The sequence below is a fragment of the Pseudoalteromonas sp. PAST1 genome, assembly GCF_021532515.1.
GTDB classification, from domain to species: Bacteria; Pseudomonadota; Gammaproteobacteria; order Enterobacterales; family Alteromonadaceae; genus Pseudoalteromonas; species Pseudoalteromonas simplex.
In genome coordinates, this window is the sequence record NZ_JAKGBH010000024.1 from 1 (window position 1) to 57,671 (window position 57,671).

Annotated in this window: 59 protein-coding genes and 1 pseudogene (1 of these 60 running past the window's edge); 6 read left to right on the forward strand and 54 right to left on the reverse strand. The window is 48.4% G+C overall.

Translation table 11 applies throughout. The features are described from left to right. Positions 1-582 precede the first annotated feature (582 nt). The 15 genes from L1272_RS12915 to L1272_RS12980 all read right to left on the reverse strand — a co-directional run bounded on the left by L1272_RS12915 (position 583) and on the right by L1272_RS12980 (position 11,635). On the reverse strand, positions 583-1,101 hold the full coding sequence (locus L1272_RS12915) for a hypothetical protein (protein WP_442961839.1): 519 nt from the start codon (positions 1,099-1,101) through the stop codon (positions 583-585). A 63-nt stretch (positions 1,102-1,164) separates the two neighbouring features. Continuing rightward, the gene (locus L1272_RS23265) at positions 1,165-1,290 is read right to left on the reverse strand and encodes a hypothetical protein (RefSeq protein ID WP_442961840.1); all 126 of its coding nucleotides are present in this window, start codon (positions 1,288-1,290) and stop codon (positions 1,165-1,167) included. Positions 1,291-1,378: 88 nt separating this feature from the next. Next, a complete protein-coding gene (locus tag L1272_RS12920) occupies positions 1,379-2,446 on the reverse strand; it encodes a DUF7146 domain-containing protein (protein ID WP_235373589.1) in 1,068 nt (355 codons plus the stop codon). A 90-nt stretch (positions 2,447-2,536) separates the two neighbouring features. Continuing rightward, positions 2,537-2,878, reverse strand: a complete 342-nt coding sequence (locus L1272_RS12925; RefSeq protein ID WP_235373590.1) for a plasmid-related protein — start codon at positions 2,876-2,878, stop codon at positions 2,537-2,539. Further along, complete coding sequence (gene radC / locus L1272_RS12930) at positions 2,878-3,375, reverse strand: RadC family protein (protein ID WP_000791199.1); 498 nt, start codon at positions 3,373-3,375, stop codon at positions 2,878-2,880. The genes L1272_RS12925 and radC overlap by 1 nt, the downstream gene beginning before the upstream one ends. Before the next feature lie 83 nt (positions 3,376-3,458). Beyond that, a complete protein-coding gene (locus L1272_RS12935; RefSeq protein WP_235373591.1) occupies positions 3,459-5,114 on the reverse strand; it encodes a VWA domain-containing protein in 1,656 nt (551 codons plus the stop codon). Positions 5,115-5,183: 69 nt separating this feature from the next. Beyond that, positions 5,184-5,624, reverse strand: coding sequence for a hypothetical protein (locus L1272_RS12940; protein WP_235373592.1), 441 nt, complete (start codon positions 5,622-5,624; stop codon positions 5,184-5,186). A 61-nt stretch (positions 5,625-5,685) separates the two neighbouring features. Then, positions 5,686-6,639, reverse strand: a complete 954-nt coding sequence (locus tag L1272_RS12945) for a DUF3150 domain-containing protein (protein ID WP_053426188.1) — start codon at positions 6,637-6,639, stop codon at positions 5,686-5,688. 98 nt (positions 6,640-6,737) lie between these two features. Then, entirely contained in the window at positions 6,738-7,502 is a 765-nt protein-coding gene (locus tag L1272_RS12950; protein ID WP_442961843.1) for a hypothetical protein, read from the reverse strand. Positions 7,503-7,504: 2 nt separating this feature from the next. Beyond that, on the reverse strand, positions 7,505-8,464 hold the full coding sequence (locus tag L1272_RS12955; RefSeq protein ID WP_235373594.1) for an AAA family ATPase: 960 nt from the start codon (positions 8,462-8,464) through the stop codon (positions 7,505-7,507). 209 nt (positions 8,465-8,673) lie between these two features. Beyond that, positions 8,674-9,690: a YqaJ viral recombinase family nuclease gene (locus L1272_RS12960; RefSeq protein WP_235373595.1), complete on the reverse strand. Its 1,017-nt coding sequence runs from the start codon at positions 9,688-9,690 to the stop codon at positions 8,674-8,676. Positions 9,691-9,750: 60 nt separating this feature from the next. After that, positions 9,751-9,894 carry a hypothetical protein gene (locus L1272_RS12965; RefSeq protein ID WP_000167275.1) on the reverse strand — a complete coding sequence of 48 codons (144 nt, stop codon included), beginning with the start codon at positions 9,892-9,894 and terminating at the stop codon, positions 9,751-9,753. 81 nt (positions 9,895-9,975) lie between these two features. After that, complete coding sequence (gene bet, locus L1272_RS12970; protein ID WP_000414662.1) at positions 9,976-10,794, reverse strand: phage recombination protein Bet; 819 nt, start codon at positions 10,792-10,794, stop codon at positions 9,976-9,978. Positions 10,795-10,873: 79 nt separating this feature from the next. Beyond that, complete coding sequence (locus L1272_RS12975) at positions 10,874-11,293, reverse strand: single-stranded DNA-binding protein (protein ID WP_072155941.1); 420 nt, start codon at positions 11,291-11,293, stop codon at positions 10,874-10,876. A 15-nt stretch (positions 11,294-11,308) separates the two neighbouring features. Continuing rightward, positions 11,309-11,635, reverse strand: coding sequence for a hypothetical protein (locus L1272_RS12980; protein ID WP_008305491.1), 327 nt, complete (start codon positions 11,633-11,635; stop codon positions 11,309-11,311). Between the two features lie 367 nt (positions 11,636-12,002). Here L1272_RS12980 and L1272_RS12985 point away from each other — a divergent pair, with 367 nt between their 5' ends. Together L1272_RS12985 and L1272_RS12990 are read left to right on the forward strand one after the other, a co-directional pair. Continuing rightward, positions 12,003-12,605 carry a hypothetical protein gene (locus L1272_RS12985; protein ID WP_008305494.1) on the forward strand — a complete coding sequence of 201 codons (603 nt, stop codon included), beginning with the start codon at positions 12,003-12,005 and terminating at the stop codon, positions 12,603-12,605. Positions 12,606-12,826: 221 nt separating this feature from the next. After that, positions 12,827-13,159: a DMT family transporter gene (locus L1272_RS12990; protein WP_008305497.1), complete on the forward strand. Its 333-nt coding sequence runs from the start codon at positions 12,827-12,829 to the stop codon at positions 13,157-13,159. Positions 13,160-13,372: 213 nt separating this feature from the next. Here the strand turns inward: L1272_RS12990 and traN are convergent, their stop codons facing one another. Genes traN through L1272_RS13015 form a run of 5 tightly spaced genes read right to left on the reverse strand, consistent with a single transcriptional unit; the run spans position 13,373 to position 20,058 of the window. Continuing rightward, positions 13,373-17,065, reverse strand: a complete 3,693-nt coding sequence (gene traN, locus L1272_RS12995; RefSeq protein WP_235373596.1) for a conjugal transfer protein TraN — start codon at positions 17,063-17,065, stop codon at positions 13,373-13,375. Between the two features lie 2 nt (positions 17,066-17,067). Then, on the reverse strand, positions 17,068-18,096 hold the full coding sequence (locus tag L1272_RS13000; protein WP_102887288.1) for a TraU family protein: 1,029 nt from the start codon (positions 18,094-18,096) through the stop codon (positions 17,068-17,070). Beyond that, positions 18,080-19,207, reverse strand: a complete 1,128-nt coding sequence (locus L1272_RS13005) for a TrbC family F-type conjugative pilus assembly protein (protein ID WP_442961841.1) — start codon at positions 19,205-19,207, stop codon at positions 18,080-18,082. The genes L1272_RS13000 and L1272_RS13005 overlap by 17 nt, the downstream gene beginning before the upstream one ends. Before the next feature lie 7 nt (positions 19,208-19,214). Beyond that, a complete protein-coding gene (locus tag L1272_RS13010) occupies positions 19,215-19,727 on the reverse strand; it encodes a S26 family signal peptidase (RefSeq protein ID WP_169666767.1) in 513 nt (170 codons plus the stop codon). After that, positions 19,711-20,058 carry a hypothetical protein gene (locus L1272_RS13015; protein WP_008305502.1) on the reverse strand — a complete coding sequence of 116 codons (348 nt, stop codon included), beginning with the start codon at positions 20,056-20,058 and terminating at the stop codon, positions 19,711-19,713. The genes L1272_RS13010 and L1272_RS13015 overlap by 17 nt, the downstream gene beginning before the upstream one ends. Before the next feature lie 129 nt (positions 20,059-20,187). Here L1272_RS13015 and L1272_RS13020 point away from each other — a divergent pair, with 129 nt between their 5' ends. Further along, a complete protein-coding gene (locus L1272_RS13020; RefSeq protein ID WP_032479266.1) occupies positions 20,188-21,291 on the forward strand; it encodes an RNA-guided endonuclease InsQ/TnpB family protein in 1,104 nt (367 codons plus the stop codon). Between the two features lie 62 nt (positions 21,292-21,353). On the opposite strand, the gene traC is transcribed toward L1272_RS13020, so the two are convergent. The 10 genes from traC to traL form a co-directional block, all read right to left on the reverse strand. Beyond that, positions 21,354-23,765, reverse strand: a complete 2,412-nt coding sequence (gene traC, locus L1272_RS13025) for a type IV secretion system protein TraC (RefSeq protein WP_235373597.1) — start codon at positions 23,763-23,765, stop codon at positions 21,354-21,356. Then, complete coding sequence (locus tag L1272_RS13030) at positions 23,765-24,385, reverse strand: DsbC family protein (protein WP_442961842.1); 621 nt, start codon at positions 24,383-24,385, stop codon at positions 23,765-23,767. The genes traC and L1272_RS13030 overlap by 1 nt, the downstream gene beginning before the upstream one ends. Positions 24,386-24,588: 203 nt before the next feature. Then, positions 24,589-25,527 carry a nucleotidyl transferase AbiEii/AbiGii toxin family protein gene (locus L1272_RS13035; protein WP_152118582.1) on the reverse strand — a complete coding sequence of 313 codons (939 nt, stop codon included), beginning with the start codon at positions 25,525-25,527 and terminating at the stop codon, positions 24,589-24,591. Between the two features lie 7 nt (positions 25,528-25,534). Continuing rightward, positions 25,535-26,311, reverse strand: a complete 777-nt coding sequence (locus L1272_RS13040; RefSeq protein ID WP_235373598.1) for a type IV toxin-antitoxin system AbiEi family antitoxin — start codon at positions 26,309-26,311, stop codon at positions 25,535-25,537. A gap of 219 nt (positions 26,312-26,530) precedes the next feature. Then, on the reverse strand, positions 26,531-26,917 hold the full coding sequence (gene traA, locus L1272_RS13045; protein WP_000180225.1) for a TraA family conjugative transfer protein: 387 nt from the start codon (positions 26,915-26,917) through the stop codon (positions 26,531-26,533). Beyond that, positions 26,914-27,486 (reverse strand): type IV conjugative transfer system lipoprotein TraV, encoded by a 573-nt coding sequence (traV, locus tag L1272_RS13050; RefSeq protein ID WP_222132879.1) that lies wholly within the window; start codon positions 27,484-27,486, stop codon positions 26,914-26,916. The genes traA and traV overlap by 4 nt, the downstream gene beginning before the upstream one ends. A 74-nt stretch (positions 27,487-27,560) precedes the next feature. Beyond that, complete coding sequence (locus L1272_RS13055; RefSeq protein ID WP_235373599.1) at positions 27,561-28,850, reverse strand: TraB/VirB10 family protein; 1,290 nt, start codon at positions 28,848-28,850, stop codon at positions 27,561-27,563. Between the two features lie 2 nt (positions 28,851-28,852). After that, on the reverse strand, positions 28,853-29,749 hold the full coding sequence (locus L1272_RS13060) for a TraK domain-containing protein (RefSeq protein ID WP_235373623.1): 897 nt from the start codon (positions 29,747-29,749) through the stop codon (positions 28,853-28,855). Continuing rightward, on the reverse strand, positions 29,733-30,359 hold the full coding sequence (locus L1272_RS13065) for a TraE/TraK family type IV conjugative transfer system protein (RefSeq protein ID WP_175080730.1): 627 nt from the start codon (positions 30,357-30,359) through the stop codon (positions 29,733-29,735). Before L1272_RS13065 ends, L1272_RS13060 begins: the two co-directional genes overlap by 17 nt. After that, positions 30,356-30,637: a type IV conjugative transfer system protein TraL gene (gene traL / locus L1272_RS13070; protein WP_175080729.1), complete on the reverse strand. Its 282-nt coding sequence runs from the start codon at positions 30,635-30,637 to the stop codon at positions 30,356-30,358. Before traL ends, L1272_RS13065 begins: the two co-directional genes overlap by 4 nt. 233 nt (positions 30,638-30,870) lie before the next feature. Here traL and L1272_RS13075 point away from each other — a divergent pair, with 233 nt between their 5' ends. Beyond that, positions 30,871-31,164 (forward strand): HigA family addiction module antitoxin, encoded by a 294-nt coding sequence (locus tag L1272_RS13075; RefSeq protein ID WP_235373600.1) that lies wholly within the window; start codon positions 30,871-30,873, stop codon positions 31,162-31,164. 2 nt (positions 31,165-31,166) lie between these two features. On the opposite strand, the gene L1272_RS13080 is transcribed toward L1272_RS13075, so the two are convergent. From L1272_RS13080 to L1272_RS13135, 13 genes are all read right to left on the reverse strand, one after another. After that, a complete protein-coding gene (locus L1272_RS13080) occupies positions 31,167-32,207 on the reverse strand; it encodes an IS630 family transposase (RefSeq protein ID WP_235373601.1) in 1,041 nt (346 codons plus the stop codon). Positions 32,208-32,418: 211 nt separating this feature from the next. Next, positions 32,419-32,925 carry a 3'-5' exonuclease gene (locus L1272_RS23270; RefSeq protein ID WP_442961844.1) on the reverse strand — a complete coding sequence of 169 codons (507 nt, stop codon included), beginning with the start codon at positions 32,923-32,925 and terminating at the stop codon, positions 32,419-32,421. Positions 32,926-33,091: 166 nt separating this feature from the next. After that, complete coding sequence (locus L1272_RS13085) at positions 33,092-33,604, reverse strand: peptide-methionine (S)-S-oxide reductase (RefSeq protein ID WP_069945536.1); 513 nt, start codon at positions 33,602-33,604, stop codon at positions 33,092-33,094. A gap of 58 nt (positions 33,605-33,662) precedes the next feature. Then, positions 33,663-35,009: a dihydrolipoyl dehydrogenase family protein gene (locus L1272_RS13090; RefSeq protein ID WP_069945535.1), complete on the reverse strand. Its 1,347-nt coding sequence runs from the start codon at positions 35,007-35,009 to the stop codon at positions 33,663-33,665. Positions 35,010-35,315: 306 nt separating this feature from the next. Continuing rightward, on the reverse strand, positions 35,316-36,305 hold the full coding sequence (locus L1272_RS13095; protein ID WP_069945534.1) for a CorA family divalent cation transporter: 990 nt from the start codon (positions 36,303-36,305) through the stop codon (positions 35,316-35,318). Next, positions 36,295-37,410 carry a bifunctional alpha/beta hydrolase/OsmC family protein gene (locus tag L1272_RS13100; protein ID WP_069945533.1) on the reverse strand — a complete coding sequence of 372 codons (1,116 nt, stop codon included), beginning with the start codon at positions 37,408-37,410 and terminating at the stop codon, positions 36,295-36,297. The genes L1272_RS13095 and L1272_RS13100 overlap by 11 nt, the downstream gene beginning before the upstream one ends. Before the next feature lie 70 nt (positions 37,411-37,480). Further along, positions 37,481-38,425: a YeeE/YedE thiosulfate transporter family protein gene (locus L1272_RS13105; protein ID WP_235373602.1), complete on the reverse strand. Its 945-nt coding sequence runs from the start codon at positions 38,423-38,425 to the stop codon at positions 37,481-37,483. A 7-nt stretch (positions 38,426-38,432) separates the two neighbouring features. Beyond that, positions 38,433-39,419, reverse strand: a complete 987-nt coding sequence (gene egtD, locus L1272_RS13110) for an L-histidine N(alpha)-methyltransferase (RefSeq protein ID WP_235373603.1) — start codon at positions 39,417-39,419, stop codon at positions 38,433-38,435. Between the two features lie 2 nt (positions 39,420-39,421). Next, the gene (gene egtB / locus L1272_RS13115; protein ID WP_069945530.1) at positions 39,422-40,645 is read right to left on the reverse strand and encodes an ergothioneine biosynthesis protein EgtB; all 1,224 of its coding nucleotides are present in this window, start codon (positions 40,643-40,645) and stop codon (positions 39,422-39,424) included. Between the two features lie 129 nt (positions 40,646-40,774). Continuing rightward, the gene (locus L1272_RS13120; protein WP_069945529.1) at positions 40,775-41,053 is read right to left on the reverse strand and encodes a DUF427 domain-containing protein; all 279 of its coding nucleotides are present in this window, start codon (positions 41,051-41,053) and stop codon (positions 40,775-40,777) included. 21 nt (positions 41,054-41,074) lie between these two features. Further along, complete coding sequence (gene msrA, locus L1272_RS13125; protein ID WP_069945528.1) at positions 41,075-41,605, reverse strand: peptide-methionine (S)-S-oxide reductase MsrA; 531 nt, start codon at positions 41,603-41,605, stop codon at positions 41,075-41,077. Next, complete coding sequence (msrB, locus tag L1272_RS13130) at positions 41,598-42,047, reverse strand: peptide-methionine (R)-S-oxide reductase MsrB (protein ID WP_069945527.1); 450 nt, start codon at positions 42,045-42,047, stop codon at positions 41,598-41,600. Before msrB ends, msrA begins: the two co-directional genes overlap by 8 nt. Positions 42,048-42,163: 116 nt before the next feature. Further along, positions 42,164-42,784, reverse strand: coding sequence for a cytochrome P460 family protein (locus L1272_RS13135; RefSeq protein WP_069945526.1), 621 nt, complete (start codon positions 42,782-42,784; stop codon positions 42,164-42,166). 219 nt (positions 42,785-43,003) lie between these two features. Here L1272_RS13135 and L1272_RS13140 point away from each other — a divergent pair, with 219 nt between their 5' ends. Then, positions 43,004-43,495, forward strand: a complete 492-nt coding sequence (locus L1272_RS13140; protein WP_069945525.1) for an acyloxyacyl hydrolase — start codon at positions 43,004-43,006, stop codon at positions 43,493-43,495. A 285-nt stretch (positions 43,496-43,780) separates the two neighbouring features. After that, positions 43,781-43,993: pseudogene (locus L1272_RS13145) on the forward strand (DUF4158 domain-containing protein); the annotation flags it as partial. A gap of 12 nt (positions 43,994-44,005) precedes the next feature. On the opposite strand, the gene L1272_RS13150 reads toward L1272_RS13145, so the two are convergent. From L1272_RS13150 to L1272_RS13200, 11 genes are all read right to left on the reverse strand, one after another. Beyond that, the gene (locus L1272_RS13150) at positions 44,006-45,046 is read right to left on the reverse strand and encodes an IS630 family transposase (protein ID WP_235373601.1); all 1,041 of its coding nucleotides are present in this window, start codon (positions 45,044-45,046) and stop codon (positions 44,006-44,008) included. Positions 45,047-45,357: 311 nt separating this feature from the next. Then, a complete protein-coding gene (locus L1272_RS13155; protein WP_175080743.1) occupies positions 45,358-46,464 on the reverse strand; it encodes a Fic family protein in 1,107 nt (368 codons plus the stop codon). Positions 46,465-46,617: 153 nt separating this feature from the next. After that, complete coding sequence (locus L1272_RS13160; RefSeq protein WP_175080727.1) at positions 46,618-47,253, reverse strand: DUF4400 domain-containing protein; 636 nt, start codon at positions 47,251-47,253, stop codon at positions 46,618-46,620. Continuing rightward, positions 47,240-47,800: a conjugative transfer protein gene (locus L1272_RS13165; protein ID WP_235373604.1), complete on the reverse strand. Its 561-nt coding sequence runs from the start codon at positions 47,798-47,800 to the stop codon at positions 47,240-47,242. Before L1272_RS13165 ends, L1272_RS13160 begins: the two co-directional genes overlap by 14 nt. 9 nt (positions 47,801-47,809) lie before the next feature. After that, positions 47,810-49,630 carry a conjugative transfer system coupling protein TraD gene (gene traD / locus L1272_RS13170; protein WP_235373605.1) on the reverse strand — a complete coding sequence of 607 codons (1,821 nt, stop codon included), beginning with the start codon at positions 49,628-49,630 and terminating at the stop codon, positions 47,810-47,812. 48 nt (positions 49,631-49,678) lie between these two features. Next, entirely contained in the window at positions 49,679-51,829 is a 2,151-nt protein-coding gene (gene mobH / locus L1272_RS13175; RefSeq protein ID WP_235373606.1) for a MobH family relaxase, read from the reverse strand. A 119-nt stretch (positions 51,830-51,948) separates the two neighbouring features. Continuing rightward, positions 51,949-52,422 (reverse strand): hypothetical protein, encoded by a 474-nt coding sequence (locus L1272_RS13180; protein WP_088585961.1) that lies wholly within the window; start codon positions 52,420-52,422, stop codon positions 51,949-51,951. Beyond that, entirely contained in the window at positions 52,422-52,703 is a 282-nt protein-coding gene (locus L1272_RS13185; RefSeq protein ID WP_001067695.1) for an ECs_2282 family putative zinc-binding protein, read from the reverse strand. Before L1272_RS13185 ends, L1272_RS13180 begins: the two co-directional genes overlap by 1 nt. Positions 52,704-52,796: 93 nt before the next feature. Further along, positions 52,797-53,651, reverse strand: coding sequence for a restriction endonuclease (locus L1272_RS13190; RefSeq protein WP_235373607.1), 855 nt, complete (start codon positions 53,649-53,651; stop codon positions 52,797-52,799). Positions 53,652-53,753: 102 nt separating this feature from the next. Next, on the reverse strand, positions 53,754-56,993 hold the full coding sequence (locus L1272_RS13195; protein WP_235373608.1) for a type I restriction endonuclease subunit R: 3,240 nt from the start codon (positions 56,991-56,993) through the stop codon (positions 53,754-53,756). A gap of 14 nt (positions 56,994-57,007) precedes the next feature. Next, positions 57,008-57,671, reverse strand: the 3' portion of a protein-coding gene (locus tag L1272_RS13200; protein ID WP_235373609.1) for a restriction endonuclease subunit S. Its footprint extends 596 nt past the window's final position; only the last 664 of its 1,260 coding nucleotides appear in the window; the start codon falls outside the window, past its right edge — the gene reads right to left on this strand; the stop codon is at positions 57,008-57,010.

Genomic DNA, 57,671 nt, shown 5'->3' on the forward strand with positions numbered 1-57,671 from the left:
CATTGATGCATTAAGCGGCGCACATACACTCTAAGTAAAGTGCTTAAGTCTGATTATGGCAAGAAATTGTTACTTTGTCAGGGATAGTCAACACTTTATTAGCGAGAGACTTGCTTGGCTGACATTTAAGACAAATCGCGAGATTCCAAATCTGCCACCAACAGTCGGAACTGAGTAACTCACTTGAGCTTTAAAAAGTAAAGCATTGAAATATTTATGGTATTTATACATCCTACCTAGCTCACAGCAGAGTTTAGCATCGTGCATTAATATGACCTTACACTAAAAATACGTACTAGTTGACGTCTATCAAACTCGTTTACGAGATAGTGTAGTGGTCGACAAATTTTGGCCACATCGTTATTGCCTAATAACCGATGCTCTCTTTAAATGCGAAATGAGTAGTGCACGCATTTTTAGCCTTTTGGCAAAACGTTGATGTCTCGAAATTTTCAAGCGCTGTGCCTTGTTTATTTTCAGAAACGTCTGCTTTCAGTGAAAAGCGCCGATTTAACCGAGTATCAGTGAATTTCCGCTTCTGGCACATAAGTAATATTCAGAAGGTGCGAATACTACATTAGCTCACTTTACTGCAAAAACCGTAACCAACGTCTTCATTGAGTCACCCGGAATCAAAACAAAGTGCATTTTGCTACCAAGATGCTGCCAGAACTCGGCCTGTTGTGCATATTTTTTGGCTTTTTGGATAGTGACCCTTTCAGATAACTGGGCTTTAGTTAGCGCAGAACATAGCAGCTTTGAGCACAAAGCCTTCCAAGGATGCTTAGGTACACCGTCTGAAAGCCGTTCCACGAATCTTTCAAGCGCGTGACGAGTCACCACGACAGGTCCCATGTTCGGAACATTTATTACCTCATCGATTTCTCTCACGGTAGCATTATCGACGCAGTATTCTTCGAAGGAATGAGAGAGCCATTCTTCCCGTTTTTCTACCGAGATCTGTGCTTCCTGGTATCGAGTGAGCAAAAACCTAGTCAGGCTGTAAAGTGAATGCTGAGTTGATCGTTGTTTCTGTAACTTTTTGATAGCTCCTTTACTGACCCGGATTTGAAGCCCATTACCGCTTCGGTTACTCCCCATCACCTCTTTCACTGACAGTAGGTGATGAATCGCATAGAGCTCAGCTGCAATTGGCTTTTGCTGCTAAGGGAGCTTGTCGTATTGCTCACCTAAATCGACCTTTAGTTCGCCTCCTCTTCGAAGGCCTGTCTTCCAGTAAACCGTAAACTCATCATCAATCTGCTTTGTTAACAGGGTTAATACCATCATGTTTGTTTCTCCTATTGGTTATCTATTTTTCATTCTCCATGTTTTTTCAAATATGCAAGGCGTAAAAAAGGGGCCGAAGCCCCTTGGATCAGATATGAACTTTCGGAAAGCCCATGGCACCGTAAACATTCAGCACATCATTCCAATCCCAACTTTTCACGCCGAGTGACGTTGGTATCGGAGGGATCAACACTTGTGTCAGAATGCCTTTCTGCCAGGCCTTTTTCTTGAGTTCATTCGCTGCATTCAGGCCTGTCTCAGAGAGATCGTGGTCTACCCAGATGTACAGCATTTTCACATTACTTGGTGGTTCGAACCTAGCCAGTAGCGTTGCATTTACAACCGACCAACATGTTTGCCCCGTTGCTCTGGTAACCGCTAAAGCTGTTTCGATACCTTCAGACACACCTAATACCTCACCAGGTTCACCTATCGGAATGGCACCACCTGTGATTGTTCGGTCACTGGGTATGGGCATCATCTTTTTAGGCTTTTCAACCGGTGCTTTGAATCCATCTTCACTTAGGTAGATCCGATGGAACGTGGCCGAACGCCCTTGCTGCGTAACGATTTTACCTAGCAGCGCTGGGTAGCTATCGATAAACAGACCATCTTCATTATGGTAAGGCAAGTTTGGATGAAACCTCAGCACCGAATCCCATTCAGGACGAAGCCGCGTAACAATGCCACGACGATGCAAGTAGTTCCAAACTGGTTGCGCACGAGTATCTGCAAGGGATAAGGTTTCTCCCCAGGTTTGATTCAAGCGATGGATAATTGCTTTGTCCTCTTCCTGCTTTTTAGTCTTCCAGTCAACCGCGTTACTCGGTATTGCCCGAGTTGGTACTTGTCCGGGTTGAATACCTAGAACTTGACCGATTGCTTCAATAGACTGAGCAAAGTTCCATCCATTAATCCAAGACAACAGTTCAAAGCCATCATGAAAGATCCCGCAGGTATTACAAACACCACCACCGGTATATTCAGCATCTTTGAACAGCCTAAAGCCATCACGACCGCCATGAACAGGACAAGCCACATGTCGGCCTTTTCGAGCAATAGCGGCATCAAGTTCTGGCACCAATGCCGCCAAGACTTGAAGCCATTGGCCATTGAGATATGGCCTTACTGTGTCAATTTGTAAAGGTAACGCCATATAACCTCCTTAAGTAAAATGCCGACTCCTACCACAGGTGGTAAAAGTCAGCTTAGGACCTGCATTAGCCGTTTGGTTAATGCAGGAACGTTAGTCAAGCTGGATACCATGTCGTCTTAATAGCCACATGATGGAATCACGAAGCACATCAGGATCGACAACCGCAGCCATCGCGCAAACACGAAAGCAAAATGGCGCTATTTCGTCATTTTGAATCCACGACAACACATCCTTGCGCAACCGAGTACTGACACGACCGTCCAGCAACACACGGATCGCATCCAAAAGAATGCCTTCGCGTAACTGCCAGATTTCCGTGTCAGACCAAGTGACTGGGGCATCATCAAACTCAAATAGAAATTCGAGCTGTGATGACGTGTGTTGATGGGACTGCTTTTGTGATGAAGGAAAATGGGCAATGCGCCCATTCATTAAAGATAACCGCGTTCGGCAAGCGAAACGCAGCCCTCGGATGCGACCACGACATGGTCAAGCGTTCGAATATCAACAAGTGACAAGGCGTCACGGAGTCGATGAGTGATGCGTTTATCAGCTTCACTGGGTTCAGGATCACCCGATGGATGGTTATGAACCAGTATCACTGCTGCCGCATTAAGTTCCAACGCCCGCTTTGTTACTTCCCTTGGATACACGCTCGCCGCATCTAAAGTGCCTTTGAATAGCTCTTCAAATCGAATAACGCGATGCTTTGTATCAAGAAACAGCACGCCAAAGACTTCGTGCTCATACTCGTGCATCAGTGTTTGCAGGTATGAGAACGCCGACGATGGCTGTTCAATTTTGCGACCTTTACTCAATCGACCACGGGCAAGCTTGAGCGCCATATCTAAGATATCCGCTTCAGTCACTTGCTCAGGAACGATGTAAGTACCGGCTTCTTCGCCAGCTAAGAACTTTTTGTTTTTCATAGGAGTCTCCAAAAAAAAACGGAGACGAACCCATGCCCTGACGGGGACGGAATCGTCCCCGCAGGGTGGTAAAATTGATGTGGTTACTGAATTAACAGTTGTTGTGTTACTTCGAATAACTCACGCTTCAGATCTTTGACATCATTAATCACGATGCTTTGAGGAAAGAATCTCTCAACACTGCGTGTTTGAATCCCGATCCCCAGCAGCTCAAAGCCACTGCGTCTGCACCGGTCAACAATGTCATGCGTGGCAGCCCAATCATCTGGGTCACCATCCGTTAGCACTATCATTAGCTTTCGCTTCTGTTTTTGTGCCAACAAACTGTTTGCCGCAAACCACATAGCTTGTGCCATAGGCGTACAACCTCGTGGTTTTTGGTCAAAACAGGCGGCCCGATGTCGAACCGATTGCTTGGGCAATAACGCGATAGATACTTCCTGATGAATACCAGGAAAATAACTGACCGCAGGTACAACACCCGGTATACCTTCCAATGCCATGGCCAAAGCCAAAGCAGCTTCATTGGCAACATGAAAGTACTTGCGATTACCTTCGCCAATGGGTTTACCCATTGAGCCCGATATATCGACAAGCAAGTGCACAGCAGCATTGGGCGCAATGCGCGGCTGCCTTTGAATAAACAATCTCGACTCACCTGCTTGGGAAGCGGCAAGACGATGGGTTGCAACTCGAAGACCGTGCCGTTTGGCATGATTCCGATTGTCCTGACTGGACTGAACCATGCCCCTAAGTCGGGCTCGAATTTGAGCCGACTCAGACGCCGATAAGGTCAAGATAGCCTCATCACCCAACATAGCCTGCTCTGCTTGAGGCAAACTGAGTGGTGTGACGCCCTGATGTCCTTCAGCTTGTTCCGACAACACTTCTGCCACTTGGGCAAAGGTATCGGGTTCAAACTGAGCGGCACTGGCCTCTAAGGCTTGTCGCAAATTGTCAGCTTGATCAGAGTTATCTGAATCACCCGTTTCAGCAAAATCCTCCGTTGCAGACAAGTCTTTTTCTGGGGTTTGACTATCACTACTGTTATTGCTGTCATTACTCGCATCTTGTCCAATGTCATTACCGCTATCAGCATCCGACTCATCCTGTGGTGGACGAGATTCTTCTTCCAACATGGCAACGATGGCATCGACAAGTTTTAGCACTTCACCTGTAGACGCCAGGCTAGGCACTGCTGTCAGCATGGCGCTTAACCGGCTCATCGCTACGGCAGGAAAGAGTTGTCTCACTCTTTCATCAACTGCTTGATACAAAGGCGTCAGCGCTTTCTGGCCCAGAAAATGGCATCTCAAGCGGAACAATAACCATGCTTGCAAGTTAGATGCAGGCTCAAGCTGTTCAGGTACACACATTTGCTGTGTGTCCACCATGTACTCAATAACTTGCGAAATACTGCGCCTGGTTCCGGGATAATCCTTTGCCAATTCGTTTTCAATGCGAACGTCCTCAATGATATTGAGAAGTGCCTTACGGATCGGCTTGGACGACGCCTTCTGCACCATGTCAAAATTGGTATGCCGAATATGCGCCGCTTCATGAGCCAGATAACCCCAAGCTATCTGTTGATAGTGTGGGTCGTCTGGGTTTGCTGTTGGGATCACAATCCGCTCACCATCGGTAAACGCATCTTGTCCTTGAATAAGCACCTTCACACCAAACTTTTCGCCATAAGCGGCGGCAACGATTGGCAGTGCGTTTTTTAATGGATGATTCATGGGAGTCTCCTAATCATTAGGGGGAATACTCCCTCAGCGGGAGCGTTTCCCCGCTGGGAATGTATGTGTTTAAACCTGTGCTTTTAGCTTATCCAGGTCGTATTTTTGACCTAACCAAGCCACCAATTGGGCTGGACTCTCGTGCTGCTCAAATGACGTTTTAAGCTGGTCTAAACTCAGGATGTCATCCAATGTCAGACCGTACTGGTCTTGTAACTGAGTAGACACCTCGTGTTGATATTGCAGCCAGGCCCGCTCATAAGCGGTTTGCTGCAATACCATGTTTGGAACAAATACCATGGCCGTTACCCAAGCTCCATGTGCGTCCGCATCTGCGATCAGCACAGGGTTCTTGGGGATCACGACACTATGTGTTGAGTACGACCGTTGTACTAACGTTCGACAACTCGCCACTTCTGGTATCGATTCACTTTCAACCGCATCAGTCACACCACGAAAATGTGCTTCAAACTGGTTCAGTTGGCTGGGGTTATGGATAGTTGATTGCATAATTTCCTCTTACATAGTTCAGAGGACATGCGCCCTTCAGGGCAACATGCCCCCAAGGACGTTAGAAATAAAATGAGTTTGGTACAGTCGAACCAAGGTTTGGTCTGACGGTTGGTTGTGGTATTGCACGTAAGTTATCTGCCTGAGCAGATACCGGCTGTGCGGGTTTAGGTTCAGGTTTGGGCATCAGTTGTCTGATATCCAATTGACCTTCACCGTGCATTCTCATCTTGTCTGGATCAGACAAAATTAAAATGGTCGCCATCAGTTCGTGATAGAGATTGTCTGTCACAGGGCCGGTCTTCGGCAGACGAACAAATAAATTGTCCATCGCTTCAACCATTGGCTGAACTCGATGATCGAGGAAGGACAAACCATCCAACTTGTCTCTTAACCGTTTGAGAGGATTAAGGGCTCGCTGGCTGATTTGATTCTTACCTGCAACGGAACGCTCAAACAGTTCATTGGCATCACGAGCCACCTCCCTAAAGAGGGTGTGTCCCATACCATTGACCTTGTCATCTAAGCCACCAGCTTGGTCAGCCGGTTGCATTCGATAGATGGCATAATCGAACTGAAGACGTTGTTCCACGTCTTCGATGGGTGATAATGCACGTCGGATTGCATCTGCAAATTCCGGGTGTTTCGCAACCCAGTCAAACGTCACCTGATCATAGTTGTCCAAGAACAACTGCTTGCACTGCGCAAACTCCTGACCGATCCGGTCAAGCTCAGGAACAATCTGATCAATTCGATCTTCAGGGACGGCATAGCCACCTAAAAACCGTACACCGACTTGCTCACACAAGCGCTGCGCTTCTTTCTTAAGCCTTTCAAAGTTCGCCAATGCCTCTGGGTCGCAAATTTTTTTACTCCCTAAGCTGGCAACATCCTTCGGTGGAAGTTGGCTGCCATTAGCTAATCTGAAATCTTCAGGCCTTAGTTTTTTTCTACCGCTCCAAATGGAACAGTCGATGTGACAAATCAAAAGTTTGTCGAGGGTTTGAATACTCATAGTGCATCCTCATGTAAGATGGGGACGCACCACTCCCAACAGGAGCAATGGCCCCCGCTTGGGTGGTAGTAGTTGACGCGCTAATGGCAACATCACTATCAGAAATAGTAATTTTGCGAATCAGGCGACGATTGGTTGAGATCGATTTTCGCAGGCATTAAGTCCAGTGCTTCAGCTATCGGGCGAACCCGCTCTAAATCACTGCCTAACAGCCTCAATACATCTTTTTCCAACTTCAGTTGGTCAGATACTTCTATCCCTTCAGGACTCGCTACTGTGAGCGAACACAGTGGTGGTAATTGACGCTTAAAGGCGAGTAACAGCAACAATGGCCACGGGCCATCATCAGTGTTAACAATGCCAGCGCCTTCACCTGACACCATGCTAATTTGATTGGTACTAGGTAATCCGCTTTTGCAAAACCCTAATGACCATTCTCCAATCCTGACCTGGTTATCATCAATAACAGCCAAGCCATAGGCTTCAAGCAGCTTTGCCATATCGAACAACGCTTTTTGTGCCAGCGAGATTTGGCCATTGACGTCCTTGCGAGTACGAAACTCCCAACTGACGTTATTGGCACACGCGACGCTATCTAGCGCATTTGAGAGTTCAAATGGCCGCCCTTGATGATCAATGCAGACTTGTCCAACAAGTCGATAACCCTTATTGATTTTCTCATTGATTCGTCGGTCTGCTTCAGCGTTAGGATCAGTCGAGTCAATCAATCGCTGCTGTGACAATTGACCGGCTTTTCCAAACCGAACTTCAATCACCTGGGTATCTAATCCAACGTAAATGGCCCATTCTTTGGCTGTCCCATCAGAATGGCTGTAACGGTAAAGAGCAAAGCACTTTTCCATCATCAATCCTCCCAATGGTCACCGAAGACATCAGCAGCAATACGATGAATGGCTTCACGTTGCTCCAACTCAGCACGAGCCGTCAAAGACCGAATCAGCGCATACTCCACTGCGTTAGGAGCGCCTTTAAAAGCAAGTGTTAACTTTGCCCAGCGCACCAAGGTCCGAGTGGACATGGTGATACTGAGTTCTGCACCGCCATCCGCGCCCCCAATAAAAAGACGACGAATGTCACCAGCCACCTTCACCATTTTTTGGCGAAAGACCTCTGGTAAGCCCGGCGCAACGTTCTCCAGAATGGCTTCCTCTACAGATGGCTCTGCATAGGTCGCTTCAATGATTCTAAAGCGATCAAGAAAAGCCAAATTCTGTTGAAGCACACCTTGATACAAGCCCGTCTGGTCACCGCTGCCCGCACTGTTGCCGGTAGCGATAAAACGAAACTTGGTATGTGGCATGATGATCTCACCGCCATTTTGTGCGATGACCAAAGGGGCACCTTCCAAAATGTCATTGAGCCCAGCCAGTTCAGCAGGCTCAGCAAGATCCATTTCATTAATGATCAGCAAATGGCCATGCTTGACAGCCAGTGCCAGCGGTCCATACACAAAGGTCATGTTGCCATTAACCAGTGTGTGGTGACCGATAAGATCGGACAACTCCAATCGACCGTGCGCAGTAATTTGCTGAACAGGCCAATTCAATCGAGAAGCAACTTGGCAAATTAGCGAGGTCTTACCGCATCCAGTGGGGCCTGTAATATACAAACCGTCACCGTCTGGGTTAGACAAGAACGCCAATACGTCACGTAAGTCTTCTTTTCTAAAAACATACTCGTCCTTGCGAACGGGAATGTTTGGATGGGTAGTGTCGGCACTAAATCCTTCCAGAACGAAAGCATCAGGAGCCGGGACATTAAACGCTTGATTCACTTGAACCAAAAATGGGGAATGTTCAGTCATGGTAAACCTCATTAGTTTTAACGAGGCCCCATGCCCCAACAGGGAATGAAGTCCCCGTCGGGTGGTGTGTGGATTGTGGTATGGCTGTGTATGTAAGAGTTCAGCTCGCTCTATCATTCGTACCCAGCATTGGCTACGAGTGAAACTGCTTTCTGATGCACTCGATGTAAGCGCATGAGAAAGGAGCCGAAATCGGCTCCAAGTGAACGTTAAAAATAAAATGAGCTTGGCGAGTCACCTGGCAGAACCAAGTTCTCTTGCTCAAAGCTGATTTTGATTGGTGTTTCGACGGGCTGCTCTGGCTTATTGGTGCTGATACGCAACCGCTCTTGTGGCGCTTTTCGGTAAGCGGCTAAAACCTGTTCGTCCAGTTCGCCTAATTTATCGGTGGCCAATTGCTTATAGTCCACAGTGCCCGCCATCATGTAGCGGCTGAGTTTGACCCCAGCATAATCCGCATGAGCGTAATTACCCATCATAGCGACCAATTTTGACTGAGCTTCTCGCATTTCCTCTTTCAAAGATTTAATGTGATTTTCCAGTCGGACAACTTCGGCATGTGCTGAGCAATACTGGCGAGACAGCGATGTCCAGCGGTATTGGGCTTCACCCTTGGGAACAAAACAATCTTGCTCAGGGCATTTTGACGGTTCTTTTTTGGTCTGTACTAACTCCCAAAACTGAAGCGCTGTTTCTTGCAACTCAGTTAAGAACGCGGCGTCTCGTTGTATTTCAAACTCAATCAGTTGATCCTCAAAATAGAAAACCAACCAACCACGCGTGCTATTGGCGACCAGTATTTGATGCTGTACTTGCACCCAATACAACTGGTACGCCTCGCTTTGTTCTCGGTGAGCTTGCACATCCTCAAAAACTGACTGGCAAGGACATTTCAGTTCAACGGGTTCGCCCGCATCGTTGACGCCATCAAAGCTGGCTCGAAAGATTGCGTTATGATCGGCTTCTGCACATAACGGCAGAAGAAAGTCATTATGCGCATTCTCAAATGCTCGCCTTGCTTGAGGCTCCAACCGTATACCGCGAAGCACATTGGGATTATTAGACAGGTCTTCCGGTAATACGAATCCGGTTTTTTCTGCCCATAATCGCCAAGGTGTTTTGTAGGGTGAACGCCCCATAATAATTGGGGCTTCAGATGCCGTAACCCCTGCAATGCGCCACTGGTGCCATGCAGGAGTACGTTGTGATAGGTCGATAACCTTCATATTGCCTCCTTTGAGGGGAGACTCCCCCGAAGGAGAGAACTCCCCTTCAGGGTTAAGTGGTTACTTTGCAGCTTGTGCTAACGCTGTTTGGTGCTGAACAACACTTGCTTGAACCGAATCAATTGCCGCTTTACCGGCTTGAATCGAACCTACGACAAGGGCAACAACCAGTACCAAGCGAAAAAGTGAGGCTGATTTAGTCATGGAAGATCTCCAAAAAAAGACGAGACCTTCCCCCTGACGGGAGAATAATCCCGCCAGGGTTAGTAGAATGAATGCGTGGCGCTAAGAAGCTAAAGGCTGTGTGAGCGCTTTGGCTGCTTGTTGCTGTGCATTAAATATTTCTTGTTTCGCAAACGTCAGTTCAACACCTTGAAAATGTTCATTGGCATATTCCAATGCACTATTCCAAGCGTTTGAAGCTTCCGCCCGCTCGATAAGCTTGTAAACAAGCCCTCGGGTTCGATCATCAACTTGCTCGGGTGGAATCACAGATGGCTCAACAACATGTGTAGCTTGGCCTTCGATAATTCGCTCCGCTTCGTCTTGATCGAAAATTCCCACAAAGCCAAACGCGATGCGGGAACACTGGATCATGGATTTATGTCTTAGCATTCGCTTAGTGTGCGTCTGCCATGGACCATCTACACGGTAAGGGCCATTTTTGCCGTTACCTTCAAAAGGCGGCCGATAGACTTCATCCAGATACTCAGTGATTTTGACTGGGTGCGAACGGTCGCGCCGGTAGATGATGCATTCCATCCATTCAGGGCATTCTTTCGCGCCATCCAGTGAGACTTTGTTTTCTGAAGTCTTAAACTCCATGCCATCAAACTGGTCGTGTTGATTGATGATGCGAGACCATCCATCGACACCTACCACTGGAATAATCCCAGCTTGTTTATCAGGGAACGCAAAAATCTCTTTGGTGAAAGGGTTCAAGCCGTACTGATCTGCAACCACCAAGAGCGCCATCATCTGCTCATTGGTCGGTGCACTACCGTCACGTTGCTTGAATGCTGTTGCTTTTAGGGTATCGAACAACTTGTTTGGATCGACACTAAAGCGCTCAGCAAAGCGTTGGATTAGCTTTGGTTTTTCCATTGTGGACTCCGACAATCAAAGTGGGAGTCTGCCCCTGACGGGAAAGTACTCCCGGCTGGGTTTAAGCGTTTTTGCTCGGTTAAAAATCTGGTTCAGGATAAGTTTGTGCCCAATTAGCTTGGGAGCCCGCATCATCCGCCGCTGATGGCTCAGATGTTTTGTTCACACTATCAAGAAGCAGAAACTCGTCCGCGTCCACTTCGGTCAATCGATGCTTAATACCATCTTTCTCCCATGAGCGCGTGCGCTGAGGACCTTGAACAAAAAGCTTCGCTCCTTTTTGGATTAAATCTTTTGCTCTTAGCCCTAACTTAAATCCACCACGATCTCGAAAAACGACCCGATGCCATTCCGTATGCTCTTTGAGCTCATTGGATTGACGGTCGCGCCATTTCTCAGAAGTGGCCAGTGAAATGCTGGTCACTAAATCACCTGATGGATAGGCTCGTGTCTCTGGCTCAGAGCCAACGTAGCCTATGAGTGTTACTTGGTTTTTCATAATGTTCTCCTCGTCTTAGTTGAACTCTGTGCACACAGTCGTTTCTGCCCGGCTGGGCAAAGATGACTGACGGCGCAGATAGGTTGGTATGTCGAGTAAAGCCATGTCGTACTGATGTGGCTCTTTGTAAAACGCAGATGTCAAACGGGGCATACCAGGAGCTTTAGGCACTGCCATTGGACGACGTTTTGGTGTTGGTGTGAGCAATCGCTTGATTTGAGTAAGTACAAATCGAAACGGGCGCACGCTTTGACGAGCAAGCAATCGCAAAAGCGACCAGCTCAGTTTTGCAAGCAACATAATGCCTGCGATTTGGATAATAAATCCGAAGATATATTCCATTGGTGACTCCTTAATTTGGTTGTGAAGGAGTCACCCCCAACTGGGGAAAACTCCCCCAGTTGGGTGGTGAAAAGGCGAACCGTAAGGAACGCATGGTTGAGCATGTAAAAACATGCAGGCTATTTGTTTAGGGAGGCTAGCTACCTCTTAGTACCACTGAGAATACTCAGCGGCGGGCTTCCTTTGAGCTCATGCTCTCAGGCGCAGATATCACTGAAACAGATCAGCAATATTTGAAAGTCAGTGTAACCGTCTTATCCAGACAGGATAGTCAGAAAGATGCTCAATTCTTCCACCTAGCTGAAAGGCCATTACCGCACAGAGGATTAGGCTAGGGACTGATTTTTGTCATATCAGGAGCAAACTTATGGCCCAAGCAAAACCCAATTACTCAAAACCCATCTTTGAACAATCATTCACAATTAACAGCTTACAGGCGCAACGTGTCGTTGACCGTGTTTTTAGACGGACGGTCAGTGCGCTTTACGGAATCGATGTCATCCTGCGCATCATTGGCGATGAGAACGAAATTGATGAAGTGGAACAGATCATTAGTCAATTGATCGAGGATTGCGCTAAAGCGGTAGACAACGAACAAGCTCGTTTGGACAAACTGATGGAGTCCAACGGTATCGATGAAGTACCTGACTACACCGACCCGATTACCTTCAACGCCAAAATCAGCTCGCCTCAGGTTGGCCAGTTTGTCGGATTAGTTCGCAAACTCGATGCGTTGATGCTCTCAATGGACACACTCTGGTTGTCTAGCGTGCTTAGCAACAAGCAACGTGTTGATGGCAACTACGCATGGCAACAGCGCATCATCAAACTGGCTCGACGCATAATTGATATCGAAATTCGAGCACGAAAATCAGCCCAAGCTAAGGGTAAAGAAGCAGAAGTTGAGCAAGCGGTGCCTTCAACCGATGACGATATCACTGAAGAGGAAACAGATAACCCCGCCAACTAGCCAACTAGGCTCCCATCAACCAGCCCCTCTCGAAGGGGCTCTTCTAAATTGCAGTTGTGAACTTTGTAAAACAGTTTTGGACATTTTTGAGTCAGCCGAGAGCGCATTGAAACGTTGATAAAGCAATCATTGCTCAGAAATTCTGTTTTTTAACAAGACTGATATTTAATCAATAAACTCCATATACTTAGCCCTCAGCTAAACCTACTAGGAGTATATTTGTGAAACACTGGTTATTCTTGACAATAGCAATACTTGGTGAAGTGATTGCAACCACTACATTGAAATCAACCGATGGTTTTACAAAGTTGATTCCTTCATTCGTTGTTTGCTTAGGTTATGGTATTTCTTTCTATTTTCTATCGTTATCCCTTAAATCTATACCAGTTGGCATCGCTTATGCTGTATGGGCGGGCTTGGGCGTGGCCATTGTTACTGGCATTGCTTGGCTTGTATATGGACAGAAAATGGATACATGGGGGTGGATTGGAATTGGATTAATCGTATGTGGTGTTGCTGTACTTAATCTACTATCTAAAACCAGCGCTCATTGAACGAATGACAAAGTGATAGGATTGAGTGAGTCAAAATCTTAATCAATGGCTTAACTTTGCCCCGTAGCTAACACAAAAAAGGGCAAAAGCGCGTTAGCTGAAATTGTTCGATCTGTGATCACAAAGTGCAAAAATGGTTACTTTAAAGCGTAAAATCGCATTAAAGTAACCAAAATGGAACATTATTGTCGCTGCTATTTTAGAAGGACGAGCTCAATTATTCCCCGAAATTTCTTCCGTCGCCTCCTGACGCAGTTTCTGTGCATCCATTCCGTTTAGCCGTTCAATGGCTCTATCTGCGGCACTTTGACGGTTCCCATCAACGTTTAGCGTACTTCCTGAGCCTGTGAGTCGTTCCAGATCCAGTGACGGTATTTCGGGTAGGTTGCCCGTGATCGACAAGATACCTATCCATTCATCCAAATTGACTTGGCTCCAATCTACCTGGTTTAACTGACTCGCGGTCAAACCTTCACAGTTTGGTGACTTCGCACTGCCCCAGCCAAGGCCTAATTGCGGACGTACTTGTTCTTGAATGATCCGTGAAAGTGGCGAAGTAAAGCAGCAATATGACTGCCGTTTTTCAACACAGGCACCTAAGAACTTGGACTTGCAGTAAGAGCCCACGTAATGGCAACTCTTCAATACCCGCTTGGCGTTCATCTCAAACTCACTCTGCTCACATTTCCAGATAAGCTGAATGAGGATCATGGTGACTGAATAAATCATGTAGGCCGTCATAACCGTACTCAGAACTGCGCCCGCTGCGCCTCCCAGTGCAAAGTTACCACCCGAAACGACACCATCGGCTCCAACCGCGCCACCAACGTTACTAAACAGTGCCGATTGCGCCCCCGAACCAAAGGTCGTACCTACCCATTCAGCCGTCTTATTGGTCAACACCTGCATGAAGCCAGTCGCAGCTTGCTCCGCTCCCGCGCCAGCAGCCGTTGATGGCCCAGCTCCCATGAGAGAGTCCCATGCTGACACAAAAGGCTCTTTGACCGCACTCCAAGTGCTCGTGATTGGCTCCCTGAGCGTATTCCAAGAACCATAGATTGCCGAAGACGGATTCATGGCCATGACTGCCGTATCAAGCTTGTTAACCGCCACTATCATCGTGATGTAGTCCGATAACGACACGCCGCTTGGCTTTTCACAGCAATCCACTATGCCGCCAACGGCTTTTTTGCACTGGCCAGCATTACCTTTAAAAACCGTACACTCGACGTTATCTTGGCCATCAGCTCCCGTACATGACATATCATTGGTCATAAACTGCGCCGCATTAAGCATCGCAGCGGCTTCTGCAAAGTTAGCCTGCTTGATTGACTCTGGCTCTAAACAATCTGTGCCCATACAGCGAACTGGCCCCTCACAGTTGTATTGAGTTTCCATTCGTGCATTTTGCACTTCTACGCTTTGTCCGCAGTCATACACCAAACTTTGGATATAGCAGAAGCCTTCATGACCAGCCCCGCCTTCAGTGCATTCGGTTCTGACATATTGGCAAGCCAGATTTTGCTCTAGCGCGGCACACGTATTGGTGGTCGTGTTTTGTCCGTTATTGACGATAGTTTGAGTATTACCATTGGCATCTACCCAGCTATCTGAGCTGCCCATGTTGAACTCAGGATGAGCAGTCGAAGCATTGTAGGTCGCTCTTGCCCTCCAGCATGAGAGTCCCAGTCCATCAGAACTGCCGCGACTGGTTAAATGAGCAGGAGACGAAACAACCGCAGGATAAAGGCTTCCAAGATTAGCCAACTCGCCACTACCAACCGTTAACCCGTCGATTCGTTTTGTGCCCGTATCCAAACACTGCCACTGCACCGCAGTAAACTGATCCGTTTGCATCAAGCATTGCTCTATGCCCGGATCACTTGATTGATGAACAATGTCTTGCTCTAAGTACTTGCCAGAGAAGGTCAATGAAGCGCTCAGTTTCGCAGGAACCAAACACTTCTGAACTTCTCGGCTGCAAGTGTCGAAATCGACTTTGTACCAGCCGGATTCGCATCTGGAACGAGTGACTTCCTGAGGTTCATGCCACGAAATAATCGACCCATTAACAACTTTACACAACGAGCCAACCAAGGTTCCTTTTGGACAGGTCATTTCAGGGTACTTAATGGACGGTTTCGTCTCAGTCACCGTTTCCTTATTGCCCGTCAGTGAGAGTGTCGTTTTCCAACCATTTGCCTTGGATGGCGACTCGGTGATTTGTATCTCAGTATTTTGATTATCAAAAATCCTCAGCGTCGCGTTTCCAGTTTGCATAGTGCTGCTGTGCTGTGGAACAAAGCTGAGCGTTTCAGAGCTAAAGCAACCGCGCTCAATGGACCAGCTTTGTTGATGGGTTTCAGCGGATACACGTCGTTCTAACTGACACTCAGTAAGCGTGCTGATCTTCTCGCACACCTGGTAATCCGGTACATGCTTGGTTTCAGTAAATGGCGTAATCGTCTGAGTAGGCTCACAGGCCTCAAAACTACTCGGCATAAGATTGGATACCACACACTTTGGATCGCTGGTTTGCAATCCACAGTCATAGGTATCGGTAAAACGAATACATTCATCTTTATCATTGGTTTCGGCACATTCTGACGACATGAATCCACAGGAAGGATTCGCTTCAAGCACTTGGCAGGCCTGATTTTCAATCCCCTTATAGCTTTCATCATCCACACTAACTTGTACACGCCGACACAAAGGCGATATGCCAGCCACAGGGCTTGGGGCAAAATAGGATTCACAAACTGAAACACCATTGACCACCGTACATCCGTTGGTTGAAGACGGCTGATCCGTGCATTGAATGCTGTAGTCTGAAAACTTCGTCGGAATATCCGCTGCTTGTTCGATACAGGACTGTGGTGACCAACTATCATTCATCACCACCTTGGTTGGATCAAAGCGCACCTTGATGCGTGCATACCCCTCACCACTACCCGTTACCGATACGCGAATTTTTACCGGCACTTCTAAACCGGGCTCTACCGCTTTTAGCCTGGCAGTGAGATCGGTATTTGGATTGCGCTCCCAACTGGTACTAAGCTCGCAGCGACCTGCCGTTTCTGGTGGAAAGTTATTGTTCGGCCCAGACCAGACTTTCTGATCGCCAAGCCACACTTGCATGTAGTCATCCCATTTGGCGTACTCAAGTACGGCTGAGGTAATCGCATCGGGGTTCACGACTTTGAGTGTGATGGCCTGTTCGAACACTTTACAACTACCATTCCAGTAGTTGTCACCAATTCGTCCTATCCAAACTTCAAGACACCCTTCACCACAAGAGCGAAGGTTCATCGGCCCTGAAACATGCTCAATGATACCTGCCGTGTAATCGTGAGTGATAGTGCAGCTGTTAACCGCTGTATTGAGCCTGTCACATTGCTGGTAGTTTGGGCTGCCTTCACCTTGAGACTCACAGCCGGGGAAGCTTTGCGTTAATAGATTTGGGTCAGTTTGAACCGCATCGGTTAATGCCCAAAGCGGATCATTGACCATATCTGGCCGAGACCTGTCTTTGATTTCCTGTAGCGAACGAAATGCTTCACCCGTAGCGCCACTTTCGGATGCCATGCTCTCTTGGCGCTGTGTCCCCAATTGATTCATGCTGGCATCAGAGCCATAAACGCCCGTTAAGACATCCAATGAGCCCTGATCCATACCAGGGAAAAGCTCTTGCAAGTTAATGGACTCATTACCACTGCCATTCGGCACCGACAATGTATTGCCATTGAGTGCGGGCATCGTCCAGTTTTGCAGCAATTGCTTACCTTCTTGTTGTCCGCTTAGGCCGGATTGGCGCTGCACATCAGCGGCCACACCATGTAAGGGCAGGCACGCCATAGTGATTGATAAAATACCCGCTAAAACTCGGGTAAAAAGTGTTGGTTTCATGGTTAACCTCCCGAGTTACAGCAGTCTTGCCAGCGCCACAAAATGTAGAGCGCATCTTCACCGGCACCGGGGATCGTTCGCCACTCTCCCCATTTCATGGTGCTTTCACCGATGACATGCGCACTTTCAGTTTCTGGTACAGGGAAGAACATACTCATCTTGTATTGGGATTTCGGCAGCATGGGTTCGATAACAGGTCGGCATAGCGCACTGTTCCCCATTGTTCGCCTTGCAAGACCACGCCTGTGTTGAGCCGCGATTGCTCGCGCCGCTAAATGGCTGGTGTTTTCTGCTAATGAGCCAAAGGCTAAGGTGTGGCCAGATAAGGGATAGAGATGGCCCCAACTGCCAGCACACCAAAACAACTGGTCGATGGGTTTACCAAGCGTTGATGAAGCAGCGTCAGCGGTACAAGCCGAAATAGCCAATGGATTGGCAACGGCAGCAGCTTCAGGCTGAGTAAAAAAGGCCAGTTCATCGTTCAGCCATGTTGGGTCCAATTCGGACAAATACATCAAGTCAAAGTCCATGTAACCATCTGCATTGCAATTGCCATCCATGAACAAATCGAGCATGACCAAAAGCGGAAAGGCGTAATAATGGTAATGGTAGAAAGCAAGATCACCGGTGTCGTATTCACCCTCGCCATGACCACCTTGCAGTCGTCTATCACCTAACGGTAAGCGAATCCCTCCCAGTGAAGGCGAACAACCTGGCGTTCTGACCAGTTCAATCAAACGCGCTGGCTCCCACATGCTGGTAACAATACCTGGCCTTGGCACACCTAAGTTATCTTCACATAAGCAAAACGACTTGTTTGATGCGCCGCTTGGGACATTGCCTGAGCCAAGAGGAAGACCGGCAACCCGGATAGGAAAAATGCATGACCAGCAAACATCCGTCAGCAACTTGCCCGACAATAAACCCGCGTCTGGGCAGGTCAGTTCGGCTTTTGCAGGAATAGATGCGCCAAGGACAAACATGACAACGAGAGTCCGCAACAGACGATACGTATTATTGAGCTTTTTCATGAACAAGCTCCTTTGCTGGAATTTCTTCTATTTCAAACGCGAGTCCCTTTGCTTGAACAAACGATGGGGTGACTTGCAAATCAAAGCGCTGCTTTAGCGAGGCATTGAGAAGATAAACCGGACTGTCCAATGTCTTTTCGAGCGCATTGAGGCTATTCCAACCTTGAGCACGGTCGAGCTGCGTGGTGATAAGCGTAATGCGGCGCAGCGTCCTATCTTGGCCCTCAAGCCAATGCGCTACTGCGTCCACTTCTTCAGCGTTCGACGCATTAAACACCACGAGCTGCTGAGTAAATGGCAAGGCTTTTAGCGGGTTAATACGCGTTCCTGCTGGGATCAATGTTCGGCCATTGGCATCCAATAGTGGCCGCTGCATGACGATGGTTGGATCAACCGTTCTTATCCGATACTGCGTGGCTTTGGGTAAGTCAGTGAATGTTTGGCGAGACCAGAAACGCTCAATGGCTTTTTTCTTTAATGCGCCCAGGTCAATCGACTGTAATCGCTGCATCGCCACTTGCATCAAATCCGGTTCTAAAATCGAATGAATCGGACCGCGTTGACCCAATGAACCGGTATTGCCGGTTTCAATTTGGCGTTGCAACCAGTCCTTGCTGTAAACCCCTAGTGCACTTGCAGTCACCTTGTCATCGTCTATGCGAAAAATGGCAGGCACGCTAGTCACCCGCCAGTGCACAAAGGCTTTCGGATCGATTCGAACCTGAGGAACAGGATCAAGCCCCGTCATCAGGGTATGCCAATCACGGATAGCTGCCCCCAAGGTCTTTCCTTCAGGAATTCCCCGAAACAACACAATAGCGCCGGTAGCACTGGCCTCTTTGAAAAGCTGCTTCAGTGACGAATCTCCCAGTGAGGACGACGCAAATATCAACCATTCATCGCTGTGTTTGAGCGACGCAGGTTGTTCAACCGGTGCAAAAGGCTCTATAAATTCAGATGCACCATCCACAGCACTTTGTAAAATGCTGCGGCTCATTTCGACGATCTTTTTGTCCTCGTCAGACAACGGATAAGGCTCTTGTGCCCAGGACACTTGCACCCAAGCCAATGGAGCAACCAACAAAAATAAGAGGCATAGTCTTCTCATCATCCACCTCCTACCAAAGCGGCCAAGCGCGACCGACAATCTGCTCGCGCTTAACGGCATTCCAATAACGGGAGTCGAAACTCGTTGCGGCCTCACCGGAAAACCAATACTCGTTTTCTTGCAGCGTCAATGAGCGGCTAAATTCTGTTTCAGCCACACCAAGACGCTGGGCTAATGCCATGCCGGTAGAGACTTCAGCACCATTCACCAGCACATGCTCAGGCGTCACCTTGACTTCATCCCCTGGCATCCCTGTTAGGCGTTTCAGCATCCGAGTACCGTCGTTATATAACGGAGCGAGTCCTTTTGAGTGGAAGGCATACAGACCATCCTTAACGGGCTCTTTATTCCATAAGTCAATCAGATATACCGTGGTATCAGGAAGGCAGCGCTCTTGCTGGGTATCAATACCTATTCGGTAGCGCATCATGGCATAGGTGCCTACCAAGGCCATGATTAACGCAAGAATGGTCAGCCGGATGAGATATGGCCGCCAAGGCATTCTTTTACGGAGTATCTGCATGAGACACCTCCTTTGAGCCTACTGGCACGAAAACAGAATCATCAGCGCCAACCACCGCTTGGGCATCCAGCACGATAAAACCGGCTGCTTTTAACTTTTCAATTTGCTGATTGGTCTGAAGCAACCTGGATTCGATGTCTTGTTCGCTGGCATTAGGACCCAGTGACAACACCGCATCCCCAAAATCCACGACTGCAATGGGCGTACTTAACGCCAACTGGCTGTGGATGGGTTCGAGTGTTTTCATTAAAAGCCAGCTGGTCATTAAACCGCTACCAGCAATAGACAAAGTAATAGAGGCCATAAATGGCCAAAGCGTGGTCTTATTCATCTAAATCCCGCGAGAAACCCCGTCCTTCTAGGGCGAGGAGGGATAGCGGTTGCTCCGAAGGAGCAAAAACTACCCGATTGGTTAATGTTAATATTTACTTTCACAAAAACAACTGTATTCTTGTGAACTATGAAAGAGATCGCTATTAAACAACGCTTTTACCCAACGACTGAACAGGCTCAATTGCTTGCGCAGACTTTCGGCTGTGTGCGTTTCGTTTATAACGCGATCCTTAAATGGCGTACCGACGCTTTCTACAACGAAAGCAAAAAGGTTAACTACAACACGGCAAGCTCTAAGCTGACCGAACTCAAGAAGCAAACTGAGTTTGAATGGCTTAACAGCGTGTCGTGTGTACCGCTCCAACAATCTTTGCGCCATCAACAAACTGCGTTTAAGAACTTCTTTGAAGGAAGGGCGAAGTATCCAGCCTTTAAGAAGAAGCGCAGCAAGCAAAGCGCAGAATTCACGAAGTCGGCGTTTAAGTTCAAAGATGGCAATATCTACATTGCCAAGTCCAAACAGCCGCTTGATATTCGCTGGTCGCGTGAACTTCCTAGCGAACCAACTACCGTCACTATCTCGAAAGACAGTGCAGGCCGCTACTTCGTGTCTATGCTTTGCCGCTTCGAGCCTAAACCACTGCCTGTTACCAAAAAGACAACGGGTATTGATTTGGGTTTGACCGACCTTGTGATTACCGCTGACGGGTTTAAATCTGGCAATCCCCGCCATACTGCAAAGTACGAGAAGAAATTGGCTCAGGCGCAACGCCGCCTTTCCAAGAAGAAGAAAGGAACTGCCAACTTCCACAAAGCCAGAATCAAAGTTGCTCGCATTCAGGCGAAGATTGCCGACTGCCGCCGCGACTTTACCCACAAACTCACCACTACGTTGATAAACGAAAACCAAGTGATTAGCTGTGAGAGTTTGAGCGTTAAAAACATGGTCAAGAATCCGCGACTTGCTAAGGCCATTGGTGACGCCAATTGGGGCGAAATGGTTAGGCAGCTTGAGTACAAAGCAGAATGGCGCGGCAGAACACTTGTCCAGATTGACAAGTGGTATCCGTCTAGTAAGCGTTGTAATTGCTGTGGTCACGTAGTTGATTCTCTACCGTTACATATAAGGCATTGGACTTGTCCAGCGTGTGAAGCGCGCTTAGACCGTGATACCAATGCCGCTATTAATATCAAAGCCGCTGGGCAAGCGGTGTTAGCTTGTGGAGCGTAAGTAAGTCCCGATTGTTCTAATGAACTTCGGGCATAACGCCTTGAAACAAGAATCCCCTTCCTTTAGGGAGGGGAGCAGTCAAAGCCTCGCTCCTTCAACAACTGAGAGATGGCATCAGCAACAGAAAGGCCTTTGCGCGTTAACTGTTTAATCGCGTTTACATCTTCTGCACGGGACGAGTACAACAGCTTGTGAAACGGATCGACAATGAGGCGGCCAATCCCGGTGCCCATTTCGGTAATAAAGAAAATTTCGGAATAGACACCCGTGACGGTATGAACCGTTTTTAGGTACTCATAACCGCCTTCACCTAGTGGCAAGCGGCCTTCTTTTTTGAGCGCGTTGATGGTTTCAGCTTTTTGGCCAAGCAGGTACATATTGGCCGAGTTTTCAGCGATGGCTTTACCTGTTGGGCTGTCATACAAATCGTTGACCGACTGCGTTACCGTTACAGCACTGCCGCCATATTTTCGAAATCGACGGTAACCCGTCTCGATGAACTTACCGACATCACCTTGAGTCAGCAGATCCCAGGCTTCGTCAATGAACACAATCTTGCGACGATCCCGCTCACCTAAGTACATCTCTTGTTGGATTTGGTAGATAAGCTGAAGCAACACCACTTGTTGCAGGTGCTTGCGCCCCTTGAGCTCTTCTAACTCCAGAACGGTGAAACGGTTTTTGAAGCGAATATTGTTGTGACCATTAAAGAAGCGGCCATATTCGCCCTGTGTCGTAAACGGATAGAGCTGCTCACCCACGTCTTGCACACGTCGGTCTTCGTGATTTTTCAAGGCCTCTGCCACATCATCAACCAACATGGCACGACCTTTTTTCTCCCACAGTTCACGGGTCTGACGCTTTAGGTTGGCCATCTGAAAATCGGTTAATGACTGCGTAGGTGCGGCCATTGCGGCCAATAACCCAACCAGTACATCCGCTTCTTCGTCATAGTCCTCAACGATTTCAAACGGGTTTAAGCAAATGCCACTGTCCCGCCCGAACTGTAAGAACTCACCATCATAGACTTCACACAGCTTTTCATAGGAGCGGCCAACATCAATCACCCAGCATTGCCCGCCTTCTGATAAGTAGGAGGAGATGATTTCGTTCACCAGGAAAGACTTGCCCGACCCCGATTGCGCAGCTATGCAACAGTTGTAATTACTGCCCGAGTCATAAAGGGACACACTCATGATCTGGCCATTACGGGAAACAAAGTTAATCACTGGCGTGCCTGTACCTTTCCAATCCGCAAACAAAGGCAACAGAGGGATCACATGTCGTGTCGCCATAGTCTTGAATCGAAACAAGTCGTTCATCGCCTGGCGGTCAGCACCAAATGGCAAGGCATTCAGGAAAATGGGCAAACAGAAGTACTTGTCTTCCATCAGCTCAAACCCGAGTTCTTTGAAATAAGTTCGAGCATTTGAAACAGAGCTGATGGACGCTTCTTCAGTTGGTGAAAACAGCGTTAAGGTCATGTTTGCCCGAATAGGACGATCACCTTCTTGCAAGGCTTCAAAAAGAACATCAAATCCCTTTTTCTTGGCTGCAAGCACCGGTACAAACTTGAGCATTGGGCCATAGGCCTGATTGACCGCCCATTGACGCTTCGTCTCTAGACGAGATCGCATCGCCTCGGCTGAGGGAAAGTGAATGGTGACATTCAGCAAAAAGCTTCCGCGTAAACCGCGACTACCCGTCATCATATCGCCCGCAAAACTTGCGGCATGACCAAACCAGATCCGCTCAGGCAAGCGCTTAAATGATAAGGTTTTAACTCGGTAATCACCCAGCATCAGACCTTGGCTATCTACCTTGATAGCTCGGTCATAATCCAACACTTGCTCTCGAAGTGGTTTATCTGCCTCACTACGGATTGGTGATGGATTACGCCAAGAAGCATCTTTTCCCCAGTTAAGCTGCGCACTTAATGCCGCGAGCCAGTTTCGGTCAGTCATCTCAGTGACGCGAAAACCAACCGTTGCCAGCGCTTGCGAGAAAGAAGCCCGAAGCGCGTATGCTCGACTCAACTCACGCTCCGTCGGTATAGGACTTTCCAGAGGCAATTTGCAGGTGACGATCAGTTGAAAGTTGCGTACCTGAGTCTGGGTCGATTCTTCTATCGGTTGAACCGTGCCGCCATCGAGGAAATCCGCACGTTTGCGTATCGACGCCCTGAGCAATGGATCGGATTGACGATGCCGCAAGCCCATCATGCGCTGAAGGTCGGTTTGAATATCAGGCGAGGCGTACAGGCCAAATTGCAGCAAAGTGTCTTTTGGCCAGTCGTTGTTAAGTAGAACATTAACCCTGTCTGCAACAGACTCATCACCACCCGGCAATGGGTCACATAGAAAACCAAAGCCAACACTCTGGTCTTCCATGAAAAACAGTTGCTCATCGTCGGAATAGGCCAATACTGGCAACAGCTCTGAAGCGCGTTGCCCTGAATACAGAGAGGCTTTCATTAACGCCCCTCCAACCAAGCAGAAAGATCATAAGGACGACCTCGGCTGATGCGACCATCATTGGCGACAATGAAAGGCACACCTTGAATGCCAAGGATTTGAGCCGTCACCAAGGTACGCTGCATTGGCTCTAAGTTGCAGGCATCATCCTGTTCTAGGTTACCAATCCGGCCATTGAGCAATGCATCGGTGGCCGCTTTTTTGTCACGCGCACAGCCAAGCTGGCGAACCTGACGCTCTGAATCAGGACCAAGCACTGGCACAGGGAGTATTTGGAAGGTGTATTCTTTGGTTAACGGTAAAGCTTGTTTCAAAAGCTCATGGCAGTGCGGGCATCGTGGGTCAACAAAGACCACCACTTTCTTTTTGCCTTCACCCAGCGTCAGTGGATTCAAATCATCCATTTTTAAGCCAAGACGACTTAAGTCCAGCGTGTTCCCCGCTTCACGAATTTCTTCAAGGCTGGTAAGCGGCTTTTTGGACCAGGCATCATAGAGCGTGCCATCAATGACGAACCGGCCACTGTCTGACATGAAAACAATACGGCCATTGCTTTCGACCGCTTTCATACCCGTGACAGGTAAAGAAACCATGCCGTCAATTTTGCCAACGGGCGACACTTCAGACACAGGTTCAGCTTGAACCAAAGGAGACAGCGCAAGCGCCAGAATGATTGGAGATAGTTTTCGCATGAGGAGTCCTCGTTAATGTAAATCGAGGCTCCAGTCTATGCAGTTGTCCTATGTGGACTCGGTTAGATAGATTGAAGAAATCGCAATCTAACTAGGGGGCTTATAGCTCGTTGAGGTTTGTTATAAACGAATTACTCAGCGTTTGCGTTAACAAGCCAATCATCAAGTACTTGCTTCAATTTATCTAATTGCTCTTGATGTTTTGCTTGATTCTTTGCCAATTTGTTTATGTTCTGCAACTTCCAACGAATCGCTGGCAAGTCTGCTGCATTAGGATAGTCAAACAATGCCCAGTCAGGTTGCCCTCTTTTGAATGACATAAGGAAAGCATGATCCCTTTCTGTGAAATGTTTTTGCAGCGAAGTTAACATCATAGGCCTAACAGAAGCTAAGTCTTCGCATTCAACTTTTTCAAAAGTCATTCCGTCAAATTCTGCCTGAAATTTCTCATTCAGAGGCTGCCAGTTTGGCGACATGACTTCATTAATAGGCCGAGGGTGACTTAATGTATAGGTTAAAAAACCCACCAAAATCTCTCTCGAAATCCCTTCACTGCCAAGTAACATACGCACATCAAATAAGTCGCGAGGATGTTGGCGATCCATTGCAGCACACAATTTCCCACCATACAGATCGGGAAGACTGACTACCTGAATCTCAGCATAACCAAACTCGTCTTCAACAGACTCTTGAACTGGCATTACTTCTGCACTATGCAATGTACCTCTGGCGACAGGCGACACTTCAATTTTGATCGTCGCAACCGGACTTGATACAACTATTCTCAGTTCATCAGCTTTATTATCCTGAAATGCCGCTCTGATATCTGGTTGAGTATTGATTCTGTCTGTAATGCGCTGCAATGCAGCCCTGACATTAATCAAAGCCTCATCTCTTGGTTCAAGTGGAAGATAAGCAAGATCAATATCTACAGATAACCGAGGAAAATCTCTCACAAATAAATTAATGGCGGTGCCACCTTTAAGTGCAAAAACCGTCTCTGTTGCTACCACAGGAAGCATTCTTATGAGCAAGGAAACCTGTTTGTAATATGGGCTATATTTATCCATTATGTTGTTAACCTCTTTTGACGCTTAACATCTCTGGCACTGTGATTTGATATCGCTCATCAAAACGTCCTTTTTCGACAACCTGCCGCTTTCCTGCACCCAATTTAATTCTTGTTTCATCTATGCGATTGACCCACTGGTGATCGTAGTATCGACCCAGAAATAGAAATATTCGGTTTGCCTGAACAGAGCTGCTTCGCTCAAGAATATCTTGTACTTTTCTAGGGCTAAGATTGACTAAACCCTGAAATAATTCTGCGACATGCTCAAATGAAATCAGCTTCCCAATCGCGTCTACCACTTCATAGGCAGCAAGTTCTGCACAGCTGACAGTGAGTTCTTTCTCTTTAACCGTGATCCTTTTCAAATCTTTCTCGGGATTCACTTCAAGCTTATGGTTTCCACAGTAAAACCAATTCTGATAAGGGAATTCACGAAACCATTTTGGTAAGGACGACTTATTTTTAACGCAAATCCAAACTTGCTCTTTGTTCAGCTGTAAATAGTGACTCAGTCCTTGGTGAGTTAAGCTGCTCAATCCAGCCAAATGAACTGAAACGCCCAATTGCACATCTAATGCTTGAATGGCATCAACCCAAGTTGGCTTTATATCGCCCTGCGCATCTGGACGATAATACACGCCAGAACATAGCTTCTTTAGCCAACCGTTCTGCGCGTACTTTTGAGCCAAGGAATAGCTCACACCGTTTTCAGTCAGCCATTGCTGAAGTACTAGCGCACCAGGAGAAGTATGAGCAACAAGCCAGTTTATCTTAGATGACATTTTAACACCCAAAGTATGAATATCACGAACAGTATAAACCATATAGTTTATTGTGACAGTGATTTTAACACTTTAGGTATTAATATACCAAATACTGTAAACCAAGCCCGCTAATGCGGCGTTGTTGAAATGAAAAGGTCTACACAACATCACCAATAACCCGATGTTGTGTAGACCTAGTTTGATTACCTTAAGTGAACTGCCTACTATGGCTCACATTCAGGTGCCCAGTAAAACGGCGCTGATTGCTGGAACAGTTGTGCCAATAACTTCTTGAGTGCTGGCAACAACAGGTAAGGTTGCAGACATAACACTTTCAACGACGGTTGGTGTGTTGTAGAGACCCATACCGCCACCAATGCCCAAGGCAAAAGCCATCAAGCTTTGGCGGGCGATACCGCCCACAATACCCACCAGAACCATGGCTCCCGCTACGATCCGTCCCAAAGTACCTTGGGTCCAATCTTTTAGGGTATCCCACACATCAGTGAAAGCATCACCACCGGTGCCCGCAAATGAGGGCTCCGAAATCATTAACGCCATTAAACCAAGCGCACCAATGGTCATTAGGCGCTGAGTTTGAATGGTGCGAACTGCATTTGTCATTCGTTAGTTTCTCCGTAGATACTCAAGTTATCACGCTTACCATCAGCTCCCGCTGAGGCTGAATCGCTTTGAGTCTGAAGTGGACGTAGCACTGGCGAAACCGTTCGAGGTGCTGACACCCCAATATCCCACCGGCGCGGTTCAATTTCGGTAAACACGTAGCTGGAAAAATTCAGATCTCCACGGTCATCCTCCCAAGGAGCAATCCAAATTCGCATCACCCTTGAAGGAATGCGAAGAGGTGCAGATTGCTGCGTCTCAGGTAATGCTGGATGGCTCAGCAGTCCTGTCTCTAAATCAGATTGTGAATACCCAGAGGGAGAACCAATTCGAGTCGCCACAGCATCAATCGTCTTGGGTGCAGCGCCATTACTGGTAAGCTCATAGACTTCACGAGCGGATAAACAGCGCACACCGTCAGGCATACCTGGGCATCCATATTCACTACTCCCAAGACCCAATGAACTACAGCCAGACAATAAGGTTGAGCCGACTGCCAATAAAAGTAATCCAGCTTTAGACCACTGTTTTGACTGGTGCTTTGGGTTGTTCTGCATTGATGTCGTCATGGTTAACTCTCCTCTGGATACACATCTTATTGTCTGAAACGGACTTCGATCGGTTAGCAACATGCAGGATTTTTTCATCTTCTTGCACCACCCCTTTGCGAAGTGGCCAACGACAACGAGGCACCACGAGTGACTATGACTTCAATTTTCCTTGCAGCGTCTACCTCTATGACTGGGAACATATTTTCAGCCATGTCCAAATAGAACTTGGCCACTCGATCCAATGCTTTACCTGTGCCTTTAATCGCAGCGCCTTGTAATGCTTCTTGGCTCATGACTTGCTGGTACAGCTGAGTATCACCGGCATTCCCCGTCTGAATCGTTGGTACAGGATTCACATCAAATGCGCCAGCCAAGCCCTGAAGGAATCCGGCCATCATCGATTTGGCCACCAGCTGGCCTTGTTTCGACACTAATCGGCCACGAATACCGGCTTTGCCGTCTTCACCCACGGCATAAGAATCCAGTCGCGTTTCAATGACGCCACCATCTTCTCTCACACATGAAATGGTCTCGCCTCGCAAATAGGCACGCTCAGAGCTCAAATCACCGTAACCTGCGGCGATCAAGAAACACTCTTTGATATCCGCTCTAAATCGGTTGGGTAAAATGGCTTCCTTTTGAATCCTCAGCAATGCAGGAAAAGGCTCGCGTCTTGCGGACTCGTGAGTAGGTGCATCCAAACCGGTGATCAAAGTACCTGAGATGATGCTGCCCGCCGGTAGATACAAAGGCGGCGCTTCTTGCACAACAACCTCTGGTTCAGCAACCACTTCAGGCTCAATCATACGAATCGTGATTGGCGGCAATGGAACATCTCGTGCTCGTGTACCTTGGCCATTGGCTGGCTGCTGATAGAGCGGATCAGGCAGCGGCGCATTGGCAAAATAGTCGTCTGGGTTAGACGGCAGTGGCTTTTCGTCTTTAGGCAATTCCATGGCAGATAAAGGCACTTCAAAACGGCTATTTGTGCCTTCAACTGCTGCATCACCTCCAGCGCGAACATCATCAAGTTCCGCTCTAAGGCGGGCCAGCTCCGCATTGACTTCACTTGGTATAGAAGGCGAACCTGGGCTTAGCCGTCCTGAATCGACGTCACGACGCAAGCGCTCAACTTCACGACGTAACTGCTCGTTGCGCTCACTGAGTAGTTTTACGTTCGCAGCCAAACTATCGACCCCAACATCACGAGTATTGGTATCCGTAAGAATGTGCCGGATCGTTTCCTGTCGGTTCCGACTGCTTGAGCCATCGTCAGGATTAGGTGAAAACACCATCACCATAAGAATGAGACCACCAGCAATACCAGCAACCGATAGACCCCGCTTCATGTTCGGGCTCATTTGTTCCCATTGTGCTTTCATCGTTATTCACCTCCCACAAGAAGCGAAGGTCGCTGACTTTCCACCGCTTCTTCACGATGATTGCGAACAACCACATACAACTCAGTCTTTTCACCCGGCAACAAGATATTGCGAGGCCAGTAGGCGCTTGCCACTATATCTGGTGCATGACAGGCTATTTCACTGGCTTCTATCGGTTCATCGGCAAAGCTTTCAACCAGTCCTACATAGACGGTGAAGTAATGTCCCGTCACAATTTGCCCCTGTTTAAAACCAAACTTTAAGCCAGGCTGAAAACATTTAGGGCTGGTATCCCCCTGAGACGCCAAACGGATGTCATAGCCTTGTGGTAACTCATTTAGTGCAAGGCGTCTGAGTAAATCACGTAAGCTATCGACGTATGGCTGAGCCGTTTCCCAAGTGGCGGCTTTTCTTTTAACGACGCCCTTAATAGGCCACTGCTGACCATCAATAGCTAAGGTGATTTCACGCGGTGGAATACGACGAGGTACTAATGTGACAGATAATGCGGGCGCTTCCTGACCAGGCGGAGTGATGTAAAGTGAAACCGGTGATTCTTTGTCCGTGGCCACATATACAACATTCCCCTTGATTTGCGTCTGAGCATCACTGGTTGTTCTCACCTGAGGCGATTCAAACGGCGTCACAATCCGATTCAGATGGCCAAGTGCCACAGGGATCAGTTCATTGACTCCCGGTGTCATCAGCAGCGTTGTTGGCGCATCCGTTGAAACCGTATTGCTTTGAACCGGTGGATTTGCTGTAGCGGGCTGCTTCATCACACTGGCTGGCACAATCGGCAATTCCACGTCTGCATACGACGCTTGAGATAACAGGACGCCACTCAAGCACATTGCGATTAAGCCTGGTGTCATCAATCGACTAATTTTGGTTCGCATCATTCACCCTCCGGTTTTGCTCTTGGGTCAACTTTTCACGAACTCGCTTCGTTCTAGCTTGCCCCTCATACGTATCCATCCAGCTAAGTTTTGGATGGTATTGCTCAATATCGATGTCAAACTCATAGGTGCGAGTTTGGCGCTGCTCATCTCCAGATGGCCCAGAAACCAAGGAGTAACCGGTCACAAAGACATGGCCGGTTTCATACTCGTATTCCACTTGTCTGGGTTGGAATTTGAGCGTGACTCGGTCTTCACGGATCTGTCTTGCCTGAATCTCCAGTGCATCGACCACTTGCTGGTACACCGCTGGAGAAAGTAGCGGCTCAATAGCACCCCGGATAAAAGACACATTACCCGGCGTCACGTTGCCCATAAGCTCAGCCAGGTAGAGCCCCCAGGATTCCAAGTAAGGCTGAGTAGCCTGGTTTCGTGACACTTCAGCCGTTTCAGACAAGGTTGGCGGTTGAATGGCTACCACGGTATTGCGAGAAAATGCCGCAACCGCAAGCAGCAAGTTAGATAGCACCAGCACCGCAATCAGGAACCGTTGCCATCGGTTCTCTAATTGCGTGCCTTGCCATGATTTTAAAAACACGTCGAACTTCACGGCAGATAGCTCCTGATAAATGGGTTAGGGATCGTCTTGGCTTTGGTTGGCAACAGTCCGGCCCAGTAGATGGCGTGAAGAATCAAACCATCCGGGCGACCATCACGAAAACGCCGATAGAGCTTGGTTGTCACCAACCCCAACAGGCATAAAACCAAGGCATTACCGGTAAAAATGCCGATCACTAGCCCCAACAGAATGGGAGCCATCTCATCGGCACTCCAAAGCAGGAAGTGCGGCGGGTCATCGATATAGGATGGAATACTCACAGGTTCCATAGTCACTCCTCGTTGTTTGAATTGAGAAGTGAAGGATGCCTCGGGATTGGCAGCTTCAGTGGTCAGCTAGATGCCGAATTCTTTAAGGTTTTGAGGTGGCTTGGTGATTCTGCTCTTACAATCAGATTGATATCGCAACCTTAAGGGTTACAATTAGTTCACAGCAATTGGCACGTTACATTCAGATTCAATGAACGAAATGCGGAAATTGTTAACTACGAGGATTATCACTAATGACTATGCATAATCCAGCTCACCCTGGTGAGATATTAAAAGAGTTGATCATCGAGCCGTTTGAGTTGACGATTACCGATGTTGCAGAACACTTAAATGTAAGCCGTAAAACCCTATCCAATGTATTGAACGGACGAGGTGCAATAACTCCTGAAATGGCCGTGCGCTTGGAGTTGGCTTTTGCTAAGCCCTCTGCTGACCACTGGTTGCGCCTGCAAAATGCTTATGATTTATCAGCTCTCAGAAATCAAAAGACAACGCTGAAAGTCCAATCTTATGAACTAAATAGCTGATCCTAATTGTGATACACCTGCTTCAATCCATGCTTTCCGCCCGGAAACGGTGCGGCAGTGTCCATAAAGTAGTAAACCTGCTCCAGTAAATCATCCATGTTTTTGCACTGATGATTCCGGGTTATCGTCTCGTGCAGGGCATGCCACAGTTTTTCAATTTTGTTATGCCATGGGCTATAAACCGGCAAGAACAGTAATTTGAACTTTGGGTTGTCGCTCAGCCACTTCTGGGTTTTCTTGCTCTTGTGGATGATGTAATTATCCACGATTAACCGAATGCTTTTAGCCCGACGATACTGACCTTTAAGCTTTTCCAGCAATTCAATAAATAAGTCACTGGTCTTGCGCTCGCCACCTACATAAACGATTTGCCCTGTCTGGCCGTGTAATGCTCCCGCCAGATAATGTTTCTTGTTCTGTCCTGGTGTTGCCACTTTACGCTGCGCGCCACGGTGCCCCCAATCTGCACCGATTTTAGGATTCAGATGGATATCCACTTCATCCTGGTAAAACACCGGGTGGTCAACACTGTTATCTGCCAGCGCCTCCCGGATAGCCGCCAGTTTCTCCTTTTTATCCGGGTCTTGGATATAAAGTGTTGGCGCAGCTCGCCGCCAGACAATTCCTGCTTTGGGCAACCAGCGTCTGATTGTTGAACTGTGGATCTGAATGTTGCATAACTTGTTCAGTAACAGCGCAAACAACTCAGTACTCCAGCGTGAACGCTGATATCCAAGCGTCCTTGGCGTGTACTTCAGCAAAATTTTCAGCACGCCACAGATAAAATCCCGATTCAGCCTAACGGGGCGACCAACGCCTTTCGTTTTTAGACCATCAACACCGGCAACGTCATACCATTTCAACCAGCGGTTAAGCGATGACCGGCCAGCTTGCAGTAGGCTCGCAACCTCTGACTTGGTTTTACCTTTCAACACCAGCAAGACGGCATTCGCACGGCGGCAAAGGTCTCTATCTCGTGTTTTATGAATAATCTTCTTCAATCGGCGGGTTTCCGCGCCATATAAAAATGCTATCCTGTTCATACTCAATGCGTTTGTGGGTTTGGTTTGTTTGGCGACTGATCTGATCGCGCAAACCGCATTGAGTTCCCTTACCTGAGTGATCTACTATTACGCACAGTTATTTAGCTCTAACTTGAAATTGTTACAAGGCAGGAAAAAATTGGCATGACTTTAAGTAACAAATTATATCTAAAAGAAAGTGAGAATATTTCCATTTATAAATTTTGAAATGTCATGATGTTACTCTATTTAGCTGCCTAAATCTTTGTGTATACATTGCTCCCAATATATTGTCTGTTTCATAGCTGTAATTATTCGACGTTCTAAGGAAGCTATTAACATCCTCAGCGTTTTTATAATCTATTTCATAAAGAAATCTTGTCGCAGTTACCTCGAAGTTTGGTGTTGAATACCAAGCTTTTTTGACCCTTTCTTCAAGTTTTTCGTCTTCAGGGTGAAGTAAGTAGAGCCTCTTCTTGGCTCTCGTAATAGCGACATAAAACAGCCGCCTTTCCTCCTTAAGACTTTCATCATTTTTTATGCTGGGGCTATGTTTATCCTTCAGACCCAATAATTGAGAACTAAAACCGCTTTCATCTTTACTGCTGGGAAATCGTTTGTCCTGTAGTCCTACAAGAATAACGTTGTCCCATTCAAGTCCTTTTGCTTTGTGTATGGTTGTTACCTCAATAGCTAATTCATTGTAATTACTGAGTGGCGTGGATGATAATGCATCCAGAAGAGCGTCGACGGCTCTGCGGCTCCCGTTCTCTCAGCCTTTTGGCACGTCCGGACATCAGAGGTGTATACCTGCCGCCAACTCTCAGCAGAAGGCGGGATCTATCAGTTATATTGGGATAATGATCACACGCACATTGTCACCCTTGTCGGTGAATAACTGCGGCTCAGGTATCCAGTCTTAACCGCGTTTCATCCACCTTATCCTGATACAAGGCCAACAACTGACGCAGTTTGGGGGTGATGATGTTCTGACAAAAGGGGCGCTGGGGATCGGTATAGTAATAATCCTGATAGTGCGCGGCCGAACGTTCAAATGTGTTGAGCCGATACGCCCGCGTGATCAAGGGTTTATCAAACTGGGATTGCAGCTGCACTAAACAGGCCTGTGCCGCAGCCTGTTGAGCATCATTATAGGTGTACACCGCACTGCGGTATTTGTGACGACGACTGTGATCGGCGGTGCTGCTGTGCGTATGCAAATGAATATCAATCAGGTCGCATAACGTGATCTGCTGCGGATCAAAACGCATGATGATCCCTTCTGAGGGCCAATGCTGCTCACCGTAGCTGCTCAGCCATCCCTGCTCCACCTGTACAACCCCTTTTAAGGAGGCAAAAATGGCTTCGGTACACCAGTAGCAACTGCCCCCTAACCCGATGGATACGTCCGCTGCCATTGTCACCTCCTATTCGTGCCGTTGCCCGGGCAGCACAGGCCCGGACGCGAGCACCGGATCACCACCAGTTTTGAATGTCCGCGCCAAAGGTCGGATAAGCAAGCAGATCCGCTTTGAAATGCGTCGCGGTAATGTTGTGGCGCATGGCCATGGCAAACATATTGATCAGCTCCTCACCTTTATGCCCGACAATGTGCACTCCCACAAACGCATCCGCGGCCTCATCAATGATCACTTTGGCCCAAGCCCGTGACTCAACATGCGAGCGGGAGGAAAACCAATCCCCCATTTCAACCTGTTGCACCTTCACCTGTAGGCCTTGCGCGGTGGCTTCCTGCTCTGTTAGCCCGACACTGCTGAGGGTCGGCAGCGTAAAGACCGACGTCGGGATCACGCGATAATCCGTCGCTTGTGACATGGCCTTGAGAATATTTTGTCCGACCAGGCGGCCCTCCTGCGTGGCCACGGGCGACAGCTGCGGCGCCCGTGCAATGGCATCCCCTGCGATCCAGACCGCAGGGTTATCGACCGTGCGCAAGTATGCGTCAGTCTCAATATGCCCACGATCAACCGTGATCCCCGCCGTCTGCAGATCCAGTCCGTCCACATTGGCCACCCGCCCGGTACCATTAACAACATGCGACGCCATGAAGGTATGATGGGTGTCATCAATCATACAATCGACCACCATCCCCGTGTCCGTCTGACGTATTTGCTGCACCTGCACCGCGGTGTGGATGGTCACGCCCAGCTTTTCTGTCTCATCATGCAGTACCCGCACCGCGTCACTGTCCAGGCGTGGCAGCAGCTGTGGCATGGCCTCCAAAATCGTCACCTTAACCCCCGCGCGGGCATACACATGGCTAAATTCCATGGCAATAACCCCCCCGCCGACAAACACAACCGAGTCGGGCAGTTCACGTAGCGTCAGCACATCATCTGACGTTAGCAGGTGCTCAGCCCCCGGGATAGGTAACGGACGGGTTTTAGAGCCTGTGGCAATGACGATGTTTTCTGCTTCCAGGACATCGTCGCCGACCGTGATCTGATTAGGCCCGGTAAAGCGTGCCTGACCGCGGTATACCGTCGCCCGATTGTCCGCCAGTTTATGCATCGCACCGGGGATAAAGCCGATCATCTCGTCCTTGCGTGCGATCAGCTTTTCCCAATGGATCACGGGCGCAGAAACCTCAATACCGTGTGCCTCAGCCCGGCGGATCATGTCCAGGCACCCAGCAGCTTCAACTAAAATCTTTTTCGGGGTACAACCGCGATTAGGGCAGGTGCCACCAAACTCGGCCTGCTCAACAATGGCCATGGATTTTCCCGCCTCCTTAAGCACGGATGAGACGCCAAATCCGGCGTTCCCGCCGCCCAAGATAATCGTATGATACTGTGCTGTCATAATGAATTTCCTATGTACATTCTTTAAGTGATACTGCGCGTCGCGTTTACGCTGTGGTAATGGGGCGACTGCGGATTAAAAAATCGATAACTTTTTCCGCCGACATCTCGCACGGCTTGAGTAACGGGACATGGGTATGATAAACATTGCAACTGATCACGTCCTGACCACCGAGCCGCTCGGCATAAAACGTTTCTGCCCGCCCTTGCACGTGACGATGGCGCGTCACGCCGTATCGGCGTCCGTCGAACCACGCTTCACTGTACCCGTGAGGGTAGGTGTTAAGTGCTGTTAACCATTCCACCGCTAAAACCACTTCTTGCGCCGAAAGTACACGATCTGTGCGCCCACGACCATGACACACAACACCACAAAGATCCAAAACGCAAAATCAACGGCGGCGCCCGGTATCCCCCCCACGTTGATCCCCAACAGGCCGGTTAAAAAGGACAGGGGTAAAAAAATTGTTGCGGCGATTGAAAACAGGTAGGTGGTTTTGTTTAATTCGGCGCCCTGCTGGTATTTAATTTCCTCATACAGGATCTCTGCGCGATCCCGGATATCATTGAGCTCTTCGGTATACCGTAACACCCGATCGTGCTGCTCAATAATATCGGCCCGCTGCCGGTCCGATAACCAGCCGATAGACGCCTGTGACAGATCACTGAGCAGCTTGGCCTGCGGGAAAATATAGCGCCGGTATAACGCAATTTTACGCCGCACATCACTGATATTATGCGGGGGACGCTGCAGTGCATCATCAGCATTGACATGCAGCTCCAGCTCAGCCACACACCGCTCCAGCTCGTCAATGTAGTGCTCAATTTCCTCATAGACTTCGCGCATCAACGCGACCACCAAACCGCCCGCGGTCAATGGGCCGCGGCGCTGGGTAATGTGCTCACGCAGTTGCTCAACCGCCTGGTTGTCATCGCGTCGGCAGGTCAGCACCACATCACCATCAGTCCAGATGCGCAGCGATACCATTTGCTCCGGGTGAGTAGGACAATACGTATTAATGGCCCGCACGTTGATCAATACGCCGTCGGGTTTGATCAATACCCGTGGACGGGTATCTTCTGCCAACATGGCATCAATAGTGGTACTGCTCATCCGCTGGGACGCTTCCAACCAGGTGCGGGTCGCGATATTAATGGCACACAAATGGTACCACACACAGTCGCCGGGTGCGGGCAGCGGCTGCCCCGGCGCCCAGGTCATGCTTGTGGTCAGGTTGGCACCGTATAATAACGCATCCGGGGCCAGCATATCGGGCGCGAGCGGTTTAAGGGGCATGATCCAACTCCTGTTTGCACATGGGGCATATGCCCCCCGCTTCGTGACACACCTCATCAATGATGGTGTCAGATTCTATTGGCGTGATCCCGTGCGCCTGGCGTACCTCAACATGCGTCAGTGGCCACTGTTTGCGTGTGGCATACAGCCGCAACGTCATCGCGGTACACCCGCCCAGCGCGGCTAACAGGTGCTCATAGGGATCAGGCCCCCGATCGCCGCCGCCCAACGCAACAGGCTCATCCATTATCCACTGGTGGGCCGCACTGGACACCCGCTGGGTCAACACATGATCAAACTCGGCCACCTCAACCTGCCCCTTTTCTAACGCCGAAGGCGTATCCTCTATCACCGCACTGCTCCAAAAACGACGGCTCCAGGCCGCGATCGTGTCGGCCACATATTCAGCATCTGCCGGTTTGGTCAACAGATGATCGGCTTTATCTAAACTGACAAAACTTTTTGGGTGCTTGGCGGCATGGTAGATCTTTTCAGCCTCATCTATCGCCACAATTCGATCGGTGGGTGCATGCATCAATAACAGTGCCTTTTTCATACCCGCCAATTGGCGCCCGTCAAAGTGAGCGACATCCTCTAAAAACTGTTGCTTGATCGTGAAGGGCCGCCCCCCCAAATCCACCGTCGCTTCCCCCGCACGTGCTATCGTCTGAACTGCCTGTTCAAAATTATGAACCACGTGGCCGGCACTGAACGGCGCGCCAATACTCACCACCGCTTTCACCTCTGGCTCCTGGGCGGCCATGGCCAGCACCGCCGTCCCACCCAAGCTATGCCCAATAAGCAGCTGAGGGGCCTGGTAATGCTCACGCAAAAAGCTTACCGCCGCTTTCAGATCATCCAAATTTGAGGAAAAATTGGTATTGCCGAACTCCCCCTCACTGTCGCCTAATCCGGTAAAGTCAAACCGCAACACGCCCACACCATGGGCGCTTAATGCGTCGGTGATCCGCCTCGCGGCCACACTGTTTTTACCGCACGTAAAACAATGGGCAAACAGTGCGTACCCACACGGGCGCTGCACAGGCAAGGTAAGTGAGCCTGAGAGCATATGCTCCTGGCTGGGAAAGGTTACATTTATACTCATTGTCTCTCCACATCAATGGTCATGCATACTCAGCTTGATGTCATCACAACGCAACAACATAAGCCCTCGTTTATGTGCGCTGTGCACGTAGGCGTTCAACGCCCCATATCCCTAATGCCATCATGACGATGGCCCCCGGCGCATGTGGCGACAATGCGGGAAGCCCGATAAAGAGGAGCGTGTCAGAGCCTCCCGGGATCCCATACGCACCCATGCCCATCAACAGGCCCGCAAATAAATGCCGCCCCCACACCCGCAAGGGGGGCCCTCGCAGGGAAAAACGGCGCATATGCCAACTGGCTACCAGCATACCGGTAAACAGGACTGCCAGGCCCAGCCCATACATTGACGAGGTGCTGAGCAAGTGCGCCGGTTGTGTGACACTGAGGGTGAAGAAACTGCCAATGGTGCCCCAGTCAGGTAAAAAAACCGTCACCAGTGCCGCCGAAGGACCAATGAGCCAGATCATGCCACGGGCATGACGAAACCCCGCGAGCAGCCCAAACCGTTTATTAGCCGGGACGCGTCGCCACATCCAGTACACATACCCGCACACGCCACCTAAGCCGGCACCGCTTATCAGCAGTGCCTTATGAGATCCACCCGCCTGCGGGGCAGGCAATGCGGCCCCCATCGCCGCCATGAGTAAACCGCCCAGCCCCCATCCGGTGATAGTCGCCAGCATCTCGGCGCGGCCTTCCGCAAGCTTGGTAAACGTTGAGATATTACACCCGCGATTTAAACCTGCACCAACCCCTAATAACACCCCACCGAGTAAGCTGGTCCCACTCAGTGTATAGGTTGGCCAGCTGCTTGCGCCGGTGAATATCACCAGCAGCAGATGCCCCATCAGGATCACCATCACCGTTAACCACAACGCCAAGGCCTTTCCATACACCCCACGCCGATACGCCTGCTGTACGACGTCGACCATACAAAAGCCCGCGCGCATCAGTGCATACCCTAGCACCCCAGTGGCCAGCACGAGCATTGTTAGCAACAACGGGCTGCTCATATGACGCTTACCGAACAGTGGAGGACGGGCGGTATTCCATCAAGTGTAGTCCAAACCACCGCGCGGCGTCGTGCCAATGCTTGATCGGGTACCAATCCGCCGCCCGTGCCATCTGAATGAACCCCTCGGGGGTATACTTGTACGAGTTCTCTGTATGGATACTCTCGCCTTGTGTAAACGCAAACGGTTGCCCGGCAACCTGCACGGTCTGTGCGCGTGTACTGATCAGGTGCATCTCAATGCGTGATTGCTCTTCATTGAAAAAGGCATGATGACGAAACTGCCCGAGATCGAATGTCCCCTCCAATTCCCGATTGATCCGGCTTAACAGGTTAAGATTAAAGGCGGCTGTCACGCCCTGATCATCATTATACGCGCGCTCCAGTAACGGGGTGGACTTGATCTGATCAACGCCGATCAGCAGCAATCCCTTTTCGCCGACCCAACTACCGAACATTGATAACAAGCGGCCGGCCTCTATGGGCGAAAAGTTACCAATGGTGGAGCCAGGGAAATACACCACCTGGCGACCGCGTGTCGGCGCAAGGGCGGGCGACGGAAGCGCATGTAAGCGCGTAAAGTCCCCCACCACCGTATTGACCGGCAGCCCCGGGAAACATTGCTCAAGGCGCTTGCCCGCAGCCTGTAGGATCTCCGCAGAGATATCTGTTAATGTCAGTTGTTGCGGCGCTGACAGGTGCGCCATCAACACCTGCACTTTGTCACAGGCCCCCGCGCCCGGCTCGATCACATGCACATGTGGACCTAATAGCCGGGCAATGTCACCCTTGACACGCTCAAGCAGTGCGGTTTCCGTGCGCGTGACATAGTACTCCTTCAGTGTGCAGATGTCGGTAAACAGCTGAGAGCCGTACGCGTCATAAAAATACTTGCTCGGCAGGCATTTCTGAGAGTGGGACAATCCTTGTAAGGTATCTTGTAAAAATTCCGAGTCATAACACTCGGTGGGTTGCGATAAGGTAAAATCTTTCATTGTTATTTTGCTAGTCGTATTCCAGTAAATTGCCACGCGTGGTGGGGGTAAAAAAAGTTACGATAGGTATCACGGTAAGAGGCACCGGGGGTCACGCATGAGCCCCCCCGCAGCACATACTGACTGCACATGAATTTACCATTGTATTCGCCAGCCGGCCCACTAAATGGTTGATACCCCGGATAAGCGCCATAGTGGCTGGCGGTCCATTGCCAACATTGTCCGGTCATGTGGGTCAGCCCCGGGCCTGGCTCGGCCGTAGGACACAAACAATCGAGGGATAAAAACGGTCCGCGCGTGGGTTGTGCACGTGCCGCCACCTCCCATTCAAATTCGGTGGGTAACCGCACGCCGGCCCAGCGAGCATAGGCCTCTGCTTCATAATAGCTCACGTGCGTCACCGGCTGATGCGGTAACACCGGCTGCAGCCCGCTAAGTGTAAAGTGCTGATACTGCCCGTCGGTATAGCGCCAATACAAGGGCAATTGTACGTCGTGCGCCTGAAGATGTGCCCACCCATCAGAGAGCCATAATAACGGGTTTTGATACCCCCCATCCTCAATAAAGGCCTGATAGTCAGCATTGGTCACTAGCCGCGATGACAATGAAAACGGCTGCAGATACACCGTATGCGCCGGCGACTCGTTATCAAACGCAAAGCCGTCCGTATCATGTCCGATGGTATACAGTCCTTCATCAAACCGCAGCCAATGGTGCGCACTATACATGGCATCACCACGGGACGATGCCATGTAAACCGGCGCCTGCGGGTTTTGTGCCAGTGCGTGTTTAATGTCGGTTAACAAGAGCTCCTGATGCTGGTGCTCATGGTGGCATCCCAGCGTGAGCAATGATGCCACCTCCGGGGTGAGACCCTGCTCATATAACTGCAAAATGTGTGCGTCGACATACGCTCGGTATGCCATGATCTGGGCTAAACTGGGCCGCGAAATAAGCCCGCGTGCGGCGCGTGGATATTGCTCACCAATGCCGTTGTAATACGAATTGAATAAGTACGTAAAATCATCGTCAAACGGCACATACTGCGGCAGGTGTTGCCGCAAAATCAGCGTCTCAAAAAACCAGGTGGTGTGTGCCAGGTGCCATTTGGCAGGACTGGCGTCGGGCATCGACTGAAGCTGGGCGTCTGCTTCCGATAACGGCTCGACAAGCTGCGCGCTGAGTGCACGGACGGCCTGAAAGGCAGAATTCTCATTATGTTGCATAAATTATTATAGGATTGGTGTGGTTATGTGTTAAGTGCCGTGCCAACATACCAGGCGTTCACATACCATGCTGACTCGGCACGCATACGACGCGCCACCGGGCGCGTCCAACAAGTGTAACAACGTCGGTCAGGCCACCTCTACACCATTCCAGAATGCGACATGATCTTTGATCGCCGCTGCCGCCGTTGACGGTGCGGGGTAAAACCATGCGGCATTTTCGTTAACGGCATCCCCCACCTCAACGTGGTAATAATGCGCCTCACCCTTCCATGGGCAGGTGGTACGAAACGAACTGGGTTTAAAATACGACGCGTTAATCGCATCAGGGGGAAAGTAATGGTTGCCCTCGACAACCTCAGTGTTATCCGACTCTGCGATAACAACCCCGTTCCATGTAGCTTTCATATGCTCTCCTGTAACACTTTGTTATTTCAGTTTATCTTGGTACGCTGCCCGCAGCTTTGACAGCTTCGGCTCAATGACCATTGAACAATACCGGTTTTGCGGGTTATTTGCATAATAATTTTGATGGTAACCTTCCGCGGGGTAAAACACATCAAGGGGCTCCACGCGCGTGGCGATCGGCGTGCCAAAGCGCGGTTGTAGATCGGCGATCACCTGCTCTGCCGTCGCTTGTTGCTCAGGATCATGATAGAAGATCACCGAGCGATACTGGGTCCCCACATCCGCCCCTTGCCGGTTGACCTGAGTCGGATCATGGCTGGTCAAAAAGACCACCAATAGATCATAATAACTGATCACGTCAGGCTCAAAGGTCACCTGCACCACCTCCACATGATCTGTCCCGCCAGAGCACACCTTCTTATAGTCAGCATCCGATGATGAGCCACCGCTGTAACCCGACTCAACCTTATGTACACCCTTTAGCCGCTGAACGACTGCTTCAACACACCAAAAGCACCCGCCACCAAATGTTGCCTGTATCATGTTACTCATCATCCACCGCCTTTAATGATAGTGAATTAATACAATAGCGTAGCCCCGTTGGCTCCGGACCGTCCGGAAATACATGCCCTAAGTGGCTGTCGCAAATACTGCAGGTCACCTCAACACGATGCATACCGTGCGACGTGTCCTGAATGTAATTGATCACATTATCTTTCAGTGGCTGAGTAAAGCTCGGCCAGCCCGAGCCAGAATCAAACTTCTCATTGGCATTAAACAGTGGCTCATCACAGCAAATGCACGCGTAACGGCCCTGTTTAAAGATGCCGCAATGCTCGCCAGAAAAGGCCCTCTCGGTACCCTTTCGTCGCGTGATCTGAAATTGATCACTGGTCAACTGCTCGGCCCACTGCTCATCCGTTTTTTCTACCCGGCGATCGGGGGCCGGGTTACCCTTGCTCGCATACCCGATGACGGTATTCCAATTCAACATACTGTTACTCCTATCAAGGACAGAGAAAAGACCAGCGTCGAAGCGCTGGTCTTTCACTGTCAATTACGCACGCATGCGCATACCCACTGAAGGGGACCCCCTTCAGCATTATCACACTATTTAATTTCGTCTGTACGGCTTAGCACCATGTCTTTGCCGCCAATATGACAGCCAAAGCAGCCTGGAACGCCATTGCCTGACGCCTGCAGTTTCGTGCCATCGGTTGCACTGGTCACTTCATACCAGAACCACCCTTTACCATTATCCGAGTTGTCCTGTGTTTTGACCATCACCGCCCAGCCAGCCAGCGCCTCTGATTCATCGTACATCTCTTTGACGATACCACTGCCCGTCGGGTATGTCGCTGCATCGGCTTTTATCGCTGCGGCAATCGTGTCGTTATAAAACACCCGTACCGGTAATCCAAACTGGGTATGTGGGCCCGTTGTCCGGTGCGTTTCCATTTCCTGATTGGCAAAGCTGCGATACGCCTGACTCGTCAGGTAGATAAACAGCGCCTCGTTGCTAAGGGGGATTTCCGCCGGTGACATACTAGGGGTTGGTGCGCTAGGGAGCCACGTGGGATCAACATCGTCGCCAACCGCTTCGGCCTCCAGTATTTCCGCTTCACTCACGGCCGCCGTGTCTGCCTGCTCTTTTTCCTGGCAGCCAGATAGCGCCATACTCAATACGGTCAGTAATAGTAAAAGGATCCAGGTGCGTTGTTTGTTCATCATTATTATCCCGCGTTATTGTAAATAAAATGTTAATGCCCTAGCATTAATAGCATAACTCGCCATTAAGCTGTACTTTTTCTTGTTTGGGGCAATTTTCGAGGCACTTCCATACGTTTACTTATGTGTATAAATAACGCCATGACAGATCACCATGCTAAGCCAGTACCAAGGCCATGCCGCTGCCGGTATGTTTACCCACAAAAGGCGATCCGCTAGCCAATGCGCTCCCCGCTGTACCTCGTCGCCGTGGTATCACTGCTTTTTAGTCTTGGCGGTGGCCCGGCTCAGGCCGTTGGCTCACCTTATCTCACCACCGGCGTTGCAAACTGGGCCGTGTTTGATAATGCCGATCGTGAGGCGCTGCACGTCACGTATACCCTTGCCCCGTTGCCCGGGGGATATAACGTGCGGCCAACCCTGATGGCATTCTTTGCCGATCAGGGGCAACAGTACTATGCCTTCGGTGTTGCCTATGATTCCTCCCTGGGCCCGCACTGGCGTATCGGTGGCGCCATGCATATCGGCTTTATGGAGCGCCCGAAGCAACTGGGCCATAAAGTCGAATACTATACCCGGCTTAACGTGGACAGACGTCTCTCACCACAATGGTACATGCGGCTTGAAATCGGCCATATCTCTAATGCGGGCCTGGGCGATCAAAACCCCGGCTCTGAGGCCATCGCTCTCTCCCTCATCTATCACTTTGATTAGCCTAACACCCTTGTCAAGCCCGTTGATCCCGACGGTAAATGTGTGCCCCATTATGCTGTGGTATAGCGCCGCAAAATAGCCCGCGCGACGGCACTGCCTGTCACATGGACTGCAGACAGGCAAAGGGGATATCCGGTATACCTTATAGGGGTTCTAGGGATTTTCCCCTCTAAAGTAACATAAACCGCCATACACGCGATATTTAAAGGCATACAAAGGTGGGTTACTTCCCCAAAGTATGGCAAATTATGAGTTTAACAACCCCGTAAACTTAACGTAATCCCTATGGCTATAAAAAACGAACTATCAATACTTACTAAAGCTGAGCAGGCCGATCTGTATTCTCCGCCGAAATTATCACTTGAACAACAACGCTTGTATTTTACACCAAACGAGATCGAGCTAACAGAGTCTAAAAGTATTCGCCTAAGAAACCACCGATGCTATTTCATTGCTTTATTGGGCTATTTTAAGTCTAAGCCTGTCATTCTTTCACCTAAATAGCTGATCCTAATTGTGATACACCTGCTTCAATCCATGCTTTCCGCCCGGAAACGGTGCGGCAGTGTCCATAAAGTAGTAAACCTGCTCCAGTAAATCATCCATGTTTTTGCACTGATGATTCCGGGTTATCGTCTCGTGCAGGGCATGCCACAGTTTTTCAATTTTGTTATGCCATGGGCTATAAACCGGCAAGAACAGTAATTTGAACTTTGGGTTGTCGCTCAGCCACTTCTGGGTTTTCTTGCTCTTGTGGATGATGTAATTATCCACGATTAACCGAATGCTTTTAGCCCGACGATACTGACCTTTAAGCTTTTCCAGCAATTCAATAAATAAGTCACTGGTCTTGCGCTCGCCACCTACATAAACGATTTGCCCTGTCTGGCCGTGTAATGCTCCCGCCAGATAATGTTTCTTGTTCTGTCCTGGTGTTGCCACTTTACGCTGCGCGCCACGGTGCCCCCAATCTGCACCGATTTTAGGATTCAGATGGATATCCACTTCATCCTGGTAAAACACCGGGTGGTCAACACTGTTATCTGCCAGCGCCTCCCGGATAGCCGCCAGTTTCTCCTTTTTATCCGGGTCTTGGATATAAAGTGTTGGCGCAGCTCGCCGCCAGACAATTCCTGCTTTGGGCAACCAGCGTCTGATTGTTGAACTGTGGATCTGAATGTTGCATAACTTGTTCAGTAACAGCGCAAACAACTCAGTACTCCAGCGTGAACGCTGATATCCAAGCGTCCTTGGCGTGTACTTCAGCAAAATTTTCAGCACGCCACAGATAAAATCCCGATTCAGCCTAACGGGGCGACCAACGCCTTTCGTTTTTAGACCATCAACACCGGCAACGTCATACCATTTCAACCAGCGGTTAAGCGATGACCGGCCAGCTTGCAGTAGGCTCGCAACCTCTGACTTGGTTTTACCTTTCAACACCAGCAAGACGGCATTCGCACGGCGGCAAAGGTCTCTATCTCGTGTTTTATGAATAATCTTCTTCAATCGGCGGGTTTCCGCGCCATATAAAAATGCTATCCTGTTCATACTCAATGCGTTTGTGGGTTTGGTTTGTTTGGCGACTGATCTGATCGCGCAAACCGCATTGAGTTCCCTTACCTGAGTGATCTACTATTACGCACAGTTATTTAGCTTAGGGGTAAAATTGATGTCTCTAAAAACATTGAAAGATAAAGCACTTAAAAATCCTAGTGTTGCAAGAGAATTTCATAAGCTAAGTCGCGAATTTGCTCTCATCGAACGGAATCTTACACGCAAAATCGCTCGAACACGCAAACCTTAAGCTAGTTGAAATTGTCGCTAGTTATATTGGCGTAATTCTCTCAATGTTCGTGTTTTTAACTCACGTGCGCCAGTTTATACCGAGTGCTCCGCCCCCCGGCTTCACTTTTTACCAAGCAACCAAGCTCGACCAACGCAGCTAAATGACGAGATGCGGTTGGTTTACTCACTTTCGCCACTTTATGGTATTGCGACGTATTAATGCCTTGGTCAAAATCTCCATCAAGCATTCGATTGAGCACTTTTACTTGTTCCGAGGACAGTCGCGTTTGATCGACATTTCGCCAGAAGTTTGTTTTAAAAACCGTTTGGTCGATTTCTTCGAGCACATTGGTGAATGTTTCACCTAAGGTGTTTAAAAACCACATAAGCCAAGCGGTAATATCAAGTTCACCTTTCTGGGATTGCTCTAATATTTCGTAGTAGCTTTTACGGTTGGCTAGAATCGCCACTGACATTGCATAGAAACGGACAGATTGGCGCTCAGCCTGGGCCAGCGCCAAATCAGTGAGTAAGCGGGTGATCCTACCATTGCCGTCATCCAAAGGATGGAGCGTCACAAACCAGAGATGTGTTATCGCCGCTCTAAGCAATGGATCTAAAGCAGGGTCCTCACGAGAGTCATTAAACCAGCGAATAAACACGCCTAGTTCGGACTCAAGCACATCTCGGCTCGGCGCTTCAAAATGCACCGTGGGTTTATCAATCCTACCCGACACTACCTGCATAGGCTCTTCGCCGCGTAACTGCCCCCCTATCACAGGATTAAACATGGTGTAACCTTCAGGAAACAGTCGTTTATGCCATTGTAATATTCTCTCAAGTGAGAGCGGCGAGTCTAAATTCTCCACCGCATCTAGCATTATTTCTGCAAGGCCATCAGTGCGTTCAGTGGTTGGAAATGGTTTTTCTTCAGAAAGACCAAGTTTATTAGCCAACGACGAGCGAACAGAAAAAGCATTGAGCTTCTCACCTTCAATGGCACTCGAATGAATAATGTTCGCCAATAGCGTGTCTAACATACTTTGTTTTTGGTCTTTAGGTTGACTCGACATCTTGCCCAACAACATTCCTTGGTGAAAGCGAATGTCTCGTAACTTGGGGTCAATAACCTTTTCATCCCAGATAAAGTTTGGCCAGTCAGCTTGTTGCCAGATCCACATCTTGTCGCCTTTTGATTTAAATAATAGCATATTCAAATCATAGCATGATTTGAATAAGGCTCACAATCACATCTAATGATGATGTGAAAAACGCGAATATTCATATCATCTTTCGATGTTATCATCCTGTCTTAGTAGACATTAACCTAGGCCTCATATCTTCTTCTGCAAGTGACTTAACGCCAACCCTGCCATCAATGCTAAACCGATGATCATCGACGGTAGTACCACCGGTGGAATAGCCAGCGGGGCAAACAATCCCATAAACAGCAAAATGACGCCTGAGCCCAGGATGATCATGCTGTAGCGGTGAATGATAGGGCTCGAAAAATCAAAGGTTGTCTTCTTAATTTTCCAGGTCATCAAGCCGTCCCACAGCGCCGGTAACATGAGAATAAGCGCAAAGGGCAACCAGACCATCAGCAAAGCAAATCGAGTGAACACTTGGTACAACACATCAAAAAATGCCTGAATACGGTCTTCTACCCAGACAAACCAAAAGCCTCCCATGTTCTCCATCCCTTTAGAGCGCAGTCGCTGCTCTTCAGTGGGGATCAGAAAATCACGCACAGTTTGCTCCATCTGCGTATCCACAACCCATGACTGATACCAGCTATGGCTAGTTTGACCAATCCAATAGCTTGTTTGTGCGCCCAATTGGTTTTGGATCATCTGCTTCTCTTTACTAATGACCCGGCCAGTCCAATCACCGGGCACTAACACGCCAATGGCAATAATCTCCAGCATCAGCGCCAGACAAAGTAGCCAAACCGACTTATGCTTGCTCATGCCAAACATCCTCTTCTACTCGCGCCAGCATGGCTGCAACGGTTGGCGTCATAATCCGGGCTTTAATCACTTGTTGAAGCCGCTTTGTCGTCGTATGACCACTGACATAACGCACATCGATGCGTCCTTCAGCCAAATACGCCATTCGATTTGGACGATTACGAATCCATGTGTGGAAATAGACACCATCCACAGCGGCCCACTCGAAATGGTCAGGATCACGCAGGCGAATCCCCGTTAAAGCACTGGCGGCAGTCCAGGTCAATGCCTCAATGAAATGCCAAAGGCGTACACTGTCATCATCACAACTGACTTCTTCATAACTGCCCAAGCCATTACACAGACACAAATCAAAGATGGAATGGCCATCTAAAGTGAGCGCATCCGTTAAATAGTCCGCCAAGCAATACACCGAGGCCAACGCATGAGGCCAGTCGGTTTCAAGTAGTCTTAAGGTTTCCTTGAACTGGGAGTTATGTTGCTGCCACTGAGCGAGCATTTCTTTACTGGTAAGTGTTGTCATTTTCAGACAGACAGAATGATGCATACAGACTCCTTATGCTGCCTGTGTAGAGTTGGTTAAAATAGGAATGCGGCCTTTGATCACGCGGCCACCTGAAAGCTTGGCGATGTACTCCAGGTTCGGGAGCTGGCCTAATAACTGCGGTGGAAACATATCGCCCTCTTCCTCCATCAAGCGCTCGCCATGATTGCCGGTAAATAACGCGGGGCTGTCCGAGTTTGACGACATACCTTGAGTTTGCATGATGTACTGCAACCGAGTCTTAGGCAGATTGTCGGTAATGTACTGCTGCGTTTCGGCATCCATCACCCGAAGGGCTATCAAGTTGTTAATGTTACCTAACACCTGACGTGCCTTAGCTTCGCTGCCTGTACGAGCTGCAAAGTCAGCAAAGGTCTGAGTAGCAATCACACAACGCATTTTTGCGCCACGGCCTTTGTTGAGCAGTTGAATGAAGGGATCGTTGACGACTTCAGCCGCCTCATCGATGAAGATATTTACGGGACGATTTTCAACACCATAGTTATAGCGGTCACCGGCCACGGCGGTGAGATCGGATAAAAGCAACGAACCAATGGCGCTGCCAACCATGGCGTCGGTTAATGAATCCAAGCCGATATACGCCACTTGGGCATTGTTGATAATACGGCCAGAATCCGTAATTGACCGGCTGTCATCCACGTCGTTTGCAATCGGTGATAGCAATGGACCTAGTTCACTTGATGTGAGCATATTGAGCACCGGCATCAATGAGGCCACCATCTTTGAATAGTGGGTTCTGTCATGCTCAAACATGCTCAATAGCCCCTCTAAATCGGTATTGGCGGCAACAGGCTGAATGCGTTCGTAGTAGAACAGCAGCATCGCCATGGCTTGTTTAGCCAAGGTGTTGGCCTTTTCGGTAAAGCGCTTAATCTCCACACTAAAGTTCGGATACACCTGCTCCCCCCAGGCTGTGACGGCTTTTACTACCAAACCTTCTGGGCCACCTTCCAAGAATCGTCTCAGTGTTTTCAGATCAGGACGCTGTGACGTAAGCAACAGACCTTGCACTATGTTATTCAGTGCCATTTGGCCAAAAGCTTTAAATGGATCAGCACCCGTTTCGGATGGGATTAAGGCCGCAATTCGGCTGGCGATTTCAGTACCCCGGTTAAAGTTCCTCAAGGGATTAAGACGTACTGAATGCTCAGGAAAGCCCGGATGAAAATACACAAAGCGCTCAGGACTACCGGCGGCAATACAGGCTCGCTGCGCATTATCCTTAAGTTCCTTGTCTCCCTTAGGGTCAATAATAATCACGGCTTCATTGCGCAAAATGGCCTGGGTGATCATCGCATCAAAGCATCGGGTTTTTCCGGCACCGGTCGTTCCGACAATTAAGGTATGCCCCTCAGTGTGTCCAACTGGCTGGTACACATCTTCTTCTTTGGGCTCGACACCATGAATCCAGGTCGAACCCATTTGTTTGCCGTGACCTTGGTTAAGCAAGGTTTGCTTATCCCGCTTTAGGATTTCATAAGCGCGTTGGGCATGGCGTTGGTCCCACTCAAAGCCATAACCTAACCACAATTCATCAGGATGTTTTGCCATTACCTTTTGCAAATGCGACAGCGCCATAAATGCCAATGGTTTGCCTTTTAGCCCCTTCTGCAACTTATAAAGACGGTAAGCCTCAGGCAGGCGATACAACGCCATGCCCGAGGAAATCCCTGTCATCCACCAAAATGGTTCGGGCGGTAAATCTGTCAGCATTTCTGCGGCAATCGCCCCAGAGGCCCCAACCAGCCAACCTGCTGCTGCCATGGCCTCATAGTTCGTGCGCCAGGGCATTTCGTATGCGTTTTCTTTCATTCATGCTCCGCAAAATAACCGTTTGCAATCCACTTAATTTCAAATGGATTAACGTTTAGCGTGAGCGGTAAACAGAACCGTTTCCCCCTCATCAAACTGGCATTCGTCACTGGCCGAGATCCCCCGAAGCAGCTGTCCGGCTGGAATGCCATGCGCATTGGCGACTTGGCGTAAGGTTTGAATCGTGACGCGAATACCATCGGCACTATGATCCACGTCTGGGTAATCACCATCGGTCAGTAAGATGGGCAAATCTTTCACAAAATTAACCATCTGTTGCCGCTGCGCGTGTTTGGGGTCTGTACTTGAATTCGCATTGGGCGCAATCGGCTTTTGCTTTCGCTCCGCTCTTGTGGCGGGCTCTTTTGCTTGGGCATTAGTTGTCTTAGTTCGACTCGGACGCTGTAAAGCCTCTTCGTTCTGAATTGCTGTCGCCGGTTCTGTGTCTTGTTTGGAGATGTCTATCAGTGCAATTAGCCTTTTAGAAATCGATACCTTCAGCAGTAACCCTTGCTCCTGAACGCCATCATTCGTAGTCACAGTTCTGGCCTTACGAGTCGGGTTTGCGGGATCTAATTCAAGCCAATCTAATCGACTGAGTTCAGCAAGCAGTTTTCGGGGAGCACACCAATGTCTTACGGCATCGGGATAACGGATCAGAATCTGTTCACCAGCCATAATCAACGCAATGCTGGCCTCTGGGAGCCACGCCAAAGATTCAGGGAGATTCAATGCTTCTGTATCGTGCTGGTTTACGTTATTTGAGATAGCGCCATCATATGAATTGTTAGGCTTTTCGCATTCATCACCTGGAGCATTTTCAGTTGCCTGGGGGTTACTAACATCACTGGCATGACGAAGTTCATCATCTTGTTCGGACGGTTTTGTCGATGGCGACTCAGTCGAACTGCTGTGATCGATTGATGATGACGCTTCAGACAAGCCTGGCTGCTCACTGGAACGACTCTGAGGCTCTGCTTGTGTTTGCTGTGTTGCTTCCCACTCAGGTTTACTAAACAGTGTCACACCACTTGGTACATTCGAGCTGAACAATAAATCGGCCTCAGATATATACAGCATGGGTAACCAGATTGGCTTGTCGTCTTTGATCAGCACTTCAGGGGCAAGGCTTTCATATCGCTCATTTGAGGCGGATTTCGTGGCCAATCCTCGCTCAATGAGGATGTCCGCAAGGGTATCGGGATCTCTTGGAATGCCAGGTATCTTGTCTTTGGCCAACAGCTCAATGATGTCCTTAGCCGCGCTTTTCCAGACCAGGTAAAGATTGGTTGATTGATTTGATTTTCGTACCCAGACTCTGGCATCTCGCTGATTAACCAGCCATTGCGAACTGGCAAGCAATCGCCTCATGGCATCAAGTAGATAGCGTTCGACTGGGACACCAAGGGCATTGTCGTCAACGGAAATTCGTTGAGCTTTCAGGTCTCGCTGGACACTGGTTTGGTCGGCTTCAATAACCAATTTAGACAGGACATGCTCGGGATCGGTATTGCCAATTGCTTCAAGCATGGCTTGCAAAATATCAGGGCCCGGCTGGGTTAACCAGGCGAGCAACTCAGGTGTCATCACCCGGTTTAACACCAGAATTGAGAATTGCTCGTGCCGCTTGCAGCGTCCGTCGCGCCAGCGAATAAAATAACGTTCAATGCTGTTGTTACTGGTCCACTGAGATAATGTTTCTAAAAAAGGGTTCCACTGATAGCGTCCATCTTCGTCTGTAATGGACAAGTCTGAAACGGGCTTACCAATATCATGGAACAAACCGCCTAATGCCGCCGCAACACGCCACCTTGGTTCCAGTTCTTTTTTTTCAACAGGTGTGCCACTGGCAACAAAGATGATCCCTTCAGCAGCTTGTGCCGCCCAGAAAGCAACTTCCAACGAATGACGTAATAAACCACCAGCACCACTGTGATGATGATGCTCAGAAGCTGGCAACAAATGAACATAAGCAGCCAGATGATCAATGCAGGGCTGAATCAGCCTTTGAAACTCACGCTGATTAAAGCCAAGTACCTGGCGCAGTTTGGCAATTAGCTCGTCTTGTGTGGACTGCAAATCCTCGGGTGACGCAGCTGGCAACCCCTTCAGGAATGGCGGGTAGCGTGGAATTTCCGCATCCAGTTGAGATGAGAGTTCTGGTAGTGCTTTGGTTTGAAAAAATAGGTTTTTGAACATAGTGAACCTCCGACACGATAGTGTGAAGGCTCTTTAGCAACTGAAGTTGTTAGATAGCCGAAAGAAATATGCATTTATCTGTAGTTGTTTTCGTTCTAGTGAGAAAACCGACAGTTACATTACAGTGTGGGGTAAGACAGCTTTTCATTGTAAGACTGGGCATCATCTTCCCAAACTAGCCGAACAACATGCTTTCGTTTCGTTTGCATATGAACAGCGGCTATTAGCTCAACGGCTTGATGCTTTTCGAGGCTTTCCATCGGAAATTTGTCAGTCACTTCTGATTCAATAACTAAATCGTTACCTTCGGGGAACTCAATTCTGACGTTTCTTGCAGTAGCAGCACCTTTATTCCAAACCTTAAGCCGATACTTACTGCTGCCAAGTTTTATAATTGATGCACCAAGGTCAGCTTGCTTTCCTTTCAGAGCATCTTCATTTTCTTTTTCCAAGAGAATGGTGTTTAACTTTTCCTGGCTTTCGACAAGTGACTTCTGCCTCTTATTAAAGCTGACCGTTTGCCATGTTGCGTAGCCAGATAAAAGGAAAGCTAATCCAGCTATCACATCACCTGCATCAATAGTTACCGGCATTACTTAATCCTTATATTCTTGCTACCAGAAAAAGCCTTTTTCAAAGATTTTCGTAGTTCGTCTTGAACGTCTTTTAAAACTTCTTCCTTGATTTCAGAAAGGTGTTCATCAATATTTTCGCTATTCTCTTGAATAAGCTCATCTTTATTGAACTCTCGGTCACAAGATGCACAAGTCATTACTTGTATTGTTTCATCGCAACCGTCTTCGTATGAAAAGTCTGAGCAGCCACAAGTTGGGCAAAGCAAGCTTATACTTCTATTGTATTTTTCAGGATTCATTCTAGCTTCCCGTTATGTTAGTGGCCGTATTTAATCGCATATATTCAAGAACTAGAAAATGCATTTTGGAGTTCTCTTGGTGCTGATTAACAGTTAAAGGCCTAAAAACCAGCTAGGATCAACTGTTACTTTTTCAACTAACTCTGTTTTAACGCCTAAACTAAGTTCCTTGAGTTTATCGGCTAACTGATCACCATCGACCAAGTCAATCGGAGCAACGCCATCACGGTTGGCTTCTTCAATGGCAGCTTTTGTAAAGCTACCTGTAGTGATAAACATCCCACGATCAGCTCTACCAACGGTTGCGCCTCTAAAATCACGGATCTCGGGAGCCCCAACGGAACCTTTGTACTTTTTACACTGAAAAGCGATATGAAAGCTCATCAAACCGTTGATTCGCGCAATTCCTTTGCCATCGATACCACCATCACCCGTGCGACCAGTCACTTCAACATGGATAAAGCCTGATTCTCTCAATAACCTCTGTGTTAGTCGCTCAAACGCATCTGGGCTCATTTCTTCAATTAGCACATGATGCAGTTTTTCACGCCAAAGCATAGCCTCTTCAGGGGAGTCATCGGACGACAGTTCTGGAGTAGATGTCGTAGCACCAGTCTGTTCAGGCTTGCGGTCCAGAGCTCTAACAAAGTTGACAATTTCTCTACTATCAATTGCCGGTTCCTGTCTGGCTTTATCAGTAAGTGCCCAAACGCCACGAGATGAGTTTTCAAGGTATCCAGCTTTCTTCAGGTAGGTTCTAGCCCAAGCTAATCGATACCCAACTTCAGTTTGGCTACTTTTTTCGGGGTTGTGCAGAACAGCCAAAGTACCCTCATCAAACTTCTCAAGCTCGACAACTTCTTCGTATATCTCGTCGATACTGCCTGAGCCGCCAAGGTTAACTAGTGCCTTTATTAGCGGGAGCATAAGCTGATCAAATGTAACCATTATTTTCCTCCTGGAAACTTTTTCGTAAAAACAGCGACCACTTTCTCACTGAGATAGCTGACTCAACCAAGTTAACAATGCAAAGCGAGTGAGATTGGCTACTCATGACTCTTCCATTACTCCATCAAGCATATCTACTACATCATTCAAGAGATCATCTGCTTGAGCAAAAATAAACTGCTTTAAAAACTGATCGATGCGAATATTGAGCTTAAAGGGTGGAATGCTTACGCCATCTAATTTTTCAAAATAAGCTTTCGCTTTCACCTTATCAACGGTGTCTTTAAGCGCGTCAAATCGACCGAAATTATTAAGGTTTTTCTCATTAACACTATCATTTAATAAGCTAACAAGCTGGCTTTTATCTAGACCTAACGCATTAACAATGGCATTAATCTGGGCATTTTCAGCATTGTCTTTGTAGGTGTTGATGTAATCTCTGAAACTATGGCCTTCTATTAACTTTGCATCGCCACGCTGTAAATCATGTAAGAAAAGCTTGGCGTATTTTTGTTCAGCTTGCGTCAGTGAAGAGAATGACTTGTGCAGTTCGTTGAGCGTAAGCTCAATGCTGGCTTGATCATTATGCTGATTTAGCTCTTTTAAATATTTATCAAAACGACTATTCATATAGTCGGCATCAATCTTTCCAGTATCAATTTCCGTCAAATAGCCACTAATATCAAAAGGCACATCGCCGCCACCCGCACCACCACCATCACCTTTTGATGCGAGCTCTTTATAACGCAGCGCAAGGCTCAGGTAGGTTTGTTCATTAATGGCGAGAGTAACCTCATGTTCAGTGCCATTTTCGCCTGTTGAAGCGTCCGTCGTGAATGTATAGACCGACTGCTCCCAATGTAAACCTTGTACCTTCGCGGCTTCTAGATGCTGGTTAAATACTTTAAATAGTTCAGCAAACTTTGCGCACGCCTCAACATCTTCTGGCAGTTTTTCAAAATTTGCCACACCGGCACTAATGAACAACTCGGTAATATCACTGAATAGTTCATTCATTGCTTCTAAGTTACTTTCTAGCCTATCAACAAATAACCCTATGGGTCTGTCGCCAGAGTATAGTTTTACCGCATCGTTAATATGTTGCTCCATCGTATGCGGATAACGATAGTAACGGATAACACCATGAGGCTTATCGGGGCCAAACAATCGATTGGTACGAGAGAAGGCTTGGATGATGTTTTGGTATTTAATTACTTTATCTAAATACAAGACATTCAGCCACTTGGAGTCAAAACCGGTGAGCATTTGGTCTACAACAATCAATAAATCCAACTGTTTTGTAGGATCGGTATGAATACGCTCATAAGGTTTTTTGTGAGCAAGGCGTGCGGCTAGATCTTTCTTAAATGCTGCATGGCGGGCAAAATCAAAATCGTGGCCATAACGCGCATTATAGTCACGCATAATCTCATCCAAGCCATCACCTTTAAATGTTGGCCCTCGGTCGCCACTGCCGTCATTATCAATGTTAGGATCAAACAGTGCTGATACTTTTAAATCAGGCTTAGCAGCCTTTAGCAGACGGTAATAATCAATGGCTTCAGCAATACTGTTAGTAGCCAAAATCGCATGAAACTTATTGCCTTGGCTTAGCACATCCCATTTGAGCAGAATATCTTCTACCACTTTGGCTTGGTGAGTCTCGCTTAGATACTGACTTTTAGGTACGTAATCTTCAATACCTTTGTGGTATTTACCTGTAGCGTCTTTGTAGCCAGCCATAGGCACTTCATTCATAAAATAATTAAATTTTTTCTTTTTGGCAGGATTATCCATTGCTTCCGCTACAGATCCCGCCTTAGCTTGCTCTAGGGCGACAGCCTGCCTTAAGTCACCATCCCTAAAAGTAGGAACTTTATAGGGATCAAAGCCGAGTACGTTACCATCGCGAATACCATCAGCTATGCTGTAGCGGTGCAACTCATTGCCAAATACGGTACTGGTAGTATTGCCGTTTTTTTCATTTTCTTCTTGGATCGGAGTGCCAGTAAAACCAAAAAACAAGGCGCGGGGAAAGGTGCGTTTAATAATGATCAGCATGTCGCCAAACGTTGAACGGTGCGCCTCGTCAATAATAAATACCAAGCGTTTAGCGCGGATTTTTTCAATATCTGCCGAGTTTGTTGCAGTGCCCTCATCATCCACTTCTTCAAAAATATTACTCATTTTTTGAATAGAGCTAACAATGAGGGTATCGGCTGGGGACGTGCTTTTTAGCTTAGTTACCAATACATGGGTATTTTCGGTGGCTTGTACATCTTCACCATCGCCTGCAAAATTTCGGTATTCCGCCAGCGACTGGGTGCCAAGCTCGATGCGATCCATCAAAAAAATGACTTTATCGGCATCTTTTGATTGGGCAATGAGCTGTGCTGATTTAAAGCTGGTCATGGTTTTGCCTGAACCCGTGGTATGCCACACATAGCCGCCCAAGCGGTCTGGGTTATTAGCAGCGCTACCCAATTGTTGCCAGTTGGTTTTGGCTACCTTATCCGATATCGCATTGGCGGCGTAATACTGATAACTACGCATCACTTTAAGCACACCATCGGTATCATCGGCAACGGTGTAAAAGCCAATTAACTGGTGCGCCATGGGGATGGATAACAACGTCGAGGCAATGTCTTTCCAATGGTTCATGGCCTCGTTATTAAAATCGGCCCAATTGAATTGGTAGTCTGGGTTAAATTTGCCATCTAGCCCAGGATTGGCAAAGTATTTTGCCTCATTAGGCTCCATAGCGACAAACACTTGGATCAGTGAAAATAGGCCACTAAAAATACCTTCTTTGGAATACTTTTCGATTTGGTTAACCGCTTGGCTTACCGGTATGCCGCTGCGCTTTAGCTCCACATGAATAACCGGCATACCGTTAATCAGTAACAGCACATCACCACGTCTGTCATTACGCAGTGGGCTACCGCGTTCAAATTTCGGCTGCTGGACGATTTGGTAACGGCTTTGACCAGCAGCAATTTCTTGGCGATCATAGATTTTTAGGCTGACTTCTTTGCCAAGATGCAAGGCATCGGCGGGGTTATCGCGCTTAATGGCTACCGTTTTGCCGTTAATTAACCCATTTAGTTTAAGCGGTGTTTTTAGCTCTTTGATCTGCTCAATAATCTGCTGCATTTCCGTTGCCGTCAGTGGCACGTCGTTCAAGCGATCTTGCTGGCGATTGTTTTCAAATAAAATGTTCGCCCAGTTTTGCAGTAAGTCCGCTTCGGTTTTGTTTTTAAGTATCTCGCTTTCCCAGCCCTTATGGGTAAGCACTTCGATAAAGGCCTGCTCAAATTGCGCTTCGGTTTTAAAGGTGGTCATGACTGTGCTCCCTGCTAAACAAACATTTTGCTCAAGCAGGCCTGCTTGATGTTATTAAGTTTAGTGATCTGTTGCTGGTGTTGATTGATTAGTGCATCGAGTTTTTGGAAATAGTTGCCGATTGCAGCTTGTTCTTTCTCGGTTTTGGGAAATACTACATAAGTGTTCTGTATTGCAGTTTTTGATATTGATAGTACTTTCGTACCTTGCATTAAAGATAAAAGCTGATCGTGGTATGAGACTGAGTTCAAATAGTAGCCTAGATATTTTGAGGCAAAGGGTAATGTAGGCCTTACTGCAATCGTGTGTAATCCAGAAAAAACCAAAAACTCACCTACATTGAACAATTCTAAACATTTGCCTACAGTATTATCCTCGGCCGCATCAGCAATAACTATATCGCCATCTCGCAAAGCAGTATGTTTTAGTTTATTAGATACATCATTATTTGTAATAAATGGTATCAGTTCACTCTCAGCATCCAGAGTCTCGCCAAACTTAATTAATACGTCTCCATAATGAATATTTTTTGCTATTCCAGATTGGTAGTTTAGTTCTGCCCTAGAAAGAGTATTGTTTGGTACATTGGCAAAGCATGACCCAAAGGACATTTCATCCCACTCCCCACTAAACCCTTTAAACCGGATTTCTGGCATGGTTTCGCCTTGTTTAGGAAAC

Excerpts from the sequence above, each read along its gene's own strand:
- L1272_RS12915 (WP_442961839.1), bottom strand. The coding sequence starts at position 1,101 with ATGGGGAGTAACCGAAGCGGTAATGGGCTTCAAATCCGGGTCAGTAAA.
- L1272_RS23265 (WP_442961840.1), bottom strand. The coding sequence starts at position 1,290 with ATGATGGTATTAACCCTGTTAACAAAGCAGATTGATGATGAGTTTACG.
- L1272_RS12920 (WP_235373589.1), bottom strand. The coding sequence starts at position 2,446 with ATGGCGTTACCTTTACAAATTGACACAGTAAGGCCATATCTCAATGGC.
- L1272_RS12925 (WP_235373590.1), bottom strand. The coding sequence starts at position 2,878 with ATGAATGGGCGCATTGCCCATTTTCCTTCATCACAAAAGCAGTCCCAT.
- radC (WP_000791199.1), bottom strand. The coding sequence starts at position 3,375 with ATGAAAAACAAAAAGTTCTTAGCTGGCGAAGAAGCCGGTACTTACATC.
- L1272_RS12935 (WP_235373591.1), bottom strand. The coding sequence starts at position 5,114 with ATGAATCATCCATTAAAAAACGCACTGCCAATCGTTGCCGCCGCTTAT.
- L1272_RS12940 (WP_235373592.1), bottom strand. The coding sequence starts at position 5,624 with ATGCAATCAACTATCCATAACCCCAGCCAACTGAACCAGTTTGAAGCA.
- L1272_RS12945 (WP_053426188.1), bottom strand. The coding sequence starts at position 6,639 with ATGAGTATTCAAACCCTCGACAAACTTTTGATTTGTCACATCGACTGT.
- L1272_RS12950 (WP_442961843.1), bottom strand. The coding sequence starts at position 7,502 with ATGGAAAAGTGCTTTGCTCTTTACCGTTACAGCCATTCTGATGGGACA.
- L1272_RS12955 (WP_235373594.1), bottom strand. The coding sequence starts at position 8,464 with ATGACTGAACATTCCCCATTTTTGGTTCAAGTGAATCAAGCGTTTAAT.
- L1272_RS12960 (WP_235373595.1), bottom strand. The coding sequence starts at position 9,690 with ATGAAGGTTATCGACCTATCACAACGTACTCCTGCATGGCACCAGTGG.
- L1272_RS12965 (WP_000167275.1), bottom strand. The coding sequence starts at position 9,894 with ATGACTAAATCAGCCTCACTTTTTCGCTTGGTACTGGTTGTTGCCCTT.
- bet (WP_000414662.1), bottom strand. The coding sequence starts at position 10,794 with ATGGAAAAACCAAAGCTAATCCAACGCTTTGCTGAGCGCTTTAGTGTC.
- L1272_RS12975 (WP_072155941.1), bottom strand. The coding sequence starts at position 11,293 with ATGAAAAACCAAGTAACACTCATAGGCTACGTTGGCTCTGAGCCAGAG.
- L1272_RS12980 (WP_008305491.1), bottom strand. The coding sequence starts at position 11,635 with ATGGAATATATCTTCGGATTTATTATCCAAATCGCAGGCATTATGTTG.
- L1272_RS12985 (WP_008305494.1), top strand. The coding sequence starts at position 12,003 with ATGGCCCAAGCAAAACCCAATTACTCAAAACCCATCTTTGAACAATCA.
- traN (WP_235373596.1), bottom strand. The coding sequence starts at position 17,065 with ATGAAACCAACACTTTTTACCCGAGTTTTAGCGGGTATTTTATCAATC.
- L1272_RS13000 (WP_102887288.1), bottom strand. The coding sequence starts at position 18,096 with ATGAAAAAGCTCAATAATACGTATCGTCTGTTGCGGACTCTCGTTGTC.
- L1272_RS13005 (WP_442961841.1), bottom strand. The coding sequence starts at position 19,207 with ATGATGAGAAGACTATGCCTCTTATTTTTGTTGGTTGCTCCATTGGCT.
- L1272_RS13010 (WP_169666767.1), bottom strand. The coding sequence starts at position 19,727 with ATGCAGATACTCCGTAAAAGAATGCCTTGGCGGCCATATCTCATCCGG.
- L1272_RS13015 (WP_008305502.1), bottom strand. The coding sequence starts at position 20,058 with ATGAATAAGACCACGCTTTGGCCATTTATGGCCTCTATTACTTTGTCT.
- L1272_RS13020 (WP_032479266.1), top strand. The coding sequence starts at position 20,188 with ATGAAAGAGATCGCTATTAAACAACGCTTTTACCCAACGACTGAACAG.
- traC (WP_235373597.1), bottom strand. The coding sequence starts at position 23,765 with ATGAAAGCCTCTCTGTATTCAGGGCAACGCGCTTCAGAGCTGTTGCCA.
- L1272_RS13035 (WP_152118582.1), bottom strand. The coding sequence starts at position 25,527 with ATGGATAAATATAGCCCATATTACAAACAGGTTTCCTTGCTCATAAGA.
- L1272_RS13040 (WP_235373598.1), bottom strand. The coding sequence starts at position 26,311 with ATGTCATCTAAGATAAACTGGCTTGTTGCTCATACTTCTCCTGGTGCG.
- traA (WP_000180225.1), bottom strand. The coding sequence starts at position 26,917 with ATGACAAATGCAGTTCGCACCATTCAAACTCAGCGCCTAATGACCATT.
- traV (WP_222132879.1), bottom strand. The coding sequence starts at position 27,486 with ATGACGACATCAATGCAGAACAACCCAAAGCACCAGTCAAAACAGTGG.
- L1272_RS13055 (WP_235373599.1), bottom strand. The coding sequence starts at position 28,850 with ATGAAAGCACAATGGGAACAAATGAGCCCGAACATGAAGCGGGGTCTA.
- L1272_RS13060 (WP_235373623.1), bottom strand. The coding sequence starts at position 29,749 with ATGCGAACCAAAATTAGTCGATTGATGACACCAGGCTTAATCGCAATG.
- traL (WP_175080729.1), bottom strand. The coding sequence starts at position 30,637 with ATGGAACCTGTGAGTATTCCATCCTATATCGATGACCCGCCGCACTTC.
- L1272_RS13075 (WP_235373600.1), top strand. The coding sequence starts at position 30,871 with ATGACTATGCATAATCCAGCTCACCCTGGTGAGATATTAAAAGAGTTG.
- L1272_RS13080 (WP_235373601.1), bottom strand. The coding sequence starts at position 32,207 with ATGAACAGGATAGCATTTTTATATGGCGCGGAAACCCGCCGATTGAAG.
- L1272_RS13085 (WP_069945536.1), bottom strand. The coding sequence starts at position 33,604 with ATGGCAGCGGACGTATCCATCGGGTTAGGGGGCAGTTGCTACTGGTGT.
- L1272_RS13090 (WP_069945535.1), bottom strand. The coding sequence starts at position 35,009 with ATGACAGCACAGTATCATACGATTATCTTGGGCGGCGGGAACGCCGGA.
- L1272_RS13095 (WP_069945534.1), bottom strand. The coding sequence starts at position 36,305 with ATGCCCCTTAAACCGCTCGCGCCCGATATGCTGGCCCCGGATGCGTTA.
- L1272_RS13100 (WP_069945533.1), bottom strand. The coding sequence starts at position 37,410 with ATGAGTATAAATGTAACCTTTCCCAGCCAGGAGCATATGCTCTCAGGC.
- L1272_RS13105 (WP_235373602.1), bottom strand. The coding sequence starts at position 38,425 with ATGAGCAGCCCGTTGTTGCTAACAATGCTCGTGCTGGCCACTGGGGTG.
- egtD (WP_235373603.1), bottom strand. The coding sequence starts at position 39,419 with ATGAAAGATTTTACCTTATCGCAACCCACCGAGTGTTATGACTCGGAA.
- egtB (WP_069945530.1), bottom strand. The coding sequence starts at position 40,645 with ATGCAACATAATGAGAATTCTGCCTTTCAGGCCGTCCGTGCACTCAGC.
- L1272_RS13120 (WP_069945529.1), bottom strand. The coding sequence starts at position 41,053 with ATGAAAGCTACATGGAACGGGGTTGTTATCGCAGAGTCGGATAACACT.
- msrA (WP_069945528.1), bottom strand. The coding sequence starts at position 41,605 with ATGAGTAACATGATACAGGCAACATTTGGTGGCGGGTGCTTTTGGTGT.
- msrB (WP_069945527.1), bottom strand. The coding sequence starts at position 42,047 with ATGTTGAATTGGAATACCGTCATCGGGTATGCGAGCAAGGGTAACCCG.
- L1272_RS13135 (WP_069945526.1), bottom strand. The coding sequence starts at position 42,784 with ATGATGAACAAACAACGCACCTGGATCCTTTTACTATTACTGACCGTA.
- L1272_RS13140 (WP_069945525.1), top strand. The coding sequence starts at position 43,004 with ATGCGCTCCCCGCTGTACCTCGTCGCCGTGGTATCACTGCTTTTTAGT.
- L1272_RS13150 (WP_235373601.1), bottom strand. The coding sequence starts at position 45,046 with ATGAACAGGATAGCATTTTTATATGGCGCGGAAACCCGCCGATTGAAG.
- L1272_RS13155 (WP_175080743.1), bottom strand. The coding sequence starts at position 46,464 with ATGTGGATCTGGCAACAAGCTGACTGGCCAAACTTTATCTGGGATGAA.
- L1272_RS13160 (WP_175080727.1), bottom strand. The coding sequence starts at position 47,253 with ATGAGCAAGCATAAGTCGGTTTGGCTACTTTGTCTGGCGCTGATGCTG.
- L1272_RS13165 (WP_235373604.1), bottom strand. The coding sequence starts at position 47,800 with ATGCATCATTCTGTCTGTCTGAAAATGACAACACTTACCAGTAAAGAA.
- traD (WP_235373605.1), bottom strand. The coding sequence starts at position 49,630 with ATGAAAGAAAACGCATACGAAATGCCCTGGCGCACGAACTATGAGGCC.
- mobH (WP_235373606.1), bottom strand. The coding sequence starts at position 51,829 with ATGTTCAAAAACCTATTTTTTCAAACCAAAGCACTACCAGAACTCTCA.
- L1272_RS13180 (WP_088585961.1), bottom strand. The coding sequence starts at position 52,422 with ATGCCGGTAACTATTGATGCAGGTGATGTGATAGCTGGATTAGCTTTC.
- L1272_RS13185 (WP_001067695.1), bottom strand. The coding sequence starts at position 52,703 with ATGAATCCTGAAAAATACAATAGAAGTATAAGCTTGCTTTGCCCAACT.
- L1272_RS13190 (WP_235373607.1), bottom strand. The coding sequence starts at position 53,651 with ATGGTTACATTTGATCAGCTTATGCTCCCGCTAATAAAGGCACTAGTT.
- L1272_RS13195 (WP_235373608.1), bottom strand. The coding sequence starts at position 56,993 with ATGACCACCTTTAAAACCGAAGCGCAATTTGAGCAGGCCTTTATCGAA.